We start from the raw sequence: 57671 nt of genomic DNA, 5'->3' as shown, positions 1-57671 counted from the left end.
TTGGTGGCCAATGACTCGGCGTGGGGCGGGTCCAGCGTTTTTCGCCACCACTTTGATTTAGGTACCAACGAGTGGCGCTTGATTAGCGCGTTGGGGAACTATCCCGGAGCCACAGCGGGGAAGCTCTGTGAGGTCCTGGGGATGAACAAATCGATCGCGTCTAAGAGTGTCAACGTCTTGCTGCGGCGAGGGTTGGTGGCACAGGTGAATGGGGCCAGAGGATCGCGTCATCTCTACCTGACAAATGAAGGCGCGCGGACCCATGACCGCATGATTCGTATTGCTCTCCGGAGACAGGAAATTCTCCATTCGGACCTCTCAGAGGAAGAGGTGAGTGAACTGCATCGGCTGCTCCTTAAACTGCTGGAGGCCGGTCCGAGGCTTCACGAATACGAACGCGCATTGTGCGATCTACCCCGAGGGCACCTGGATGAGGGGTGACCCTGAACAGCGGCGGGATTGGAAGACGCGTGGCGAGCTGAACGACGTGCGTGAGTGGATTATTTCGGCAGTTGTTGGGCAGTTGTTGCATGCCTCCCCGAGGCTTCCCTGGGGGAGCGGGCAACCTCGAAGCGGAACGGGCTGTGACCTTCCTATTGATCCGAAGCGCGCTGTCAGGAGTCGCCGTAGTGCCACTGGCTTATTCCCGGTGCCTAACGTTCCGAGGCTGGCTGTGCATCAGTGATCGTTCAGGGGAGGAGCACGGAGGGTTCGAGTTCGCCGAGCATCAGCAGTGGGTTGATGTAGTCGCCGTGGAGGCGTACTCCCCAGTGCAGGCAGGGTTGGGCAGGGCAGTGGTGGTTGCCGTCGTCGTAGGTGCCCAGTTCGGCGACGGTCTGTCCTTCGATGACGGCGTCTCCAACCTCGAGATCGGACTCGACGGGTTCGAAGGAGCTGACGTATCCGCCACCGTGGTCAATAGAGAGGACCTCGCGGTCGACGACGACGCCGGAGAAGCTGACCACACCATCAGCGGGGGAGCGGATATCCGCCCCAGCAGATGCTGCCATGTCCACCCCGCGGTGGCCGGCCGCCCAAGGAGCCGGGGGAGCGGCGAACTCTTCGACAACCTGACCCTCAACCGGAGCTCTCCAGAGGGGGTGACCGGCCTCTGCTGAGGCAGGGGGAACACCGAATACGGCTAGGGCCAGAAGCAGCAGCACTAGCAGTTGCTGCGGAGGGGGCCACCACAACACGGGACGGCCCGAATCCGGAAACGGAGCCGGAGTCGTCGTTGGCTGTTCAGTGGGCATGGCACAAGGATGAGCCGGCGGTGCCGGGAGGAGCAGCAACCTCCCCTGTCTCTGTGGACTACCCGGCGGGTTGAGAGGATGCCCTCCCAGTTGGGGAAAACTCCGGGGCCGCGCTAGACTACACACAGCAGCTTGACTGTGAGCACTTCGCGGTGCCCACACAACAGCTGACTACGCGCGTGGGAAACTCACCTGCAACTCGGGTGAGGGTGTTCCCTTCGGTCCACGTCAATTCGCTCCTCATGAGGAGTTCTTTGCGTGTCCGGGAGCATCAGGTTCACACCTTTGACCTCGCTAGGAGCTCGGGAAAACCGGGCAATATTGCAACCGATAAACAATTGAGCCGGCGCTGCACAGGCCCCCCTGTGTGAGAAGCCCGGCAGTGAAAGGACATCATGCCTGTCGTAACTATGCGTCAGCTGCTCGACTCCGGTGTGCACTTCGGCCACCAGACTCGCCGCTGGAACCCCAAGATGAAGCGCTACATCTTCACCGAGCGCAACGGTATCTACATCGTTGACCTCCAGCAGTCGCTGAGCTACATCGACCGCGCCTACGAGTTCGTCAAGCAGACGGTCGCCCATGGCGGCAGCGTTCTGTTTGTCGGCACCAAGAAGCAGGGCCAGGAAGCTATCGCTGAGCAGGCCACCCGCGTCGGCCAGCCCTATGTCAACCACCGGTGGCTCGGCGGCATGCTGACCAACTTCCAGACCGTCTCCAAGCGCGTTCAGCGCATGAAGGAACTGGAAGAGATCGACTTCGAGGACGTCGCCGGTTCCGGCCACACCAAGAAAGAGCTGCTGCTGCTCCGGCGCGAGCTGGACAAGTTGCAGGCCAACCTTGGCGGTATCCGCAACATGACAAAGACTCCCTCCGCTATGTGGATTGTTGACACCAACAAAGAGCACCTGGCAGTCGATGAGGCGCAGAAGCTGGGCATCCCAGTGATCGCCATCCTCGACACCAACTGCGATCCGGACGAAGTCGACTACCCGATCCCGGGCAACGACGACGCCATCCGCTCCGTCGACCTGCTGACCCGAGTAGTAGCCGACGCCGTGGCAGACGGCCTCATTGCCCGCGAGGAGCGCCGCGGAGGCGGCTCCGGCACAGCAGCAGAGCCAATGGCCGAATGGGAGCGCGAACTGCTGGAGAAGCACGCAGCTGAGCAGAAGAACGCAGAGCAGGCAACGGCCGATACTGTCGCCGAGCAGGAGCCCGACCAGGCCTCCCCAAGCACCGCAGAGGACGCCGCAGCTGAGTCAGAAACTGGCGAAGCCGAAGTGCCTGTCAACGCTGACGCCAGCGAAGCTGCAGAGAAGACCTCCGACAGCTGATCCACCTACTCTGATCTGAGAGGACACAGACATTCATGGCGAACTACACCGCTGCTGACATCAAGGCTCTGCGCGAGAGGACCGGCGCAGGCATGATGGACGTGAAGAAAGCTCTTGACGAAGCCGACGGCAACGTTGAGAAGGCCATCGAGGCTATCCGCATCAAGGGGCTCAAAGGCGCCGCCAAGCGCGAAGGCCGATCAGCCGCTGAAGGCTTGGTGCTGTCCAAGGTTGTCGACGGCACCACTGGCTATATGCTCGAGATCAACGCCGAGACTGACTTTGTGGCAAAGTCCGACAAGTTCATCACCTTGGCGGAGAGCGTTCTGGAAGCAGCCGTTGCACACGGCGTCGACTCAGTCGAGGCACTGCTGGAGGCAGACATCGATGGCCGCAAGGTCAGCGAATACGTGACTGAAGAAGGTGGCGCGATCCTCGGAGAGAAGATCGTGGTCCGCCGTCTGGCCAAGGTCACAGGCTCCTATGTGGATCCGTACCTGCACAAAACGTCCAAGGACCTCCCCGCCCAGGTCGGCGTGCTGGTAGCTGTGGACTCAGACACTCCGGAAGCTCGGACTGCAGCCCATGATGTGGCCGTTCACGCTGCCGCATTCTCCCCGTCATTCCTGACACGCGATGAGGTGCCAGCAGAGACCGTCGCCAACGAGCGGCGGATCGCGGAAGAGACTGCACGGGCGGAGAACAAGCCGGAGCAGGCTATGCCGAAGATCATCGAAGGTCGGACCAACGCGTACTTCAAAGAGCACGTGCTGGTAGACCAGCCCTTCGCGAAGGACCCCAAGGTCTCTGTGGCCAAGGTCCTGGAGCAGGCCGGCACAAACGCCGTCGCATTCGCCCGTTTCCGTGTAGGCAGCTCATAAGGCGAAGACAACACGCTCACCATAGCGGTTAGACTTACTTCTAACGTCTGACCGACCGAAAAGGGGGTGGCCATCTCATCCGGATGGTCGCTCCCTTTTCGTCTGCCCTGAAAGGAATCTGATGGCTGAGAACGTAACTGCGCGCCGTCGTGTGCTGCTCAAACTCTCCGGTGAAGTCTTCGGTGGAGGCGCAGTCGGCGTCGACCCGGCCACAGTACGTGGGATCGCCGAACAGATCGCCGCAGTCTACGACAAAGTAGAGGTCGCAGTCGTGGTTGGAGGAGGGAACTTCTTCCGCGGGGCAGAGCTCTCCAGGGCAGGTATGGACAGGTCCCGTGCCGACTACATCGGCATGCTGGGCACAGTGATGAACGCTCTAGCTCTGCAAGACTTCCTGGAACAGTCCGGCCAACCCACTCGAGTGCAGACAGCCATCGGTATGGCGCAGGTCGCTGAGCCCTACATCCCCCTGCGCGCCATTCGGCACATGGAAAAGAGCCGGGTCGTCATCTTCGGCGCAGGTGCCGGCATGCCCTACTTCTCAACCGACACGGTCTGCGCTCAACGGGCACTCGAAGTCGGCGCGGACATGGTACTGATGGGCAAATCTGGCGTGGACGGGGTGTACACGGCAGATCCGCAGAAGGACGCCAGCGCCCAGAAGCTCGACAAGCTCACTTACACCGAAGCGCTGCACCGCAATATCCGCGTGATGGATCAGACCGCCATGACCATGTGCAACGACAACGGCCTGGACATGCGAGTCTTCGGAATGGAGGGTGCCGGTAACGTCACGCGTGCGCTGCTCGGTGAAGAGATCGGCACTCTGGTCACTCCCTAACAGGAGCGCTGTTGACCGATAGACTGTGATCCAAGACCCTATAGCCCAAGGAGAGACCCGTGACTGAAGAGACCCTGCTCGAAGCTGATGAGCTGATGCAGCGGGCTGTTGATGCATCCTCGGAAGACTTTGCGACCGTGCGCACAGGCCGCGCCAACCCTGCTCTGTACTCCAAGGTGTTGGTGGACTACTACGGTGCTCCTACGCCTCTGCAGCAGCTGGCGTCGTTCACCATCCCGGATGCACGCACCATCCTCATCACCCCTTATGACGTTTCAGCGATGCGCGAGATTGAGAAGGCCCTCTCCGACTCCGAGATAGGGGCAAATCCGTCCAATGACGGCAAGCAGATTCGCATCACCATGCCGGACCTCACCGAGGAACGCCGCCGGGAGTACGTCAAGCTTGTGAAGTCCAAGGGTGAGGACCACAAGGTTTCAGTGCGCAACGCTCGCCGGAAGGCAAAAGAGACCATCGACAAGGCCGTTAAAGATGGCGAGATCGGTGAGGACGACGGTGACCGTGGTCTCAAAGAGCTCGACAGCATGACCAAGCAGTACACCGAGCGCATTGACGAGATGATCAAACGCAAAGAGGCGGAGCTGCTCGAAGTCTGAGCACGTGATGACGACGCCGCCACAAGACTTTCAGCCCACAGCGGCTCCGGAATCAACGCGGCGGAACAAGGCCGGTCGCAACCTCCCGGCCGCCATCGCCACCGGAGCGGCGCTGCTCGTTCCTGCAGTATTCGGGATTTTCTGGTTCCAACCGCTGCTGATCGCTGTGTGGGTGGTGGTGCTCTGCCTGGGCGTATGGGAAGTCGCCCGCGCCCTCGAAGCCTATGAGCTGGAGGATGCTCCCCGGCTTCGAATCCCGAAGGCGCCGCTCTACTTGGGTGCAGCTGCCATGCCAGTAGCCGCGTATTGGGGTGGGGTTGAGGCCTTGACCCTGGGCCTGATGATCACCGGGGTGGCCGTGATGGTTGGTGCCGTTCTGTGGCGTGTACCCGACCCGGGACGGAGCATCGTTGCCTCGTTATTTGTGGCTTGCTGGGTACCATTCCTGATTTCCTTCGCTCTGCTTGTGCTCCAAGTAGAACAGGGCGAATGGAGACTCGTCGTCGTCGTCCTCCTGGTGGTCTCCAACGACACTTTTGGTTTTATCGCGGGAGTGATGTTCGGCAAACACCCCATGGCTCCGAAGATATCTCCCAAGAAGTCCTGGGAAGGGTTCGCCGGGTCCATGACAGGCGCCGTGGTGGTCGGTGTGCTGGCGTCCTGGCTCATCTTTGATGAGGCGATCTATGTGGGCGCACTGCTCGCCGCAGCAGTCGTCGTGGCGTCCACCGCGGGGGACTTTAGCGAGTCCATGGTCAAACGCGAACTGGACGTCAAAGACATGTCCCATGTGCTTCCCGGTCACGGTGGCGTCATGGACAGACTGGACTCACTGGTCTTTGCCATGCCTACTGCGTATTTTGTGATCGTGGCGTTGACCGGAGACTCAGCGGGTCTGCCGTTAGGCTTATAGCTATGTCTACCACTTCCGCACCACTGTTCACCCTGTTGGATGACAATGATCAGGGGTACGACCGCGCCGAAGTCGACCAGTTCATGGCCCGCGCCCGTGAAGCCTACGACTCCGGACGAGGCATGCCTTTGTCAGAGATTCGCCAGGCGAGTTTCTCCATGGGCCCTGGGGGTTACAACCCGGCTGAAGTCGATTCTGCCCTGGACCGCCTCGAGGACGCATTCGCCGGTGCGGAGCGCGATCGCTACATTGAACAGTTCGGTGAGGACGCCTGGTACGAACAGCTCCACTATCGTTCACAGCCGCTGCGCGGCCGGATGGAACGCCCCGATGTTCAGCGTTTCCGCGAACCCGTCGGCGAAAGCAACGTTGGGTACCGCAAGAGCGAGGTAGACCAGCTGTGCCGCCAGCTCGAAAAGTACCTTGATGGGGAGAACCCCATGAGCGTCGATGAGATCCGCACCATCACATTCTCCACGGCAACTGCCGCTGAGGCCTACGACGAGGCCCAGGTGGACGCCTTCCTCGATCGCATGACCGAAATAATGGCCTCCGTAGGCTAACCTCACCGCACCCACAAAGATATATGCGCGGGAACCACACTGTGCCACCGTCCGTGTCGCTAATTGCGCACGGCACCGTAGAGAAGCATGTCCTGCCGGACCCCGCCGATCTCCTGATGACTGCGCAGCAGTCCTTCCCGCAAATAGCCGGCACGTTCGGCGGTGCGGATCGAACCGACGTTCCACGGTTCAATGTAAAGCTCTACTCGGTGTAGCTCCGCAATACTCCAGCCGAACATGGTCAAGGCAGCCAGTGCATCGGCCGCAAAGCCCTGTCCCCGCTGGGAAGGCAGCACTGAATACCCCGCAGCAGCACGGCCAGCCGAGAGGTCCCTCAACCACAGGCCGCAGTGACCTACGCCGGTGCCTGTTGCGGCAGCTTCGATGGTGAACGAAAACCCGGCGCCATCGCGATGGCGGAGCTGCTGCCTGTGAACCCAATCCCTGGCTTCAGCCTCGGAGGCATCAGCTGGAAGCGAGCCTATAAGCGGTACGTAGCGGTCGGTAGAGAGCTCCATGGCCAATGCGACATCATCATCCTGGACTCTCTGTAGCTTAACTTTCCCGTAGCGGGGAGGGTCCGCAGGCCAGGGTGGGAGTGTGAAAGTGATGCTCAATGATCTCCTTCGGCATCGTCCTTAGGAAGGGGAAACGCGTCGAAATGGATCCGTACCCTACGCCGCCCTTCGAGGTCACCGGCTTCACGGCGCTTCTTTGCTGCCTCCGTATGACGCTCGGCGACATCCCACACCTCATCACGGAGAGCCACGAGCTCAGCTGGCGTCAACGCCGTGCTAGTGGTGCTCATGGCTGAAGCCTCCACCCACTCCGCATCCTCTTCTGCGATCCGCCCCTGGAAGGCGCTGAGTTTATCTGCACGTTCAGCAGTTTGGCGCTGGGCCAACGTGCGCAGCAGGGGTGACTGCTGAGCGAGAGTCTTCGCGTCCTCGGGAGCTACATTAAGTCCTTTGGACCGCCACCAGCGTTCGCGCCCCGTGCCTTTGTCTTCCACCTCTTCGACGAAGCCGAATTTGGCCAGCTGGCGCAAGTGATACGAGGTCTGCCCAGTGGACTCATTGAGGTACTTTGCCAGCGTCGTGGAAGTGGCCTCGTCGCGGTCGTTGAGGTAGTCGAGGATCTGCATCCTCAGGGGGTGGGTGAAGGCTTTGAGCGTGCGGACATCTTTGACTTGAGCGTGGTCGGCAAATCTTTCGGCCGTGGTGCGAGCATCAGACATGTTGCAGAGAAACCTTTGCAGATGTATAGTGGCAAACAATTACTTGCAAAGAAAACTCTGCAAGTGTTTCTTGGCACTAGTCTACGGAGAAGATCGTCATGACGCACCCGACTCACACAGCAATCACCACAGCACCTTGCGAGCTCAGTCTGATTCACCGCGCGGCCCTGGCGTTCTCAGGAGCTCTAGTCCAGTGGGTTGAGGCGTCATCGCACAAGCAGCAACCCAACGACGTTTCTGCGGCAAGCGTGAATGCCCGCAGGCTTCGCCTCCAAGGCGCAGAGCGCAGGCGTGAGGAAGCTGTCAGTCAGAGCTTTCTCATGCCGCGTCAGTTTTAGACTGGCGTTGGTGCGCCTCTCGGCATCCAGCTGGTCCCGCTGGGCTCACTTCTTGACGCGATAGTGTCTCGTCAGGCTTCCTGAAGGCGACTGGTCGATCAGTTCAAGCGGAAAAGAGCCGCTGGTCCCACGCAACACCGGAGTGCCTCCGCCGAGAAAAATTGGAACTGTGCTGAGGAGTACCTCGTCCAGGACGCCGACTTCGAGGCATTGGCGGGCGATATCAGCACCAAGGACGTGAACCATGCCCTGAGCTCCGGCAGCCTTTTGGGCGGCGTCGACCGCTTCTTCCAGTGTGTGAGTGATGGTGAAGTCCGGGGGACTGGCGGTTAGCGGTCGGTGCGTGAGGACAATTTGGGGGCCCTCCCACTGGCCTTCGAACGCGCCTTCCCGCTCAGGGTCTCCGGCGTTCGGGTCATCTCCATCGAAAGTGCGCCGCCCCATGAGCAGGGCTGTCACTTGTGGGATCATCTGCTCGAACAGCGGGTCTGGTTCTCCATCCATGTAATTGCGCAACCACTGCATGTCTCCGCCAGGGCCGGCAATGTAACCATCGGCGGAAGCTGTCGCTGAGTAGATGAAGGTGGTCATGGCTACACCATGAGTTTCCGGATCTCTGTGGATCCGTATTCCAGGTGCGGCATTCGAGCAGCGATACTCTCGGCCTCGGCATCGCTTGCGACCGCTAGAGCGTGAACGGCGAAAATCGTCTCCGATGAAGGAAGTTCCGCTGGTGTCCCAACGGTTGTGGAGGGGGAACTCAGCGCCCACCCGGACACCAGCTGGCCGGTCCTGCGCAGTTCCCTATCGACCCTCTCCCATACCCCCATTTCGGCCTCCAGCTCGGTTGACCCTTCCTGTGGTCCGGTTCCCGGCAAGTGGCGATGGATCAAAATATGGCTAGGTGTGCTGGTGGTACTCATGTCGTCTCCTTGATAAATTCCGACTGCACTATGCAACCGGTATTATTATGCGACCATAACCGCATGTAGAATGCAAGCAGTTCGTATGAGTATGTGGAGAGGAAATCTGTGGCGGAAGCGGAGCAGCACCGTTCAGGCTGTCCCATCAACCTGTCGCTCGAGGTACTGGGGGACAGCTGGTCCCTCGTGGTGATCAGGGACATCATGTTCGGAAATCGCAGACACTACCGCCAGCTGTTGGGGGAATCCGAGGAAGGCATCGCCTCGAACATCCTCAGCTCCCGGCTCAAACAGCTCACTGACCACGGTCTGGTGACCAAAGAACAGGACCCGGCACATAAGCAGCGACAGCTCTACAGCTTGACCGAAAAGGCAATTCAGCTTGTTCCTGTGCTAGTCCAGCTAGGAGCATGGGGTCGGAAGTTTCTGCCGGTGAGCCCGGAACTGAGTATCCGCGCCAAGGTCCTTGAAGACGGCGGTCCACAGCTGTGGGAGCGGTTTATGGCAGAGCTGCGGGCAGTACATCTTGGTGTCCCTGCAGCTCAGGATGAGTCGTCAGTTCACCATGAGCTCGAGCAGGCTTATCGGGAAGTGGTGGATGCTGGAGGGGATTCCTCGGGATAGTGCACGCCGATCTGGCGGCGGATCTCATCAAGAGTTCCCATGATCGCCACTGAATCGTCCAGAGTCATCAGCTCACCGGAGAGATTCCCTGCTGCCACATATTCCTCTGCGGCCAGCGCCTGCAGTTGCATGCCGTGGCCTGATACATCAGAGACATACTTCTCTACCATCTGGCCCTCAGCGTCATAGCGGGTGAATCCAGCAGGTGTGAACCACATCCGGTCGATATCGATGCGTCCCTCGGTACCGACGATACTCGCGGTGTTCGAGCCGGCGCCTCGTGCGGAAGCCAAGCAGGTAGAAATCGCACCCGATGAGTGGGTCATCAACACTCCGACTTCGGTATCTGCCCCCGTCTGCCCCAGTCTTCCCGCAGCTTGAACGGTCACCGGGGTTCCGAGGATGTCCCAGGCGAACGACACCGGATACACCCCCAGATCAAGCAAGGCCCCGCCGCCAAGTTCTAGCGCGTTTATCCGGTGCGACGGGTTCGTGGACAGACTCTGGGCATGATCAGCATGGAGAGTGCGGACCTCTCCGATTTCTCCAGAGGTGATGGACTGCCGGATCCGCGCCATGTGGGGTAAGTATCTGGTCCACATGGCTTCACTGGCGTAGAGGCCTTTGGAGAGGGCGGTCTCACGCAGCGTCTCAGCCTGCGCCTGATTGAGCGTGAGCGGCTTTTCCACCAGGACGTGCTTACCGGCCTCGAGTGCCGCCATGGCAGTGTCAAAGTGTGCGGGGTGGGGCGTGGCCACGTACACGATATCCACATTCGGGTCGGTGACCAGCTCTGAGTAGGATCCGTGGGCCCTGCCTATGCCGAACGAGGCCGCAAATTCTTGGGCCGATTCTGCTGAGCGTGATCCCACTGCGGTGACATTCAGTCCTGCCAGCAGAACGTCTGCGGTAAATCGGCGGGCGATCCACCCTGTGGCCAAAATGCCCCAGCGCAGTGGTGTGCGGGACACGTCAGGCTTCTCCGAAGTCACAGTGTTCAGTGCGCTAGTTCGTAGAGTTTTTCGGTGACAACCTGGGCGCGGGCGTTGGAGAATACCTGCTCCTCGCCGATCTCCTGGAAGTTTCGGGACTCCAGAATTTTCAAGGTCCCTATATTGTCGGTCACCACCCGGGCACGCAGTGGCCGTTCTGTGAACTCCTCCAGGAACTGGTCAAAAGCGGTGGTCGTTACCCCATTGCCCCAGAATTGCTTGTCGGTCCAGAACATCACCTCGTGAATGTCGCCGTCGCGGAACACCGCAATAGAACCGGCGGCCTGGCCATCCACGTCGATCGTGCGCACCAGTGACTTCTTGTCATTGAGGAGCTCGCCCCAGTGGTGGTCGAAAATGGACCGATCCTTTGGGTTGGTCGGTGCAAACCCGGCCATATGAGCCGCGTCAGCGTCCTGCTGGAAGGCGAAGAACTGGTCCAAATCCTCGGCCTGCACATCACGCAGAGTAATCTCCATGGAAGGCTCCTTCACATCGGCTTGTGGCCGAAACGTCTAAGAGTGGGGTGCACCCAGCCTACCTGCTCGCCGTGTCCCCGCTCACGGAGCCGCTTAGCCACCACGGATGATTGAGTTGCCATGCCACTCACCGCGGTTGCTACGGCGCATTGGGCTTAGAGCTCGCCCCGTCCAGCCAGAGAATGTCGGACTCATCGCGGTGAGTTCCGGTGGATCCCACATGTTTGCTGTCGATGGTCGGACCCTTCTTAATGACATGGACTATCGCCATGCCGTGACCTCGTCCAAGTCCGTATTCGTCTTTCAACCACTCCAGAATTTCCCCCGCTTTGACCTCCGGTGAGTCGTACCCGCGCTCCTTGGCGTGTTGCACTAGCTGGCGCGGTGTGAGCCCGGTCTTCTCCTCGACTTTGTCAAGATAGGCCTGAAATGACATAACTGATCCTCCGATTCTTCAAGGAGTACTAAGTAGTACTCACTGAGTACGGTACCGTCTAGTACAGGCCATCACAAGGCCTCACGAAAAATGAAAGGGACTAGATCAACCACTTATGAGCAAACGCGACCTGATGCTTCAGCGGGCGTGGGATATCTTCGTCACCCATGGATACATAGGAACGTCCACTGACCAGTTGGCAGCCGCTGCCTCAGTCTCGAAACAGACGCTCTACCGAGAGTTCGGTGATAAGCAGGGCGTCTTTGCCGCGCTGATCAAATACGCCTGCGATCAGGTTCAGGATCCGTTCGCTCCGCTGCGTGCCAAGATGCGTGAATGTGACTCTGCATCGGAGGCAGTGTGTCTGCTTGCAGAGCAATTGATGCGTTCAATCATGAACCCGCGGGTTCAGCAATTGCGGCGCCTGGTCATCGCCGAGGCCGGTCGCTTCCCTGATCTCGGATTGCTGTACTGGGAAAAGGGCTTCCTCCGTGTTATCGCTTCCATCAGCCATTGTCTTCAGGTCCTCCATGAGCGGCAATTGCTCGATGTGCCGGACACCGAATTAGCGGCCCACCACTTCGCGGGTCTACTCCTTTGGATACCCAGCAACCAGGTGATGTTCGCTGGCCAGGCTCGGCCCCTCCGGGAAGAGGACCTTGCCCGCGTTCTTGACCGCGGAGTTGAGGCTTTCGTCAGTGCATACGCGCCCCGCAGCACACATGGCGTGTGAGAGACCTAGTGACCCGTATCCGAGAATCGACCCAGGTCCCAGCCTCGGCTCAGGCCGGACGATGAACCGGCTGCTGAAGCTCTGTGATCCAGTTGCTCTGATCGGAGGACTCTGCACGTATGTAGAACTCCCGGCACGGCCCATAGGGTTCGTAGCCCAGGGTTCGAATCTCTTCATGCAGAGCCTGCCAGCTGAGGTGAATGCGGCTCATACTTCCGTGGTGCACAGTGGTCAGGGCCTCCTCGACCGCAGGGAGGGTGACGATCTCGAAGCCGGCGTGCGGCTCACCGACGTATTCGTAACCGACCGTGACGTGCGTACCGTCGTCAGCTAGGGCATATGCCGCGATGGGCGTGTCGAGGGCGCCCATAGTGCCTCCGAGGATTGAGGCGATCTGATCGAATGCAGGCCCTACCACGCTGGCCATGGTCCGCTGGTCACACACGGTGGCAGTAACGGCGGCCAGTCGCACCTCAGGTAATGGTTTGGCGATGATTTCGGCAGTTCCCATGTGGTGCTCCGTCGCGTTGCAGCGGTGTTGTCTCACCACCTTGATCCTCTTGGAGCCTTCCGTCAACCTCTTGGAGCCTTCCGTCAAGAGGGAACAGTTTGGTGCCGGTGACTAAGGCGGGATAATGGAGCGCATGTCCACACCCCGCCGCGTCGCTATCTTGGGCTCTACCGGCTCCATCGGCATTCAAGCGCTTGAAGTCATCTCCGCGCACCCTGAGTCGTTCCGCGTCGTCGCCCTCTGCGCTGGCACCAATGCTGCACTTCTTGCGGAGCAGGCGCGCACCTTCCGACCTGAACTGGTCGGTATCCGTGACGACGCCGCCGCTAAGGGCCTGACTGACCAGCTGAAGGGCCTGGGTGCCGAGGTGCTTTCAAGTGTTGAATCGGCCGAACACATTGCCGAGCACTCCCAAGCTGATGTGGTGCTCAACGCCATCACTGGTTCTATTGGACTCAAACCGACACTCGCAGCCCTGAAATCAGGCGCCACGCTGGCTCTTGCAAACAAGGAATCGCTGGTGGTGGGAGGCGCCCTCGTCCAGCAGGCCGTGCAACGCCCCGGGCAGGTGGTACCTGTGGACTCTGAACACTCGGCGCTGGCCCAGGCGCTCGCGTCCGGCAGCCACGAAAGAGGCATCTGCGCGGTGCCCCCTCGCGATGCGGACGAACTCACCGGCCAGACTGAGGTTGCAAAGTTGATCCTCACTGCATCAGGCGGACCATTCCGCGGATGGAGCGCCAAGGATCTCGCTGCGGTCACACCGGAGCAGGCCCTGAAACATCCGAACTTTGCCATGGGCGTGATGGTGACAACCAATTCAGCCACCATGGTGAATAAGGCTCTCGAAGTGGTGGAGGCGCATCTACTCTTTGACGTTCCGTTGGAGCGGATTGACACCGTGATTCACCCTCAGCAGTACATTCATTCATTCGTTGAGTTTCAGGACGGTTCGACCATGGCGCAGGCTGGACCTCCGCGAATGCTGGTGCCGATCGCCCTGGGGTTGAGCTGGCCGGACCGCCTGCAGCAGGTGGACAGTCCTATTGACTGGTCCCGCTCCATGAGCTGGGAGTTCGAACCCCTGGACCACAGTGCATTCCCAGCGGTGCAGCTCGCCAAACAGGCTGCCGGGGCCTCTGCGACCCATATGGCGGTGTACAACGCAGCCAATGAGCAGGCAGTGGAGGCTTTTCACGCCGGTAGGCTCGGATTCACCGGCATCGTCGCCGCTGTGGAGCAGGTCTTGGCCCAGCACAGCGGGGTCTCCGAGTCAGCGGCGGACCTAGAGACCGTACTGGGCGCCGAGGAGTGGGCCCGGCAGGCGGCCGAAGTGCTCATTGGTCAAGCAGCGCCAACGGTCTCGGGAGCAGCACGGTGACCGCTCTGCTGATGCTCGCCGGAGTCCTCATCATGGTGGTCGGCATCATCATTTCCATCGCCCTGCACGAGGTGGGTCACCTGCTGCCGGCCAAGCTCTTCAAGGTGCGAGTCACCCAGTACATGGTCGGCTTCGGTCCCACGCTGTGGTCAAAGACCAAGGGGGAGACCGAATACGGGGTGAAGGCTGTCCCTTTGGGTGGTTACGTGGCCATGATCGGAATGTACCCACCACCGGAGCAGAAGAGCGACGACGCCGCCGCAACAGACGCTGCGGAAGACTCGGGTCCAGCCGACCCCTACCTCCAGCAGGTGGGTGCCCAGTATGTGGCGCCGCCCATTGAACGCAGTTCTGCAGCGGAACGTGTGCCGGACGAGCAGAAGACCGTGATGTCCCACTCGACCGGGATTTTCCAGCAGATGTCCCAGGAGGCGCGAGAAGTGGCCTCTGAGGAGCTGCGTCCAGGGGACGAGAATCGGATGTTCTTCCGCTTGGCCACCTGGAAGAAAGTCATCATCATGCTCGGGGGTCCGGCGATGAACGGCCTTCTGGCGCTGCTTCTGACAGCGGGAACTGTCTCCCTGCACGGGATGAACACAGCCACCACAGAGGTGGCTGATGTCTTCGAGTGCATTACCACCGTGGAGGCTGAAGATGCCGCAGAGGTGGTGGCCGAACGAGAGTGCACTGAGAGCGATCCGGCTGGACCCGCCTTTGAGGCGGGTCTAGAACCGGGTGACGAAATCCTGGCATTCGGCGGAACAGAGATTGATGAGTGGGACGATCTCACTCCGTTGATCCGTGACGCAGCCGGGACTCCGAACCAGGTGGTGTACCTCCGCGATGGGGAGGAACACACCACGGAGGTCACCCCGATCCTGACCGAACGGCCTGTTGAAGGTCGCATGGGAGCTCCTGAACGGGACGCGGACGGCTCGCTGGTCACTGAGCCTGTGGGCTTCATCGGCGTGGTCTCTCTGACCGAGGTCCAACGCCAGGCGCCCTGGGAAGCCGGGCCGATCGTTTACGAGCAGACCCGGGCTGTGGGACAGGTGGTGCTCACCTTGCCGCAGCGCATGTACGACGTCGGAGTTTCCACATTCACTGAGGTGGAGCGCGACCCCGACGGGCCGATGTCCGTGGTGGGCGTCGGCCGCGTGGCGGGCGAGATCTCCGCCCAAGACCAGATCCCGTGGGAATCACGCTTCGCGACGCTGATGTCCCTCGTCGCGGGAGTCAACATCGCCCTGATGGTGTTCAACCTGATCCCGCTGCTTCCCTTGGACGGCGGGCACGTCGCAGGGGCTCTCTACGAAGCTCTGCGCCGACGCTGGGCCAAGCTGCGGGGTAAGCCAGACCCGGGTCCCTTCGACATTTCTAAACTCTTGCCGTTGACCTATGCGGTGGCAGTGCTGCTGATAGGCATGGGTTTGATGCTGATCCTCGCTGACATAATCAACCCGATTCGCCTCTTCGACTGACCTCGTCCAAGATCAGCCACGGGAGAAGTGCACCGCGTGGAGGCGAGCAGGCGGCGTCGTCATCGGTACCATGGAGGGGTGAACGCGATTAATCTCGGTATGCCCACGGTGAAGGAAGAGCCTCCCGTCCTGGCTCCTCGGCGCAAGACTCGCAATTTCATGGTCGGTGATGTCGGGGTCGGCAGTGACCACCAGATATCGGTGCAGTCTATGACAACCACCAAGACCCATGACATCAATGCCACGCTGCAGCAGATCGCGGAACTGACTGCGTCGGGCTGTGACATTGTGCGTGTAGCCTGCCCGACCGACAAAGACGCGCAGGCGCTGCCGATCATCGCCATGAAATCGCAGATTCCGGTGATCGCAGACATCCACTTCCAGCCCAAGTACGTCTACGCCGCGATCGAGGCTGGATGCGGCGCCGTCCGGGTGAACCCCGGAAACATCCGCAAGTTTGACGACCAGGTAGGCGAAATCGCCAAAATGGCCAAAGACCACGGCGTGAGCCTCCGCATCGGCGTCAACGCCGGATCCCTGGACAAGCGAGTGATGGACAAATACGGGAAGGCAACCCCGGAGGCGCTCGTGGAGTCCGCCGTGTGGGAGGCCAGCCTCTTCGAAGAGCACGACTTCCACGATTTCAAGATCTCGGTCAAGCACAGTGATCCCGTCATCATGGTGCAGGCCTATCAGATGCTCGCAGAGCGTGGCGACTGGCCTCTGCACCTGGGCGTGACGGAAGCCGGTCCGGCCTTCCAAGGGACCATCAAATCCGCGACCGCATTCGGTGCGCTGCTGTCCCAAGGCATCGGCGACACCATCCGAGTCTCCCTCTCCGCCCCACCGGCTGAAGAAGTCAAAGTCGGCAACCAGCTGCTGGAGTCCCTCAATCTGCGGCCCCGCAAACTGGAGATAGTCTCCTGTCCCTCCTGCGGCCGCGCCCAGGTGGATGTCTACAAACTGGCCGACGATGTCACAGCTGGTCTGGAAGGCATGGAGCATCCACTGCGGGTCGCCGTGATGGGCTGCGTGGTCAACGGGCCGGGAGAGGCACGTGATGCTGACTTGGGCGTTGCCTCCGGCAACGGCAAGGGCCAAATCTTCGTGAAGGGGGAGGTCATCAAGACCGTCCCTGAGGATCAGATCGTAGAGACCCTGATCGAGGAGGCCAACCGGCTCGCCGAACAAATGGACCTTGAGGGAGAGGACGCCTCTTCAGGTGCCCCTGTGGTCTCCGTCAGCTAGCCCCGACGGCAAAGTTTCCCGCGCCACCGGTGGCCGAGTTCGCGTTCTCACCGGGGAAGACACGCATGCTCTCCACGAACTGTTGGACGCTGATCCGGTCGGTAACACCTCCGTGGCGGCAGCGCTGCAGCAGCGCGGAACGGCGGCATTCGGAAAAGGGCGGCAGAGTGCACTCCTGCTGGGGATAGACGCTGCAGAACCCCATGACGGCGCCGCTCGTCGGCTGGTTTCGGCCTGCTGGCTAGGTTCGAACATCATCCCGGTAGGGGCAGACCCCTCCACCGCGAAGCAGTTTGGCCGTGCCGCCCGCGCACTGCGCCGCAGAGTCTCCTCCATCTATGGGCGATCCGAGGCCGTACTCGCCCTTTTTGAAGCGACCGGATGGTCCAACCACCGTGAAGTGCGCGCCCACCAGCCGCTGATGGTGATGTACCAAGAACCTGAAATGAGACCACTTCCGGGAGTGCGGCCCTCGAAACCTGAAGAGTTCAGCGCCGTCGAACAGGCCTGCGCGGCCATGTTCACCGAGGAGCTCGGATTCTCCCCATACGATCACGGGGCAAGCCAGTATCGGGACCGAATCCGCGGACTTATTCAGGCCGGTCACTCGCTCATAGCTGTGGACCCCGAGACCCGGCAGATCACGTTCAAGGCGGAGTTCGGGTCAGTCACCGACCAGGCCGTGCAGGTCCAGGGGGTGTGGGTGAATCCACTCTGGCGCGGCCGCGGAATGGCAGCCCCGGGAATGGCCGCAGTCGTCAAGTACGGGCTGAGCCTCGCTCCTCGAGTGAGCCTCTACGTCAATGGGTACAACACCCCCGCGATCCGCGCCTACGAACGGGTCGGCTTCCAGCACGCCGGCACCTACTCGACCGTCTTGTTCTAGACTCAACGTGATGACAGCCGCAGAGCTAGGCCGAGCCTTGCAGAACGGAGACCTCACGGGGGCACGCCGCATGCTGGACGTCACCAGGGCGGATGGTCAGTACGACGACGCCTTGGAGCTCTTGGCGCAGCACGCACCTCACTCGCCCGCCGTCACGGAGCTGCTGATCGAAGCCCTCGATGCTTCAGGAGTGGTGCACCGATTCGCTGGAGCAGCGCTGCTGGACAAGGCGGCCGTGGACGACGTCGCCCAGGACTCGCTCATCTCCGTGGCTGAGTCCATCAGTTCCTACGATGGTCGCAGCAAAGTCACCACCTGGTTGCACAGTATCGTTCGCCGGCGCGTGGTCGACCACTTGCGAAGAGCCCGGGAAGTCACAGAGCTCACCGAGGACCTCGGACCGGCGGAGCGGATGAGCTCTGCCATCGCGACACGGACCGCGGTGCGCCAGGCACTCGCCGAACTGCCCGAGGTCTACCGCATACCTGTGACACTGCGCGATATCAACCAGGCGCCCTACACGGAGATCGCCGAACAGCTCGGGCGCCCAGTGGGTACGGTGAAGTCGCAGGTCAGCCGCGGCCGGGCAATGGTCGCCGCGAGGCTCGGGGAACAGGACGGGCGGGATACAGGTGGCTGAGCGTCTCGGCCACTACCTCCTCGGTGACGTGATTGGTGTGGGCTCCTTCGCAACGGTCTACCGGGCGATCGACGAGCGGCTCGACGATGAGGTCGTCGTAAAAGTTCTTGCTGAGAACCACAGCCTCAACCCCGAAATTCGTGAGCGGTTCATCGCTGAGGGGCGGAGTCTGCGCAGGGTAGAAGGCTCACATGTGGTGACGATCTATGACATCGGCGAATCAGAACGGCAACAGCCCTACCTGGTTTTGGAATACGCTGACCGCGGCACCGTACGCGAACGGGTCGCTGCGCTGTGGCAGTCTGGCTGGCGAGCCAGCCGGGAGGACATCCTTGCGTTCGCCAGGCCTCTCGCCGCCGCCGTGGACGCTGTCCACCGCGCGCAGCTGGTCCACCGGGACCTCAGCCCAGGCAACATCCTGCTGACCACCAAGCCGTCGGAGCTCATTGGAGATGAGACATCCAACCTCCACTCTCAGGTGGTGGCAACTGATGAGCGGCTTATGATCGCTGACCTCGGCATGTGTAAGAACCTCGCGATGAACTCCGGCCTTACCGTTTCCGGCGGCACAGCGGGGTTCCGCCCACCCGAGCAGGACAGTCCCGGTGTGGTCGACACCCGAGCTGACATCTACGCGATATCAGCCGTGCTGAACTGGCTTGCTCAGGACGCCGACTTACCCGGAGCCGCTGACAAAGTCATTCGGCGTGGAATGTCTGCCAAACCTCACCGTCGCCAACCGAACGCTTCCGTATGGCTGAACGAACTTGAGGACGCTTTGGCCCCGCCTGAGTCTGCGCCCGAGCGTGAACCCGCTGCAGAATCCACCCAGGATGCACCCCCTACCACCTGGGTTGGGCTATTGCGGCGGCGGTTCGTCGTCGTCCTTCTTCTCGTTGCCTTTGCGGGTGGAGCGTTGCTGGGTGGAACCCTATTAGGCCAGTGGCTTTCCGGGGGCCAGGAGCAGTCGGCGGCCGAAGCAGGGGGTGCCACCATCGGCATCACGGGGCCTGAAGAGGTAACAGTAGGGGAGTCCGCTGTGTTCAACGCAGAGGTTTCTGACCTTGAGTCCTGGGTGTGGGCGCTTCCGTCCGGACGGCATCTTGCCGATGAACCAGAGGTTCTCCTGACCCCGACCGCGCCCGGAACGGCCGAGATCGTCCTGCGCGCGCGGCTGCCTGACGGACAGGATCTGGAAGCCCGCCACAGCATCCGCGTCATTGAGTGAAAAACTTTCTCCACCACCGTGCAACCTTTTGAGCACCCGTTCCGACTCATCACTAGAACGACACTCTACGAAAGGACAGGCCATGAACACCGCAGGTCATTCGCTGCTCAGCGGGGGGATCGGGCTTATTGCCGTTGCAGCCCTGGGGCTGACAGGTTGCTCACCTGATCAGGAATCCGCCCAGTTCGAGGACACCGAGACAGCATCTGCTCAGGAAGCGGAAGCGCAGGAGGACACCTCGACGGAGGAGGAGACCGACAACGACGGGCCCAGTGACGCTGAGGAAGCCGACGACGCTGAGGAGCAGGCTGCTGAGGGGACAGCGGTCCAGACTTCTGAAGGTCCCATTGACCCGGACGATGCCCTCCACACGGTGGAGTACAGCCTCCCCAGCACGAATATCGACGGCACGATGACTCTTGGGCTGCACCGCCTCCAGGTGCGGGACAATACTCTGGAGCTGCTGCTGACCTTCACGCCCGAGTTTGATCAGCACGACACTCATACTCTCTACGGATTGCACGGAAACAACGGGGCGCTGGCAAAGCCCGCCCTCTTTGATCGCGAAAACCTCAAGCAGTACTCCTCCTTGCGCAGCGACCGAGGTGTCGCCTGGGAGACCGACGTCGTCGGCCCCCGTGTGGCCTCCGGTGAATCCATCGCCTTCTGGGCCACCTTCGCCGTGCCCGAAGACGATATAGACACCATCAACGTGGGCATTCCCGCAGCCCCCGAATTCGAAGATGTGGAAATCGACTGGGGCGAGGCTGAGCCCGCCGAGGCGGGAGATGAGGACCAATGAGCACGAAGTTCACTATGCGGGCGATCGCCGGCGTGGTGTTGACCGCCTCGTTCATGCTCCCGCTGACAGCTGCAGCGGCTGAAGGTGATCAGGAGGTGCAGCAGAAACCCGAGCCGCCCGGTGACGTAACATCCGGCATGCTCGCTGACTCGGTGACACGTTTTGGACCCGTCATCACCCCATACTCAACCGAAGGCACAATCGACGAGCTGGGTGGGGGTGAGTCGGATGAGCAAGATGTCCTGGTACTCGAAGCTGACCTGCTGTTCCGCTCCAACGAATGGGATTTGCCGCCCAATGCCGTAGAGCCGATAGCCGAGCTGGCCGAAGTCGTGCCAGAAGGAGCTTCCGTCGACGTCCACGGACACACCGACTCCCTGCCCGTCGACGAATCCCAGTTTGATTTCGATAACCGTGAACTGTCGGAAAACCGCGCCCAAGCCGTGGCCGATGCGCTCGCTGAGGAACGCCCGGACCTGACGTTGAATGTTGAAGGATTTGGTGATGAACAACCGGCAGTCCGGGAGGACCCAGAAGACTCCAGCACTTTCGCAGCAAATCGAAGGGTAGAGCTCCGCTACGGCGACTGACCTGCACATCACGAGGTGGAGACCAGAATCTCGGCGCGTGCAACCGGCTGGAGACCGTCTCTATGGCGATACTGGAGCTGATGAGACCTGCCCGATTCTGGACGGCTTTGCCGCTAATTGCCCTCACGCTCACCGGTTGCGAAGACACCCCGGAAGCTGACGGCTCCCCACTGGGTGGGGGGTCCCTGGACAGTTCAGTGGCGGAGGCGCAGGTAACTGCACCTGAGCCTCGAGGCCAGCAGCTGTCGCACCCTGAGATGGTCGAGGCGTTGGAGTCCACGCTGAGCTCGGCAACGATCACCGACACTGACGATTGGTGGCCGAACCTGCGCGATCTCAACCGCGAACTGCAGCGCTTGGAGGTACAGCCGGTCGACTGCAAGCCCTATGTCACCGCCTCGGCCCTTCCCATGCCCGCCGGAGCACTGGGAGCGCTCGCGGAATCTGCCGACTCGCAAACCGTGATCTACACCTTTGAAGACTCCACCGCCGCCGAGGACTACATGGATTCCGAACGTGCAGGTGTCGAGCGCTGCGCCGAACACAAGGTAGTCCGAGACCTCGGCGAAGATGAGGCGCAGGCTGAGACCACGCTGACCGAGTTGCGCGTGCGCACCGGTGCGCAGGACGCTCTGGCAGTCGGCAGGGTGATGGAGGCCTCAGACATCACCCAGCGTGACCTTACGGTGCTTCTGCGCCAGGGCCCGCATGCAGTGCTCGCCGCTGAGCAGGAAGACCCCGATGCGGAGCAGGAGGACGCCATCGCCGAACTCGAAGCCCGAGCCGCTGAAGTCCTTTCAACGTTGATCGGTGAGGAGATCGTTGCTCCCGAACCTGAGCCTGAACCGGAAGATGAGTCAGAGGATGAGCCGGAGGAGGATTCTGAGTCCGAGGAAGAGGGAGAACCCGAGGGTGAAAACGACTGACCCCTCCTCGCTGTGCAGCCCGTCGTTATACCCGGGCCTGTGCATCTGACACTCCGTTATCGCGCCGTGTGAAGTCAATAAGCCGATGTCAAAGAGTGTGCACCGTGGAACCAGCACCTTGCCCATGCCCTTTGAGATCAAACCCCTTTAGGCAACGCGCGGCACGCCCGAGTCGGTGAGGATGCCACGTAGCCGCTCCGGTGACCGCAGATCATTCCAGTCCCAGCGCACAACCCGGTAGCCCTGCTGTTCGATACGGCGTTCGCGCGTCTTCTCATGGATGACGACGTCCACTGCATGCGTCCCGGTGAGGTCTCTGGCGCGTGTGTACTTCATATGACCATCGAACTCGCCGACTAACCGTGCCTCTTCCCAGCAGAAGTCCGCTCGGTAGCGCGTCCCATCAGGGGTGGTGATGCTGTGTTGAAGCGTCGGAACCCTGAACCCCAACTGGGAGATGCGCAGGCGTGAGAGGGACTCTCCCGGAGATTCTGAAAGCGGGTCAGCGAACTTTATCGCTCGAAGCCACCGTGTCTGCGCCCGCAGGCTCGGGATGGACCGCAGCCAGGGATTGAAGGCGCTGCGGTCCAAGCTCTGGCCACGGTGGCGCCCCGCGAGCACGGCATCGAGAATGATCACCCCCGCCGACATATCTGACCGACACACCGTATCCACCACACACAGAGGCAGAGGCTCCACCTGGAGCCGAATGCCGCCAGGGTCAAAGCGTTCTCCGAATGAGGGCGTGAGGTTCTGCAGAATCTCGGAGTAATCGCCCTCGATCCGGGGGTCCAACCCCCGCCGCAGACTCTCCCGGAATCTCAACGGATACTGGACCCTCTTGGTGTCAACACCTTTGAAGCGGCGGAGCCACGCCTCGCCGCTTGGCTCTTCTCCGAATGTCTGGTGCCATGTTCTGGCCAGGGAGGACCGTGGCGCCGCTCCGGTGATGGCAGCACGGCCACGCCGCCCACACTGGCCATTATTGTGCGTCCTCACATGCACGGTCTGAGGCACCTCTAGTAGTGGAACCCCATAGAGGGCAAGTGCGGTTTCGCGGCAGAAGATTTCTTGGCCCCGCGCCAACCCCGTAGCCACTGTCGCGATGAGATGCCGATCCCAGGGCGGGCTGCGCAACCAATCGGAGGCGGAGAAGTAGCAGCCGCGCCGAACTCTGACAAGCTCCGCACGGTTGACCCGGTGCCGGAGCCTGTGTGCTGCATTGTCATCGTCCATGCTGAGCACCTGCAGCAGAGTGCTGCGCGTTGACGACCCATTCACTGTAGTCATAGGTACAGAATGACTCAGTTTGATCGTGTTTGGCGCAGCTCTATGGGATCTGTGGAAAAGGTGGGGAACCCTCCCGCTTTTACCCTGCCCTACCGGAAAAACCTCATGCAATAGCGCAGCGTCATTCCATCAAGGCAGGGTAAAACGGCGAAGGAGGTGTGGAGCACGCAGCTCACCTCAGCGAGCCGGCACGCTCCACCAGATGGGGCACCACGGCTGCTAGCTCTATGTTCTCCGCCTCGCCGGTGCGGCGATCCTTCACCTCAATGTGGCCCTCCGCCAAGCCGCGGCCCACCACCACGATCGTAGGCACCCCCAGCAGTTCGGCATCGCCGAACTTCACACCTGGGGACACCTTGGGACGGTCATCGTAGATCACCGACAACCCTGCGGCCTCCAAGTCTCCGGCCAGGGTCTCCGCAGCCTCGAAGACCTCAGTGCCCTTGCCTGTGGCCACCAGGTGTACATCCGCCGGAGCCACAGCTGCGGGCCAAATGATGCCTCTGTCGTCGTGGTTCGCCTCCACCAGTGCAGCCAGGGCGCGGGTCACCCCGAAGCCGTAGGAGCCCATGGCAACAGTGGTCTGCTTGCCATTCTCATCGAGGACCTTCAGTCCCAACACCTCGGAGAAGTACCTGCCCAGCATGAAGATGTGTCCGAGCTCGATCCCGCGCCGGGCGGTCAGGGGCCCGGAGCCGTCAGGTGCAGGATCACCGTCACGGACCACCACGGACTCGATGGTGTCGTCCCAGGTGAAGTCACGTCCGGCCACCAGACCGAACACGTGCTGATCAGCCTCATTCGCCCCGGTGATCCAGCGGGTGCCCTCCACAATCCGCGGATCTGCCAGGTACGGGATCCCGGTGGCGGAGTCCTTGCCCAGGTGAGGGGCATCCAGACTCAACCCGGGCCCAATGTAGCCGCGCACCAGGTCAGGATGCTGAGCAAAATCACCTGACTCGGCAGCCTCCACGGAGACTTCACCATCGATGCCCAGGGTGCTGCCGATAGTCACCTCAGCCCGTTTGAAGTCGACGTCGCGGTCACCTGGGACGGCGATGATCGCGACTTTGCGTTCTCCATCCGGCGTGATCACAGCAACGACGACGTTCTTCAACGTATCTGCAGCAGTCCACTGCCGGTCCTGACGCGGCTGGTGGGTGTTCGCAGCATCCACCAGGGTCTGGATCGTATCGGTGCCGGGGGTGTGGTGCACCACAGCGGCGGGGGCGTCGTCGTAGTTTTGGGGCTCAGGCGGGACGCTGGTGACTGCCTCTACGTTGGCCCGGTAACCACCCGGGGATTCCACGAAAGTGTCCTCTCCGATATCGCACGGGAAGAGGAACTCCTCAGACGCCGAACCACCCATGTTGCCGTTGTCTGCGGAGACTGGCACAGCGGGCAGCCCGAGCCGCTCAAAGATCCGCACATAGGCGGCACGGTGGGCATCATAGGCTGCTCGCTGATCCTCATCGGTGACGCAGAAGGAGTAGGAGTCCTTCATCACGAACTCGCGCCCACGCAGCAGCCCAGCCCGGGGGCGCGCCTCATCGCGGTACTTGGTCTGGATCTGGTACAGATTCACCGGCAGGTCCTTATAGGAGCTGTACAGGTCCTTCACCAGGAGGGTGAAGACCTCCTCATGGGTGGGTGCCAACAGATAGTTGGGTTTGCGCACCCTGGGCTCGATCTCCTCTGACTTACGGTCCCCGAGTACAAAGATGCCGTCGCCGTAGGTCTTCCACCGGCCGGAAATTTCGTAGGGCTCTTTGGGCAGCAGGGCGGGAAAGTGCACCTCTTGCGCCCCAATGGCATACATCTCCTCGCGCACAATCTGCTCAAGCCGGCGCAGTACGCTCAACCCCAGTGGCAGCCAGGAGTAGATCCCCGGCGCAGCACGGCGGATGTAGCCGCCGCGGACCAGCAGGCGGTGGCTGGCAACTTCGGCATCAACGGGGTTGTCGCGCAATGTGCGCAGGAAAAGATGAGACAGGCGTGTGGTCATGAGGACGAGTCTAGTCGGGCAGAGCTGGCATTGTTTGGCAGAATGGAACACATGGCAGTCCCACCACGTCCCCCCGAAGACCAACGGTTTCAAGACGCGCGCGCCGAGAAGCTGGCCGCTCTGATCGAACCCACTGTGGCCGCGCATGGGCTGTATGTTGACGAGGTCGCCGTGACCACCACTGGTCAGCGGACCGTGCTGCAGGTCTGCGTGGACTACCAGGAGGGCACAGAAAATGTGGACTTGGACACCATTGCAGGAGTTTCCGAAGCGCTCTCGGTGGTGCTGGACCAGGGGGAGCAGGACGACGCCGCCGCAGCACCCCTGGCGGCCCTGGACACCTATGATCTTGAGGTCAGCACCCCGGGCGCCACTCGTCCGCTGACCGAGCCGCGCCACTTCCGCAGAAATATCGGCCGGCTGCTGGAGATCGACAGAACTGCAGAGGAACGCTCTGGAGGCGCGCCAGCGATGACTGCTCGTCTCCAGGAGGTCGACGATGAGGGCATCGTGGTCGCAGAGATCAAGCCCCCACCTAAGAAGGGGATGAAACCAAAAGTGGGGCCGGACACTCATATCAGCTTCAGGTCCATCGCCCGGGCTCGTGTCCAGGTAGAGTTTTCACATAAAGACTGAAGAAGGTTGACCGGAGGCACAAGTGGATATCGATATGAGCGCCCTGCGCATGCTGGTCCAAGAGCGTGACATACCTCTCGAACGGCTGATGCCTGCTATTGAACAGGCTCTGGTGCTCGCATACCACAAGAGCCCGGGAGCACTGCAGCACGCCCGCGCAGAGATTGATGAGAAAAACGGGCACGTGACGATCTTGGCCAAGGAGATGGACGAAAACGGCCAGGTGATCGGCGAATTTGACGACACACCGAAGAACTTCGGACGAGTAGCTGCGTCCACGGCTCGGCAAGTCATTATGCAGCGCATTCGTGATGCAGAAGATGAAGGCGTAATCGGTGAGTTCAAGTCCAAAGAAGGTGAGCTGGTCTCTGGGATCGTCCAGCAGGACCGCAACCCGCACACCGTGAAGGTGGACATCGGTGGAGTAGAGGCCGACCTGCCTGCCCAGGAACACGTCCCGGGGGAGTCCTATGTGCACGGCTCGCGACTGCGTGCCTTCGTGGTGGATGTCCACCGCGGATTCAAGGGCCCACAGATCACCCTGTCCCGGTCCCACCCAGGATTGGTCAAGAAACTCTTCTCCCACGAGGTCCCGGAAATTGCAGATGGTTCGGTTGAGATCACCTCGATCGCCCGTGAGGCCGGGCACCGGACTAAAATTGCGGTCCGTGCCACCCAGTCTGGGATCAACGCTAAGGGCGCCTGCATCGGCGCGATGGGGTCGCGCGTGCGGGCGGTGATGAGTGAACTCAACGACGAAAAGATCGACATCATCGATCACAGCGATGAACCGTCACGACTGATCGCCAATGCGCTGTCTCCAGCAAAGGTGAGTTCAGTCACAGTGTTGGATGAGGCCACCCGCTCGGCACGCGTCGTCGTCCCTGAATATCAGCTGTCGCTGGCCATCGGAAAAGAGGGGCAGAATGCCCGGCTCGCGGCCAAGCTGACCGGCTGGCGGATTGACATCGTCTCGGATTCGGCGGCCTGAGGCTCAGGCCGCAGGTTCTTGACCGCACTGATAGACTCTTATGGTCCCAATCAGGACGTGTGTCGGCTGCCGATCGCAGACTGAGCAGGACAGTGCCGTACGTTTCGTGCTCGACGGCGATCAGGTTGTCCTGGATGCCGAGCGGAAAATGCCGGGCCGTGGAGCCTGGCTGCACCGCAGTCGACAATGTTTCGAGGCCGCGCTGAACCGAAGGTCCTTCAACCGGGCCTTCCGGAAGCCGGTCGCCACAGCACAGTTAGCGTTCGAAGACATCGAACAATTGACCACAGCGACGAAGGCGGGTTGGAAAGAGATGAACACCCGATGAGCACCGACGGATGAGCTCCCTATCATGAGCGCCATTCACCGTTCGGAAATCAATCATGCTAAACGGCCTGATTCGATGAGCCGCTAACGTCAAGCCCCGCTTGGCTGGCGGGGCATCGCGCGGGCCAGACAAGGAGAACAGTGGCCAAGGCCCGCGTACATGAGATTGCCAAAGATATTGGCGTCTCATCAAAAGAAGCACTAGCAAAGCTCCAAGAGATGGGTGAGTTCGTAAAGTCCCCGTCATCTACTGTTGAGCCCCCCGTAGCGAAGAAGTTGCGTGCTGCGTTCCCCCAGGCCGAACAGCCTGTGGAGAAGCCGGCCGCAAAGCCCGCGCCCAAAAAACCGGGTGTTCCCGGTGGAGCAAAGCCGGGCCCAGCACCCAAGCCCGAAGCGGCCAAGCCGGCACCCGCCGAGCCAGAGCCCGCACAGCCTGAGCCTTCACAGCCGGCACCTGCACCTGAACCGACAGAGCCCGCCGCAGAGAAGCCTCAGACACCGGAACCGTCCTCCTCAGCCCCCAAGCCAGGCGGCCCCAAGCCACCCGCGCCCGGACCTAAGCCTGGTGGGCCAAAGCCCCCCGCCGCTAGACCAGGTGGCCCCAAACCACGCAGCGGAGGAAACAACCCCTTCGGACTGGCTTCAGAGCGTGAAAACGCCCGCCCGAGCGGACCCCGCCAAAGCAGCGGCGGCCCGCGGCCAGGCGGCCCCCGCCCCGGAAACAACCCCTTCGCGCCCCGTCAGGGAATGCGCGGCGGAGAACGTGGCGGAGATCGCGGCTCAGCCGGACCACGCCCAGGTGCACGGCCAGGAGCTCCACGCCCTGCCGGCACCGAAGGAAACCGTCCAGCGGCACCGCGCCCCGGAGCACCCAAACCATCAATGATGCCAGGCCAGTCGCCCGCGCCAAGCCGTGGCAACGCACCCGGAGGCCCTCCAGCAGGGGGACCTCCACGTGGACGAAGCGGCGGTCGTGGCCGCGGTGGAGCAGCAGGCGCATTCGGTCGTGGCGGCTCCAAGTCCAAGGCACGCAAGTCCAAGCGCGCAAAGCGCCAGGAGCTTGAGCAGAAGCACACTCGCGAAATCGGCGGCGTGCGCGTGCCCAAGGGGGACGGCAGCACGGTGGTGAAGCTGCGCCGCGGTTCGTCCCTAGGTGACTTCGCAGAGAAGATCAACGCCGAGCCGGCAGCACTCATCACAGTGATGATGAAGCTCGGGGAAATGGCGACGGCCAACCAGTCCCTCGATGAGGAGACATTCCACCTGCTGGGTGAAGAACTCGGCTACAGGGTGGAGATTGTCTCCCCAGAGGATGAGGACCGGGAACTGCTGGAGTCGTTCGACATCAATCTGGATGACGAGGCAGCCGACGAATCCGCTGAGGACATGGAAGCCCGCGCCCCAGTGGTGACTGTCATGGGCCACGTGGACCACGGTAAGACCCGCCTGCTGGACGCTATCCGGTCCTCCAAGGTGACCGAAGGTGAGGCCGGAGGCATCACCCAGCACATCGGTGCTTACCAGGTGGAAGTCCCCCATGAAGGCCAGCAGCGTTCCTTGACCTTTATCGACACCCCCGGTCACGAGGCGTTCACCGCCATGCGTGCCCGTGGTGCGAAAGTCACCGATATTGCTGTGCTTGTGGTCGCTGCCGACGATGGCGTGATGCCACAGACAGTTGAGGCTCTCAACCACGCCAAGGCCGCAAATGTGCCTGTGGTGGTGGCGGTCAACAAGATCGACAAAGAGGGCGCAGCCCCGGACAAGATCCGTGGTCAGCTCACCGAATACGAACTGATCCCCGAAGAGTACGGCGGCGATGTCATGTTCGTGGACGTCTCGGCGATCCAGAACATCAACATCGATGAGCTCCTGGAAGCTGTTCTGCTGACCGCAGACGCAGCCCTGGAACTCACCGCGAACCCTTCGAAGGCAGCACGTGGTGTGGCCATCGAAGCGAACCTCGACAAGGGTCGCGGCGCCGTCGCGACAGTCCTGGTGCAGTCCGGAACCCTGCGGGTCGGTGACAACATGGTGGCAGGCACCGGCTTCGGCCGCGTCCGAGCCATGTTCGATGACACCGGTGAAGCAGTGGAGGAGGCAACTCCTTCCCGGCCGGTCCAGGTCCTGGGTCTGTCGACGGTGCCGAGGGCCGGTGACAGTTTCCTTGTCACCGGCGACGACCGGACGGCACGGCAGATCGCTGAAAAGCGTGAAGCAGCCGAGCGGAACGCCCTGCTGGCGAAGCGCCGCAAGCGCATCACCCTGGAAGATTTCGACCAGGCAGTTGCCGACGGCAAGATCGACACTTTGAACCTGATCCTCAAGGGAGACGTTTCGGGTGCAGTGGAGGCCCTGGAAGATGCGCTGTTGAAGATCGACGTCGGAGCCGATGTGCAGCTGCGGGTCATTCACCGCGGCGTTGGAGCGATCACTCAGAACGACGTCAACCTGGCCACAGTGGACAACGCGGTCATCATCGGCTTCAACGTCCGCCCCGCCGAGCGCGTCACCAGCCTGGCTGACCGTGAAGGCGTTGATATGCGCTTCTACTCGGTCATCTACGCGGCGATTGACGACATCGAATCGGCGCTGAAGGGCATGCTCAAGCCAGAGTACGAGGAGGTGCAGCTCGGCAGCGCAGAAATCCGCGAGGTCTTCCGCTCCTCCAAGTTCGGCAACATTGCAGGTTCAATCGTTCGCTCCGGCATCATCCGCCGCAACGCCAAAGCGCGGCTCGTTCGCGACGGCAATGTGGTCGGTGACAACCTCACCATCGAGTCGTTGCGCCGCTTCAAGGACGACGCCACCGAAGTCCGTGACGGATTCGAATGTGGTATCGGCCTCGGCAGCTTCAATGACGTCCGAGAAGGCGACATGGTCGAAACCTGGGAGATGCGCGAAATCCCGCGCACCTAAATTAAGCGTCGGAAGGCTTTCGGCCGGTCGCAGGACCCCTGTCCTGTAGGCCGGCCGAAAGGCTCACGACAGCAGAGCTGAGGAGGCATCTATGGCAGATCCAGCACGCGCATCGCGTCTGGCGTCCCGCATCAAAGTGATCGTGGCCGAGGCCCTGCGGACCCGCGTCAAGGACGACCGTACGGAGATGATCACCATCACCGACGCCCGCGTCACTAACGACTTGCAGCACGCCACGCTGTACTACACAGTCCTCGCTGAGGACGACGAGGCCAAACAGGCCGCCATCGAACTGCTCTGGGCAAGCCGTGGGGTACTCCGTCACGAAGTGGGTCGGCAGCTGAGCATCCGGCTGACCCCCACTCTCGAGTTCACCGCAGACGAGATCCCCGAATCAGCGGCACACTTGGAAGATCTGCTCAAGAAGGCCCGCGAGCAGGACGAACAGGTCCGGGCCCTCCGTGAAGGCGCACAGCCGGTGAACGAGTCTCCGTATCGTTCCGATGCTGACGCAGGGGAGGCCAACGCCGAAGGCGACCGCCCCTCACCCGAAGACCGCTAAGCAGAGTCAGCGGCACTGTGGCAAAGAAGCAACGCCCTGAAGAACTGGAGGTCGGTTCCGGTCTTGTCCTCGTGGACAAGCCGGCCGGCTGGACCAGTCATGACGTCGTCGGACGCATTCGGAAGCTCGCCGGAACCCGCAAAGTCGGCCACGCAGGCACCCTGGACCCCATGGCCACTGGCGTGCTCGTCGTCGGCATCAACCGTGCCACCCGTCTGCTCACCCACATCGTGGGAGTCAGCAAAAACTACACCGCCACTATCCGGCTCGGGCAGGACACCACCACCGACGACGCCGAGGGCGAGATTCTCTCCACCCGTTTCGCCAATGCGCTCACCCGTGAAGAGATCGACCGGGCTGCGGCGACACTGACCGGTGAGATCATGCAGGTGCCCAGCACCGTCAGCGCCATCAAAGTCGACGGTCGGAGAGCCTATGACAGAGCCCGCTCTGGAGAAGATGTGGAGCTCAACGCCCGCCCAGTCACGGTCCATCAGTTCATGATCGGTGAGATCAGGCGCATCGACGGCGGCAAAATGGTGGACGTCGATGTCGATGTCTCCGTATCTTCCGGCACCTATGTGCGCGCTCTAGCCCGGGACCTCGGGGAGTTGCTGGACACTGGCGGGCACCTGACCGCGCTGCGCCGGACTGCTGTGGGACCCTATCGGGTGGATCAGTGTCTTACGGTGGAGCAGCTGGCTGAAGATTTCGGTTACATCGGCCTAGCAGAGGCGGCCGGACAACTCTTTCCAGCTCGTCAGGTGACCGCCGAGGAAGCTGAGCATCTGCGACACGGCCGGCGGATTACCGCCAGCGCATCCCCGGAACTGACGGCAAGGGAATCCGCCGAAGCCTCCGAGATCATCAGTCCGACGCGTGAGACGCTCACCGCCGCCTTCGATCCCGACGGAGAGCTGGTGGCCCTGCTCCAGGACATCCCTGCCAAGCCGGGGGCGTCGTCGTCGCCTGATGCTGCCCAGGCTGCCACAGTCGGCCCGCAGGCTCTTCAAGCTAAACCAGAGCTAGTGTTTGCGCTGTGACCGCAATGTTCCTCCTGGGCACCGTAATCTGTGCCCTCTCCACGCTGATCTGTTGGACAATGACAGCCGTGCGCGCTCATCCGGCGGATTCGTCCATCATCAGTTTGGCCGCTATTGAGCTGTACCTGATCGTGTACGGCATCTACGCGGGTGTGCGGCAGGCCATGGGGGCCTCCATCGCCGGTGAAGCGTGGGAGTTTTGGGGGTACATTCTGACCGCCCTGATGTTGCCGGTAGGTGTTTTCATCTGGGCGATGGTCGACAAGACACGCTGGTCTAATCTTGTGATGAGCTTTGTCGGGCTTGTGGTGTTTGTCATGGTGTACCGCATGGAGGAGATCTGGTGGGGAAGCGCACTGTAGTACCTGATGGCGCAGCAGCAGCGACGCCGGCTAAGAGTCCCCGCAACCGGGGAGTCGGGATGTTGATCATCACCGCCTACGGCATCTTCGCTGTCAGCGCCTTTGCCCGGGCCTTCTACCAAATCACACCCTTCCCACAGGAAGGTAAGGTGCAGTTCGTTGACGCGCCTTTGGCTCTGAGTCTTTCCGCGTTCGCAGCCGCGGTCTATGTTGTGGCCACCCTGGCCCTAGCGCGCACATCTGCGACCGCCTGGAGAGTCGCACTGGTCGCCGTACTGATCGAGATGTTCGGGGTGATAGGTGTAGGTACCTGGACACTGATCCAACCAGAGCTGTTTGAGGTTGCCACCGTCTGGGGAGGCTTTGGCCGGGACTATGGGTACATTCCTCTGGTCCTCCCGTTCGTGGGGCTTTTCTGGCTCTTCCGTCACCGGCCGTAGGATAGACGCCGTGCATATCTACTATGGGCTCGACGACGTCCCCGCCGACCTGGGCGCCACCGTGCTCACCATCGGTAATTTCGACGGGGTGCACCGCGGTCACCAGCAGGTTCTGACGCAGCTGAATGAGAGCGCCCGCCGCCGCAATGCGGCTTCGGTGGCGTTGACTTTCGACCCGCACCCAGCGCTGCTCCATCGCCCTGAATCGGCACCGGAACTGCTGACCGGGCTCGGGGAGAAGCTTGCGCGCCTTGATGCTAGCGGTGTGGATGCGGCACTCGTGCTGAACTACAACACCCAGTTGGCCAGCCACACGGCGGAAGACTTCGTCCGTCGGTACTTTGTGGAAGCGCTGCACCCGGTGGCTGTGGTGATCGGCCGTGATGTGCGTTTCGGACGCCAGAATGAGGGTGACTTCACCACTATGGTTCAGCTGGGGGAGAAGTTCGGGTTCGAGGTGATCGGAGTTGACGACTACCCCGTGGAGGTATCCTCCGGCGAAGAATCCTCCGAACGGTGCTCTTCCACTGCGATCAGACAGGCCCTCCAGAATGGTGACGTGGTATCGGCCGCACGGATGCTCGGGCGCCAACATGCAGTGGTCGGAGAAGTCGTCCATGGGCAGGCCCGCGGTCGCGAGCTCGGATTTCCCACAGCCAATCTCTCCCAGGAAGCCGAAGGGATGGTTCCCGCAGACGGTGTCTATGCCGGATGGGTGACCGACAATCACCACCACCGGTGGCCGGCCGCCATCTCAGTCGGCTCGAACCCAACGTTCGACGGCCTCATCCGGGTGGTCGAAGCTCATGTGCTGGACAGACCGGATGAGCAGGTGGAGGACTTTGACCTCTACGGCCAACGTCTCCGGGTGGAGTTCGTCGGCCGGTTGCGCGGCATGGTGGCCTACGAAGGCGCCGCGAAGCTCGTTGAGCAGATGCACAAGGACGTCCAGGACGCCCAAGAAGTGCTCAACGCCGCCCGCAGCTCTGCCGCTGTCGCCGCTCTCCGCGCGGAATGACTCGGCCCAACCTTCCCAAACGCCGCTCTGACGGTCAGCCCCTGATTGTGTCCGAGCAGCGCCGCAAGGAGCTGGGCGGGTCTTTCGCTAGTGCACAGGCCGCCGCCGAGGCGGGAGAGTACGACGCCCTCCGCCCCCGGTACCCAGAGCAGGCCGTGAAAGATCTCCTCGCCTTGGTCCGTTTCAGGGCGGGCTATGACTTCCAGCATGAGGCGTTTCCGAGGGTGGTCGAATTCGGCGCGGGGACAGGCATCTTCACTCGCCAGCTGCTGGCAGCAGGTGCGCGGGTGCACGCCGTGGAGCCCAGCGCGCCTATGCTCGAAATCCTGCTGGAGACCTCCCGCGAATTCGGGTCCGACTCCACGGTCCATGGCCACTGCGCGTCTTATGAAGAAACGGGACTGCCCGGCGCGTGTGCGGATCTGGTGGTTGCCGCTCAAGCCTGGCACTGGTTCGACCCAGCACATGCGCAGACCGAGGCTGCCCGGTTGCTCAAGCCCCACGGGACGCTCGCACTGATCTGGAACTATCTGGACACCAGTGACAGCACTGTGCACCGGCTGACCCGCATTATGCGCGCTGGTGATGTCTACCGCCCCGACTGGCGGCCGAGCCTGAACCCGGAGCTCTTCTCCCCGGCCAGCAGCACTGAGTACCGCTGGAAGCGGACCTTGAAGGTCACCGAGATCCTCCGCTACGCCACCACATTGAGCTCATGGCTTTCCGCCGATGACGTTGAACGCGCTAAGCGCAGAACCAACCTGGAAGACTTCCTGCTCCGGGAGAGAGGCCTCGCCCCGGAGGACTCTGTGGTGCTCCCGCAGATCACCGCGCTGCACATGTCCACCCGGTGAGGTAGGCTGGTAAGTCGCTGAGCTGCAGTCCGCGGTGGCCGGCACCGGGTAAGACCGGATCCCTGAACGCGGCACGACATTCAAGGAGCTTTTCCATGGCTTTAGATCCCGCTGTGAAACAGCAGATCATCGAAGAGTACGCCACTCACGAGGGCGACACCGGTTCACCTGAGGTTCAGGTCGCAGTTCTGACCCGTCGGATCTCCGACCTCACTGAACACCTCAAGGAGCACAAGCAGGATCACCACACCCGCCGTGGTCTGATGATCCTCGTCGGCCGTCGTCGTCGTTTGCTGAAGTACCTCGAGCGCAAGGACATCACGCGATTCCGTGACCTCAAGAAGCGTCTCGGCATCCGCTGATTTTCGGTCAAGCACCGACACCAAGCACAGTGATGGGCGGCTCCTTTCGGGGCCGTCCATTGTTGTATGAGACACTGTGATAAGCCAATGCAGCTGATGAACCGACGACGACGCATGGTCCGGTCTTCGGTAGTGGCTTACGGGAGTGCGTGAGTGCACCCGCACCCGTGGGCTTCGATCGATGACCGCCTTGCTCCGGTTCGGCTCGTATGACACTGAAGATGCTTCAGTGCGCTGTGTTGGCACACCTATGGGAGTTCTGCTCCCACGCCAACAAAGGGAACCAATCCCTTAAAGCAATACGAAAGGAAACCCCACCCTATGCAGGGACCTGAGGTTCACACTGCCGAAGCCGTGATTGACAACGGCAAGTACGGCACATCAACAATTCAATTCGAGACCGGACGGTTGGCCAAACAGGCCGCCGGTTCGGCGCTGGTCACTCTGGACGAGGAGACAACGCTGCTCTCGGCAACGAGCGTCGGCAAGTCCCCCAAGGAGGGCCTCGATTTCTTCCCGCTGACCGTGGACGTCGAAGAGCGTATGTACGCTGCCGGCCGGATCCCCGGAAGCTTCTTCCGCCGCGAGGGACGCCCCTCAACTGACGCGGTCCTGGCCTGCCGTCTGATCGACCGCCCGCTGCGGCCAGCCTTCACCAAGGGCATCCGCAACGAGGTGCAGATCGTTGAGACGGTGTTGTCCATCAACCCTGATGACTTGTACGACGTCGTGGCGATTAACGCCGCGTCCATGTCCACTCAGCTCTCCGGACTCCCGTTCTCCGGTCCCATCGGCGGTGTCCGTGTGGCACTGATCGACGACGGAGACGGCGCGCAGTGGGTCGCTTTCCCCAAGCACTCTCAGTTGCAGACCGCCGTGTTCGACATGGTGGTCGCTGGCCGGATCGTCGGCGACGATATCGCGGTGATGATGGTCGAGGCTGAGGCCACCGATGACTCCTGGAAGCTCATCAAGGAGCAGGGTCGCACTGCTCCCACCGAGGAGATCGTGGCTGAGGGCCTGGAGGCTGCGAAGCCCTTCATCAAGGTCCTCTGCGAAGCCCAGGCTGATCTTGCCGCCCGCGCCGGCAAGGACCCGGTCGAGGTGCCGCTGTTCCAGGATTACCAGGATGATGTCCTGCAGGCGGTCAAGTCCGCCGCTGAGGAGAAGTTGTCCAGCATCTACCAGATTGCCGACAAACAGCAGCGTGAGACCGCCGACGGTGAGCTCAAGGCCGAACTGGTTGAGCAGCTGGCTGGCGAAGGCAAGGAATTCGAAGGCCGCGCAGGTGAGGTCGGCAAGGCACTGTCATCAGTGACCAAGCAGGTTATCCGCCAGCGCATCCTTCGGGACCAGGTCCGCATCGATGGACGTGGTCTGGCCGATATCCGCCAGCTCACCGCTGAAGTTGAGGTTCTGCCCCGTGTTCACGGATCAGCGATCTTTGAGCGCGGCGAGACTCAGATCATGGGTGTCACCACGCTGAACATGCTGAAGCTGGAGCAGAGCATCGACAGTCTCTCTCCGGAGACCAAGAAGCGCTACATGCACAACTACAACTTCCCGCCCTACTCCGTGGGTGAGACCGGGCGTGTGGGGTCACCTAAGCGCCGCGAAATCGGTCACGGTGCGCTCGCAGAGCGGGCCATGGTTCCGGTGCTGCCTTCGCGTGAAGAGTTCCCCTACGCCATCCGGCAGGTCTCCGAAGCCTTGGGTTCCAACGGCTCCACCTCCATGGGCTCGGTCTGTGCCTCCACGCTGAGCTTGCTCAACGCTGGTGTGCCACTACGCGCTGCCGTTGCTGGCATCGCCATGGGTCTGGTCTCCGACGAGGTCGACGGGGAGACGCGCTACGCGGCTCTGACCGACATCTTGGGTGCAGAGGACGCCTTCGGCGATATGGACTTCAAAGTCGCCGGTACCTCTGAATTCATCACCGCCATCCAGCTGGACACCAAACTGGACGGTATCCCCGCCAGCGTGCTGACTGCGGCTCTGAAGCAGGCCCGCGAGGCTCGCCTGCACATCCTCGGCGTCATCGGCGCAGCCATCGATGCTCCAGACGAGATGAGCCAGTTCGCACCACGCATCATCAGCGTCAGCGTCCCGGTCGACAAGATCGGTGAGGTCATCGGCCCGAAGGGCAAGATGATCAACCAGATTCAGGAAGACACCGGAGCCGACATCTCCATCGAAGATGACGGCACCGTCCTGATCGGCGCCACCACTGGAGAAGCAGCCGACGCCGCCCGCGCAGCGATCAATGCAATCGCCAACCCGACTGTCCCCGAGATCGGCGAACGCTACCTGGGAACCGTGGTGAAGCTGACCACCTTCGGTGCGTTTATCAGCCTCACCCCCGGCAAGGACGGCCTGTTGCACATTTCCGAGTTGCGCAAGCTCAACGAGGGCAAGCGAGTCAACGATGTCGAGGATGTCCTCGGTGTGGGTCAGAAGATCCAGGTCGAGCTGTCCAAGATCGACGACCGCGGCAAGCTCAGCCTGATCCCGGTGGTCGATGAGACCGACTCCGGCGATGACAAAGAAAGCGTCAACCAGGTGATCGAAGAGTCGGACGAGGCCTAAAACGCCTCGGTCCGTCTTGAACTGACCGCCTGAGTAAAGAAGGCCGGCAGCGCCCCAACTGATGGGGAGGCTGCCGGCTTTCTGCATGCCCAGCCCACAGCACGTGCAGACTTACCGCCCTGTAGCGTGGAGGGATGGACTCAGCACCGAACGCCAGCAGCACGGACCCACAGTCGATGGTCATGACACCGGTGGACGTCCTAGCGCAGGCACCACCGGCCGTCCCAGACAGAGTGGCACCAGTCGCGAAGCGTCTTCTCCAGACAGAGGGCGCACATCTCATCGCCTTCACATTCGCCCCGGGCCAGTCGATGCCGGAGCACCAAGCGGCACATCCGATCACGGTCCAGTGCCTGAGCGGTCAGCTCACCTTCACGGTGGGGGATCAGACGGTCTCCCTGGAGCCCGGCGTCGTCATTCACGTACCAGCGCGGCTGCGGCACGAGGTCGAATGCCCACCGGCCACGAGCGGCCCCAGCGTCCTGCTGCTGACAATGCTCCCCGGTCACGCCACACCGCACAACGCCCATGAGCGGTGATCTGAACCAGCTCGGCACGCAGATCCGCCAGCTCACGGAGCAGCAGCCCTTCGCAGTGCACTGGCAGATCCGTTCGCTGGACCTCAAAAGCTCCCCGCAGAAGCAGCCGATAAGTGTCGGCGAAGGCGAGCACACCCAGCTCGCATCCTTCAGCACCCGCAAAGTGAGCCTGCTGATGTCCTGCCTGGCGCTGGTGCACCGCGGCGACCTTGCCCTGAATCAACGGCTCGTCATCACGGAGTCGCTGAAGGACGGTGTCCGGGCAGGCATCATGAAGGACCTCGCTCCTGGCGTGGAACTCAGCCTGGAGGATCACCTGCGGCAGATGATGATCACCTCAGACAACATCTGCACCCAGCTGATCTTCGAGGCCATCGCTCAGGCGACAGGGAATGCCCTGCAGTGGGTCAATGACTACTGTTCCTGGGTAGGGCTCAAGGCCACCATCCACCGCGAGGTCTTCCCCCGCAGCGGCGATCTGGACTGGCATCACGGCATCGAACACATGACAGTGACCACTCCAGCCGATCAGGCCACACTGCTCGAACTGCTGGGCAGAGCCACCTGGGATGCCGGTGTGGCAGATTCTCTCTGCCTAAGCCGGGAACTGTGCAGGTTCGCCATCATCCTGATGAGGACCATCTACACCCCGCTGCTGGGCGCGAGCACATCCACTGTAAGTTTCGCGGAGAAGAACGGTCGCGGCCTGCGCAGCCTCTCCCAGATTGGCCTGGCCCTGGATCCCGACGGAACACCTGGTGCCGCGGTAGCGGTCTTCGCTGAGCAGATCCCCACTCAGCTTCCCTGTGGCAGGCCGGGCAGGCTAGCAGCCTATGAACTCTTCTCCTCGATAGGCCAGTCTGTGGAGCACTGGTACCTCCAGGCCCCGCCCCGCATCCCGGAACGAGCCCAGCCAGCACCGGAGCTGACAACATTCGTCACAGCCAGCCTGGCGCAGGGCACGACGACGCCGCAGCACACCCACGCGCCCACCACCAGCCACCCCATGGCCGGAGTGGGCAAACTCTTTGCCGCGCTCACGATCGCCGAAAGCGCGGTGGAGGATTCCCAGCTGCTGAAGGCGCCAGTGACCATCACGGGCGAACACCGAAGACAAGCCGAGGTGGGGCCGCTGCGCACGCACACAGGTGACCTCACATTATGTGTCGGTGACGCTGTGGGGTTGATCATCGGCACCTGTGATGCGGCGGCAGCATTGGGGCTCAGAGCGTCGTTGGAGCAGCGGAATTTTGATCTGCTGGCCAAGGCTCGCAGCCTTGTGGAGAGGCTTTCCCACAGCGCCCCAGCCTTGAACCAGACGCTGATCGCTGGCTACGAGGATCCCCAGAACGCCACTGGGGACCTGCTCGAAGGCGTCACCTCTCCTCAGGACCTGGTGCGGCTGCTGGCCGCACTCGCCGAAGCCGGTGGGCTCACCGGATCAGTGGCGTCGGCGTCGTCCTCCCGCGCACAGGCATCGCCAGTGACTGGGATCAGGCGTGCGCCGGCGCACCGTGTACTTGGGTGGATGGCGCAGGTGTTTGAACCCGCCGGGCTTGCATATGGGCTTCCCGGATACGGCCCCAAGAGAGTTTCGCAGTGGAGCGTCTCAGGGTTGGAACTGCGCTCGGACACGGCTGGCCAGGGGTGGGCCTCGGTGCTGATCACTCGCCCGGACGGGACAGACTCTGACGCGGAGCTTGCCGTCGCGGCAGCTTTCCTCGCCGGCGGTGCTGAGGCGGAACCTGCACGTGGACTAGTGTTCTCCCAAGCCTTCGGAGACCTGGGCCTGGACGCGTACCGGGCGTGTGGCAAAATAGGGGCAACTGAATATAGGCCACGTCCCTGATGCGGGAGAGTCCGAACAGTTTCACACTGTTCGGCGCCGAAGGAGCAAGGAACCCCCTCCGAATCTCTCAGGCCAGTCCACTGAAGGACCGCAACGGGGTGGCAACTCTGGAAAATAGAGGAGGACGCCCCTCCTCTCACCGAAGGTGCAAGCCGACTTATGCGGCGAATCTCTCAGGTCCGAGCACAGAGCGAGGGGTACTGACCGCTAGCGCACCCCTGCCCGTAAGGTTGAGCCTATGACATATTCGATTCCCTCCGGATTTGCTTCCCGGCATATGGGTCCCACTGATGATTCAGCGCAGATCATGCTGAATACCCTCGGCCATGACTCGCTAACACAGCTCGTCGACTCTGCCGTCCCCGGGGGAATCCGACAGTCCGAGCCGCTGAACCTGCCCCCTGCGCTCTCCGAGCCGGAAGCACTTGCCGCGCTCCGCCGGTACGCGGCACAGAACCAGGTGAAGACGCAGATGATCGGCCAGGGTTACTACGGCACGCATACTCCCAGCGTGGTGCTGCGCAATGTCTTGGAGAATCCAGCCTGGTACACCGCATACACCTCCTACCAGCCGGAGATCAGCCAGGGCCGGTTGGAGGCGCTGTTGAATTTCCAGACAATGGTCGCCGACCTTACCGGCCTTGATATAGCTAACGCCTCGCTGTTGGATGAGGCATCAGCGGTGGCCGAAGCGATTCTGCTGATGCGCCGATCCAATAAGAAGCTTGCCGCCGCGAAGATCGTGGTCGACGCGGATGTCTTCCCGCAAACCCGTGCCGTCATCTCCGGGCGCGCAGAAGCTGTCGGTATCGAGCTTGAATTCAGCGACCTCCGTGAGGGTCTGCCCGGTGGTGAGATCTGCGGGCTGGTGCTGCAGCAGCCTGGCAATTCCGGTGCCGTCGTGGACCACAGTGAAGTGATCGCTGAAGCCAAGGAACGTGGAGCCTTGGTGACCGTCGCAGCCGATCTGCTCGCCCTGACCCTCATCACCGCACCAGGTGAGCAGGGCGCCGACATTGCTGTTGGCAGCTCCCAACGGTTCGGCGTCCCGCTGTTCTTCGGCGGCCCACACGCTGCGTACATGGCGGTGCGGTCCGGTCTTCAGCGACAGCTGCCGGGACGGTTGGTGGGTGTCTCAATGGACGCTGAGGAGCGCCCCGCCTACCGGCTGGCCCTTCAGACACGCGAACAGCACATCCGCCGGGAGAAAGCCACCTCCAACATCTGCACCGCTCAGGCACTCTTGGCCGTAGCCGCCTCCATGTATGGGGTCTACCACGGCCCTGAAGGCCTCACCCGCATCGCGGAGCGGGCACATAACCAGGCTCGGGCCCTTGCCGAGGTGCTGCGCGGAGCCGGATGGCAGCTGGTGAGTGATTCCTTCTTCGACACAGTGCAGGTTCGCTGTGACACATCCGAGCAGGCCCAGGCTCTGCTCGGCAAGGCTGAATCGGCGGGAATCAACCTCCGCCGGGTCAATGAGACCACGGTGGGTGTGAGCACCGATGAAACCACCACGACCCGGGAGATGTACCTGCTGGCCTATGCATTCGACCTTGTCGAGAAGCCCAGCCAGGCCGCAGAGCTCTACGACGGCGTGGAGTTCGAAGGTGACTATGCCTTTGACGATTCCCTGGCGCGCACCAGCGAGTTCATGACGCACCCCATTTTCCACTCCATCCGCTCTGAAACCCAGATGATGCGCTATCTGCGGCGCCTTGCCGACCGGGACCTCGCCCTGGATAGGACCATGATCCCGTTGGGGTCTTGCACGATGAAGCTCAATGCGGCCGCAGAGATGGAGGCCATCTCCTGGCCGGAGTTCGCGGGGATCCACCCCTACGCCCCGGAGCACCAGACGGCAGGATGGCGAGGAATGATTGCCGATTTGGAACAGCGGCTTACGGAGATCACCGGATACGCCGGGGTGTCGATCCAGCCCAATGCTGGCTCCCAGGGAGAGTACGCAGGGCTGCTTGCCATCCGGCAGTATCACCTGTCCAACGACGATTCCGCTCGGGACATTTGCCTGATCCCGGCCTCCGCACACGGCACCAACGCCTCCTCAGCGGTTTTGGCCGGACTGCAGGTGGCGGTGGTGGCCACCGCTGAGGACGGCACGATCGACCTGGCCGATCTCGACGCCAAGATCGAGCAGTACCCGGACCGGATCGCCGCGATCATGATCACCTACCCCTCCACCCATGGGGTCTACGAGGCTGACGTCCGTGAAGTCTGCCAGAAGGTCCACCAGGCCGGAGGCCAGGTCTACGTGGACGGGGCCAACCTGAATGCTCTGGTTGGGCTGGCTCAGCCCGGCGAGTTCGGCGGAGACGTGTCCCACCTGAATCTCCATAAAACGTTCTGCATCCCGCATGGCGGCGGTGGGCCAGGTGTGGGTCCGGTTGCGGTGGCTGAGCACCTGCTGCCTTTCCTGCCGGGCGGCCCGCATGATGCTGCCGGGCTCGCGCCGGTGACTGCCACGGCCTATGGCTCCGCTGGGGTTCTGCCGATCAGCTGGGCGTACTTGGCGATGATGGGCGCTGATGGGCTCACCAGCGCCACGGCGCACGCCTTGCTGAGCGCCAACTACATCTCCCGGAGGCTCGCCGACCACTACCCGACGCTCTACACCGGGGAGAACGGCCTGATCGCTCACGAGTGCATCCTGGATCTGCGCGAACTCACGAAAGCCAGCGGCATCACCGCGGAGGATGTGTGCAAGCGGCTGATCGACTACGGCTTCCATGCGCCTACCTTGGCGTTCCCCGTCGCGGGCACGCTCATGGTGGAGCCGACCGAGTCGGAGGACCTGGAAGAGATCGAACGGTTCATCGAGGCCATGATTGCCGTTCGCGCTGAGATACAGCAGGTGATCGACGGAGAGCACGAGGCTGCGCAGTCACCACTGCGCCACGCACCTCACCCGGCGGCGGTGGTGGCAACCGATCACTGGGACCGGGTCTACAGCCGGCAACAGGGTGCGTTCCCAGTCGCCACTCTTCGGCAGGACAAGTACTTCCCTCCGGTAAGCCGGATTGACGGCGCTCATGGTGACCGCAACCTGGTCTGCTCCTGCCCACCGCCTGAAGCCTTTGAGGTGAACTGATGACTGAACTGAAAGAGACCGCGCTCGCGGCCGAACATGAGGCGCTTGGTGCGTCCTTCACCGACTTCGGAGGGTGGCGGATGCCGCTGAAGTACTCCTCGGAGTTGGAAGAGCATCGAGCGGTGCGCAGCGCTGCCGGCATGTTCGACCTGTCGCATATGGGGGAGGTGAGGGTGATCGGCCCCGATGCCGCAACCTTCCTCAGTACTGCGCTGGTGGGCAATCTGTCCAGGATCGAACCGGGGAAGGCCAAGTACTCACTTATCTGCACCGAAGACGGGGGGATCATCGATGATCTGATCACCTACCGAATCGGTGAACAGGAGTACCTGGTGATCCCGAACGCGGCCAACCGTGAGACGGTAGCAGCTGCGCTGAGCGAACGGGCATCGGCCTTCGATGTGGAGATCTGGGACGAATCTGAGGGCATCAGCCTGATTGCGGTCCAGGGACCTGCCAGTGCGGCAATCGTGACATCCCTCGTGCGGGCCGATGAAATCGACCTGGTGGGGAACCTCTCCTACTACGCGCACACCACGGTGACCATCGGCGGGCAGGAGATCCTGCTGGCTCGCACCGGGTACACCGGGGAAGACGGCTTTGAACTCTATCTGCCCCATGACAAGGCGGGCGCGCTGTGGCGTGCCCTGTTAGAAGGTGGCTCTGACTTCGGGCTGACACCCTGCGGACTGGCCTGCCGAGATTCACTGCGCCTGGAAGCCGGTATGCCGCTCTACGGCAATGAGCTGACCACTTCTCGCAAGCCACAGGAAGCCGGGCTGCCGGTGGTCGCCTTCTCCAAGGAGGAGGACTTCGTGGGTCGGGCCGCCCTGGAGCAGGCGAAAGCCGACGGTGTGGGCAGGACCACGGGACAACGCCTAGTGGGCTTGAAGGCCTCCGGAAAGCGCGCCGCCCGCAAAGGACATGTCATCCAGAATCCGGATGGCATACCTATCGGCGAAATCACCTCCGGTGTGCCGAGCCCAACTCTCGGTCATGCCATTGCGATGGGCTATGTGGAGGTGGCCTACACAGAGCCAGGTACCGAGCTTCAGGTGGACGTTCGTGGCAAACCCATAGCCTTCGAAGTCACCAAGCCCCCCTTCTACAAAAGGGACGCAAACTAGCAGCCCCTGAGGCGTCAGCTACGCGAAGGCGGAGAAACCGGTGAGGTCGCGGCCAATAATCAGTGACTGAACTGACTCTGTTCCCTCATAGGTGTGTGCGGACTCAATGTCCGCCATATGCCGGGCTACCTTATTGCTGAGCAGAATCCCGTTTCCGCCGAGCATGTCACGTGCCACTTGAGCAATCTGCCGCGCCTTGCGGGTGTTGTGGAGCTTGGACATCGAAGCCTGCGGTCCGGAGAGCTTTCCGGCTGCGTCGAGCTCAGTGACCCGGCGGGCGTGCAGCTGCATGCTGGTCAGCTCAGAGACCATGTAAGCCAGCCGTTCCTGCACCAGTTGATGGGCACCGATGGGCTTAGAAAACTGCCTGCGTTGCTTGGAGTAGTTCAGTGCGGCTTCTACACAGGCTGCGGCATGGCCCACCGCGGACCATGCGACACCGAGCCGGGTGGCGAACAGAACAGTCGCGGCGTCCTTGAAGGTCTTCGACAGGGGCAGCACTGTCTCAGCCGGCAGCTCGACGTTTTCGTACTGAATCAGGGCCTGGTGGATAGCGCGCAGCGAGGCCTTGTGCTGAATGACCTCAGACCTGTAGCCCGGTGTCTCCTGAGGTACGAGGAAGCAACGCACGTTACCGTCATGCTCTCCGCCGACGACGCGCGCCCAGGTGAAGGTGATTCCGCCTGAAGCTCCGTTCCCGATCCACTTCTTGGCTCCGTTGATCACATACCGGCCGGTGTCCTCATCCCCATGGAGTTCGGCGGTGGTCTCTAAGGACACGGAGTCGGATCCGTGGGTGGGTTCGGTCAGGGCAAAGGCACCAAGGGTCTCGCAGGAGACCAGCTTGGCCAGATGATCGGCCTTCTGAGCTTCAGAACCGAACAGTGCCAGGGTCCGGACGGCAAGACCGCCCTGGACTGCCAGGGCCGTGTTCAATGAGCCGTCAATACGTGAGGTTTCCATGTTCACAAGGCCTGCCGCCATGGGAGAGAGGGTTTCCATCCCGAGTTCGGAGACATCGACGCCGTCCGTGAAGAGTCCCATGGTGCCGGCCTTGCGCACCAAGTCGGTGGGGTATTCAGCTTTTTCCCAGTGCTCCGTCATCCGCGCCTCGAGACCTTTCCCGAAAGATCGGGCTGCTGCCCACCACCGTGTGTCAGCCTCAGGGAGGTCAGCAAAGACTCCGTAGTAGTCCAGGTCTAGGGGAGTGGCGACGTCGTACTCGGGATCAATCACAGAATCAGGCTCATGTGTCATAAAGCACATGTTACCGGATAGTCACTAACCTGGGGACTCAGTTGAGTGAAGGTTCCACCAGGCCCAGTTCAACACCCCGGATGAGCAGCTGGACGCGGTCCCGGACATCTAAGCGTTTCATGAGGCGCCCCATGTATACCTTCACCGTCGCTTCCGAGACCAGCATCTTCTCGGCGATCTCAGCGTTAGAGCGCCCGGTGGCCAGCAGTTGGAGGCCTTCCAGTTCTCGTGCAGGTATGTGGGGGGCCTCCGGGAAGCGCTTGAGGGCCGTGGCGACCTGTTCGGGTTCGTTCTTCACCGCGATCATCAGTTGCCGCGCGACTGTCGGGGAGAAGACCGCCGAGCCCTCATGGACCTCTCGGATGGCCTCAATGATCTGCTCGGGTTCGGCGTCTTTGAGGAAGTAACCCCCAGCCCCAGCGCGCAGAGCCGGAATCACATACAGCTCGGTGGAAAATGTGGTGATGGCGAGCACCGCGGTGTCGCCGTGTTCTCGACGGATAGCTCGGGTCGCTTCGATCCCACCCATTGACGGCATGTGCAGATCCATGAGGACTACATCTGGGTGAAGATCGCCGCACATTTCAACGGCAGTCTCTCCGTCGTGGGCTTCACCCACACATTCCAAACCTGGGGCAGAGTCCACGTAGGTGCGCAGTGCCGTGGACATCATAGGGTGATCGTCAGAAATGAGGACCCGCACCGTGCCGTTGGAAGGCGGCTGAGCGCCCGACGAATCAGTGTCAGAGCCCGGGAAGGCGTTGGTCATGTCTTCCATCCTATGCCCCCGCCCCCTAGGAGGCCTGGTCATTCGCTGGTCACAGCCGGGGAAACGTGCGAGAGAAAGTCTCTAGACTGGCGTGCATGCCTCAATCAGCTCAAGGACCTGCTCAATCCCTCGTCGAAGAATTCGAGGCCGGTGGCTATTGGTCCTACCGTACCCTGAACAAGGGCCTGCTGGTGGTGGTCACCCTGGGTTTCGGCATCACTCTGGGTGTCGAGGTGCTCTACGAGGTGGTTGCCAGTGAGGAGTTCTCGCCCGGGCCCGCAGTCGCAGGTCTGATGGCTGTGGCATGTGTGATCCTGCTGTGGATGAGCCTCACCATCGGCGTCACCGCAGGTCTGGCGATCCTCGCGCTGGCACTGTTCATTGGGCACGGCATGTTTTCCATTGTGCTGGCGCTGCTGCTGACCGGCCTCGCCGCACTGGCGACGACGAAGCGTTTCCGCCGGGGAACACTGGCGGTGATGCTGCTCTGGGCCGGGGCGTATTCGGTGATGCTTGATGATTTGGCTACAGCCGGCCTGAGCTTCGCAGGGATCAGCGGAGGGGTTCTTGTGGCCTACGGCATCGGATCGGCTTTCCGTCGCGCCACCAACTCCAGCCTGCAGTCTTCCCGCAACCTTGAGGAAGTGGAGGCACGTCATGCGGTGGCCACCTCAGCTGAGCGCCGGTCGATTGCTCGTGATCTCCACGACATCGTGGCCCATGACATCACCATCATTGCCATGCAGTCCCGCGCAGCGCAGGTAAAAGACACCGATGAGGCATACCGGGAGGCTGTAGAGGTAATCGGCAACTCCTCCAGGGTGGCGCTGAACGACCTCCGGAGGATGCTGGCGGTGCTCAAGGATGACCAGATCCCTGATGAGGCCGTCAGCCCGCTCACTTCCGCCAGCGAGCTTGACGTGCGAGTTGGTGCTGAGGTCTTTGCAGAGGAACTCGAGAGTCTGGGGATCACCGTGCACCTGAGTATCGACGGTGACTTGGATTCACTCACGAGGTCGGTCAGCGCGGCTCTCTACCGGATGCTGCAGGAGTGCACCACGAATGCGGCAAAGTTCGCCGGACGGGGCGCAGAGTGCTGGATCGCAATCGAGGTCACCGATGAGCACGTCAGCATGTCTGTGACCAACACAGTGCTCGTGCCGGAGCGCAGCCTACCGGGTTGGGGAGAGTCCGGAGCGGGTCTCAGGGGCATGCAGGACCGTGCCGAGGCATTCGGTGGTGTGATGACCAGCGGCTACGACGACCAAGATCGCTGGGAGGTCCGTGTGACAGGAATCAAGAAATCCTGAGCGCCGAACTTTATCTATAGACAAAAGTGGACTAGTCAGACGGCGCCCGAGGTAACAGAATCTATGGGTGCGGTGCACTTCAGGTGCGCCCACATCAGGTGGGATTCGAGCACCTGGAGTATCGGTGCAACGGCTTCAGAATAGGCTCATCCGACCTGTGGCTCGGGCGGTGAGAACGGCACCGCCCGAGCCCTCAATCATGAAGTGGGTGGGTCGGCTGGCTGCTCAACACGCGCTAGCGGCTGGGCGATCCACCGGCCGAGACCGAGCAGCACACCGGCGGGAAATCCGACGATCGGGATCAGCATGGGGATCAGTCCGCCGGCTCCGGCGAAGAGCACCACCGGGCCGTATAGCAGCCCTACCAGGATGTAACCCAAGGCATGCGCAACGGGGTTGAGGTGATGTCGCAGAAGCCAACTCACCAGGAGTGTGCCGGGAATGCCCACCACGACCGCTGCGGCGGCCAGGAGCGGAATCAGGGGGGTCAGGTATCCTTCGCCGTCCAAGCCCGGGACGAAGGACAGTCCCAAGAGGATGGCGCCCATCAGTGCGGTGGGAACGAGCCATGAGACCGTCCATCCCACGGCACCTAACGTGAGTCGAGGCCGCGGTGAGTCTGGTGAGGTGGTTCCGCGGCGGCGTCGTCCTGCGGATTTTTCCGGAGCTGGTGTAGTCATGACGTGTCTTAGCCTTTCGCCGCGTACGCGCGGCTGCAATGGTCGCTTCGGCTCAGTTCACTGAGTGTGGCCCACATGGGCCAAGGCTTGGCGGATCAGCTTTTCCCGCCCGCCGATGAACTCCGACTGGACTTCGGGGCTCAACGCCTGTTCAGGTGAGAGCCAGGACAACTCAAGGGCGTCCTGACGCGCGGAGCACTCACCATTGACAGGCACAATGTACGCCAGGGAGACGACGTGTTGGCGGTCATCCACCAAGCCCGTCTCCGAAGGGTAGGGGAAGTACTCGGCCACGGTGAGGGGACTGGGGGAAGCCGGCAGTTGGGGCATAGCCATGGGGCCAAGGTCTTTTTCAATATGTCGAATAAGCGCGGCACGAATAGTCTCGCGGTAGAGCACCCGTCCGGAGACCACGGTTCGGTAGACACGTCCGTCGTCGTCTGCGGTGTAGAGCAGACCGACTTCAGTGACGTAGCCCAGTGAGTCGAGCCGAACGGGAATGGCTTCTACGTACACCATGGGCAGACGGCGTCGGGCCTCATAGAGGTCCTCTTCATTGAGCCAGCCGGGGTGGGGATCGGGAGTGCGGACAGACATTCCACTATGTTCTCATGAGCTCGCCGCGTTGATCAGATGATGTCTTCGAGTGGGCGGCCCATTGCTGCTCGGCGTTCTGCGTGATTGATTCGATAACGACGGGACTGGGTGCAGAGGATCACAATGAAGGCGCCCATGGCCGCCCCGATCGCTATCCAGACGCTGGTGACCTCGCCCAGGATGCGGGGGAAGATAAGCCAAAAGAGCCCCCAGGCCAGACCGAGCGCTATGGTGATTCTGCCGCGTTCGGTCATGGAGTAGAACGCTGCGGTCCATACGCACACCAACAGTCCGATCCCGGCCCAGAGCAGTGCGGGAATTCCGGGTATGTGCCACCCCTGATGAGTCAGCCAAACTGACAGCGCGCTCATCACCTGGACTAGGGCGAAGCCGTAGAACAGTCCGAGGATATCGTCTGTGAGTTTGCGCTCAGTATCAGAGCGGGCGGTGTAGAGATTGAACTGCCGGATGGCCTCCGTGAGTACTCCGGCGATGATCGCTGAGCTGAGCAGCGTCAGGGTGAATATCCCGGTGTACAGCGAGGCGGTCACCACCAGCATCAGGATGGAGGCTGTACCCACAAACCAGCCTGAATGCTGCTGCCGGGGTGTGGAGTGCTGCGAAGCTCTCCATTGGTAGCACGCATGGATGATCAGACCGACGGTGATTAACGGCCAGAGCCAGTACCAGTTGTAGTCGGGTGAAAGCAGTGCATGCTCTCCTGAGAACCATCCTTCTGAATGTGCCTCGTAGAGGCCGCGCTGGCCCAGAATTGCAGGGTCTTCTTCACCGGAACTGAACCAACCGAACATCCAGAGAGTTGAGATGACGGCTGCCAGAGCTCCGAGGCTGACGAAGACTCTCCGCGCCAGATCCCATTGAGTCGGCTCCGGGTCCGGACTCCGGGACGGCAAGCTGTAGGGCGGAATGTAGGTGAATAGGTCTTCTTCATCGTCGGCGAACTCCGCCGACTGCTCCCGGTACTGGTCTCCGATGTACCCTGAGCCGCCATAGGGGCGCGGGGAGAACTCCCCGGTGGCCTTTTCGATGGCGGCGGCCTTCTGCGCAATGACCGTCCGCTGACGCTGTTCATCGAGTTCACGGCGTGCTGGGGGAGCCGGTGGCGTGTCCGGTGCGTCTCGATAGGCGGGCAGGACGGTGGTTTCCTCGGTCGAGGCGTCGCCGGGCGCCCGGTGTGCCGGATCGTGTGCTTCCCCGTTCATGTCCGGGGACACGACCGGGATGGCGTCGGTGAACAGCTGATGTTCCGGCCGCTGGTCCGCAGGGGGCGGCTTGGGGAGGGAAACCTGCGGGGCAGCGGCAGCGGCGTCGGTATGCGTGGTGGTCTCGGGCAGGTGGCCTCCGCTGCGGCGGGCTCTGCGCGCTACTGTTCCAGCAGGCGGGGCGGCATCGGTAGGAGGCTTACCCTGAGTGGACTCCGGCTCCGCAGGGGCCTTGGCTGTTTTGGCAGCCTCCACGCGGCGTCGAGCATGGCGCAGCTTCCGGGTGGACCACCAGCTCTTGGCGCGCTCATCCAGGGTGTCGAAGAATCCGCCCAGGCCGGTGTCGGGCCCTGAGGACACGGCGACCTTAGGGGCTACGCCAGTGCGCACTGGAGGTTCCGCACGGTTATTGCCTGCGGGAGTCTCCTCTGCCGAAGCATCCTCAGTGGGGAGCCCTTCTTCGGGACCGTTCTCTGCGGTGTCACCGCGGGTGTCCTCACCATTCGGCTCCCTACTCGGGTCACCGACCGCAGGGTTTTCAGCTTCGGACGCTTCAGAGGTTGTCTGCGCCTCACTCTGTTCTTCGGCGGTGCTGGGTGGGCTGACAGGCTGCTCTTCTGTCGGTGCATCGGGCGTGGTTTCGTCGTCAGGACGTGCGGAGGCGTCTGGGCTCGTCGGCTCGGACAACTGCTGCCTCCCTTGAGGAATCATGTATGCATCACGCACTTTTTAAGGGTTTTGGTCAACTGTCGATGTTCTCACTGAAGTCTGGCTGCGAGCACGACGTTGACTCGAGACTCGCAATGCAACAATCAGAGCCACTAGCGTACCGATACCAATGGCGGTCAGGGTGCTCGCCCAGGGGGGTAAGTCAGTAGTTGTTCCCGTAATGTAACCTAAGCCGACCAGCCAGCCGCTCCAGATCACCGCTCCCACGAGCGCCAGCGCGGCTGTGGGCCGCCAGGGCAGGCGCATCATTCCTGCTGATGCCATTGACGCTGCTCGTCCCCCAGGTATCCAACGGATCAGCAGCAGGCCGGTCCACGTGGTCGCGGTGCCCCCACGGATTGAGGCACGCACCAGCATCCTGTGCAACCGTCGGCCCCATCGCCACCGGTAGAGCAGCCTGACGAGCTGGTAGCGGCAAAGTGCATAGAGCACCAGGTCTCCTGCGAGACACCCCAGTGTGGTCGCGATCATGACCCACGTCAGGGACAGGTGACCAGCAGAGGCCATGGCGCCTGAGGCGATCACCATCACCTCTGAGGGAAACAGTGGGACCAAAGCGGTGAGAGCTACGAAGAAGGCCTGCAACGGCAGCAGCCACCCGCCCCATGCATCGATCAGCTCGACCATTTATCCCCTTAGTGCTCCCCTGCCACCTCCGGATCCATTGCGACCGGGGCCTCGACTAGTCTACGTGTCGACCTGAAGACTCGTGGCGCGCCGGATAACGGATCGGTAAAGCTCAGGCTGCGTGCCAGCAGTTGCAGCGGCGCGTTGAAGTCATCGGGCGCGTCGTCCCACAGGTCCGGGTAGAAGCGGTCGTGCAGGATGCCCAGACCGAGCATGGCCATGTGGATTCTCAGCTGATGGGTTTTCCCTGTCAGCGGTGTCAGACGGAATAGGCCCAGATCGGGTCCCTGGGCGTGCCGCGGTGGCGGACCGTATCTGAGCAGTTCAATGCGGGATGATGAGTTCGCACCGGGGATCGGATCGGTGCGGCGCCTGCCTTTGACACGGTGCCAGCTCTCATGCGGCCGCAGCCCGGAGTCTGCGGTGTCGTAGCTCACAAGCTGGCTGACCACCACGCCTTTGACTTTCTCAATCCGGTTCCGGACGGTCAGCGGAAAGCGCGCAGCCAGATTGCCGGGGGCATCGTTGAGCGTACTGACGCATTCGTAGGTTTTGCTCACTCTGCGGTTCTCAAACAGCAGCTGGTAGGCCCCGCGCGTCTCGGGGTTCTTGGCGAAGATGACGACACCTGCGGTGCCGCGGTCCAACCGGTGGATGGGCACCAAGTCAGGCATATTCAGCCGATGGCGCAGTCTGACCAGGAGGGATTCTTGGACGTAGCGTCCTGCTGGGGTGGTCGGCAGAAAGTGGGGTTTGTCGACTGCCAGGAGGTGTTCGTCCTCGCACAGGATTTCTTCCTGCACCGGCAGTGGGGGCTCCTCAGGCAGCGAGCGGTAGTACCAGATGAACTCGGCGGCGTTCAGCGGGCTGTGTGTGCCCAGCGGGATGCCGGCGGCGTCGACTACCTCGCCGTTGTGAAACCGAGAGGTGATCCCTGCGGGATCGATATGCCCAAAGGTTTCCAGCACGTATTCGTGGATGGTGCGCCAGGGGCCGGTGTCGGGGATGCGCAATCTGGTGGCGTTGACACCGTTGCGGACTGGAAGCGGAGACTTCTGCGGCACTGAGCGGAGATCAGCCCCACTCGGGAGCTTTAGCCTGGGCGGCGTTGGCTGCGGAATCCGCGTCCTCCGGGTTGGGGGCACCACGCGGGTGGTTGATCTGCCAGGTCATACCAAAACGGTCTTGGACCCAAGCGAAGTTCTGGGCGAAATCGTAGTCACCGGGTTCCATCAAGTACTCGCCTTGGTCCACAAGAGAGCCGGTGATGCGGTGGAATTCCTCTGCAGTGTCCACGACCACGGCCATTGACATAGAGGGTGTGAAGTCGAAGGCGTGTTTGACCAGGGAGTCCTGGATCATCAGGATCTGGCCACCGATCTGCAGCTGAGCGGTGGCCACGAGGGTCTTGTCCCAGTCCACCACAGTTTCCATCGCGGCTGTGTCATCTCGGGTGCCTGCTGGTGATTGGGCTGCCGCCTCGGATCCTGCACCCTCGGATGTTTCGGGGTTGAAGATCTCTGTGCCTTCCGGGTGATGCATGATCTCCAGGAGCTTGGCGTCGGGAAACGTGGAGAGGTATAGGTCGATGGCTTCCTGGGCGCGGCCCTGGAACATCATGAATGGCAGACACAGAATCATGCGCCCAGGTTAGCCCATGGGGATGAGAACTGAGTGGGAATTACCCGGAGAGCGTGAGAACTGATGGCCGCAGCCTCAGGGTGAGAGCCGCAGTCCGGAGGGGCTCGAGTGGAAACCTGCGCTTTTCAGCGAGTCGCCGAAGGGATGCTGCAGGACGGGTTCACCATTGATCCTTTCTACGGCCAGTTTGGAAGACCTGGCTCTGATCAGAGCGTTGACCAGGGCCTTTGCTGCAGCCTCACGGACCGTGTGATTCTGCGTGTAGAGCAGCATGGTGCGTCCGCCACGTTCCATGTAGAGCACCAGTTCGCCACCGCAGATGACGACGACGGCGCCTGCTTTCCTGCCCGGGCGGGCTTTGGTGGCGGGTTTCCCCTCCACTGTGGGTCCAACAGGCCAATCCAGGGCCGCCCCGAAGGGGTTGGCTGGGTCAGTGGCGGCCAGCGCCACCGGGGTGGGGCGGCGGTTCGAGTAGGGGTCCTCACTGCGTTCCAGCTCCTCGGAAATCTCCCGGAGCCGGTCAATGGTGGAGCTGACGGTGAATTGGGCTGCCCCCAGGTGTTCGATGAAGTAACCGCGGCGGACTCGCCCGGCTTCCTCAGCAGCGGCGAGTACCTTGTACACCCCGGTGAAGCCACCCGGAGTCTGTTCGGCGACTACGGAACCGCGAGTGAGGACGCCGTAGCGGTCCAGCAGGATCTCTGCCCTGGCGTGTGCGACTTCTGTGGCTGGGGCCTCAGATGTGAGCACCACTTGCCAGCGTCCGCCAGTGCCTGTCGCGGCTGATCCGCGCGCGGCAGTCACTGCCTGACGCAGCGCCGTCCGGCGGGAGACCCTGCGGCTCCTGGTGGTGGGTTTGGCCTTATGCGCCGTGGAGCCACTGCCCATAAAGGTTCGCAGAGGTGAGTAACTGTCCGGGTGCACACGTCCAGCCCAGAACAGCTCCCAGAGCGCCTGTTGGCAGGTGAGTGATGAGACGTTGTCCAGTTGCGCTGCGATCGCTTCAGGGAACCATGCACCTCCGCGTTGCAATACGTGGAAGACTTCTGCGGTTAATCCTTCCAGGGTGGGGACGTCCCGTCCGGCGCCGATCAGTGCAGCCTCTTCGGCGGGGTAGAACGCCAACCACCCGTCATGACCGCTGAGGGCGCCGTGGCCTGTGGTGATGAACTCCCCGCTTGAAAGGAGGGAGTCGAGCATTGCGGAGGAGTAATCGCTGACGCGGGAGGGAAGGATGAACGACTCCCAGGCGCTGGCTGGTGCCGGTAGACCGGCAAGCTGGGCCAGAACCTCAGCCAGACCGGACTGTCCGTTAACCCGGGTGGCACTGGTGGTGAGCTGCCATTCGCCCAACAGCTGGGCATAGGCTCGTGGCGCTACTGGCTCCACGGCCGCCCGCAGCGCAGCCAGCGACCGGCGGCGGATCCGCCGCAGCATCTCAGCGTCCACATATTCGGCGTCGGCTTGGGCCTCAGGGGTGAACAGGCCCTCCACTACGCGCGACTCTTGGATGAGCCGCCGCAGCACATCTACCACGACCGCTATAGGCAGCCCCAAGTGCGCACTGACCTGCTCGGAGGTGAAAGGCCCGTGGGTGCGGGCAAAACGTCCGATCAGATCACCGAGAGGGTCTGCCAAGGGTTCCAAGAACGTATGGGGAACGCCGGGGGGAATATTGACCCCGAGCCCATCACGCAGCCGGGCAGCGTCCTCAACGGCGGCGAACCGCTGCTCGCCTTGAAATGTCACAGGGATAGCCCGTTGGGCGCTGACAAGCTGCTCAGCGTAGTTCTGTGCCTCGACGGCGGTGACTGCGGCCTCGTCGTCTTCGCTGGCCCGCATCCGCAGGGACAGCTCTGCGGCACTGAGGGGCCCGAGCAGCCGCAGCAGATCCGCAACGCTCTCCGGGCCGCGTCCCTCTCCGGAGGGAAGCCGCCGTTCAGGAGTCAGGCGCTGGGCATAGGCTTCGGCCTGGATGATGACTTCAGCGTCGAGGAACTCGCGCAGTTCCACCCGGCCCAGCAGCTCGTTGAGCAGTGTTGGGTCCACACTCAGGGCGGCGGCACGGCGCTCCGCAAGAGGGGAGTCGCCTTCATACAGGTACTGGGCGATGTAGCCGAACACTATTGACTGCGCGAACGGTGAAGGTGTTGCAGTGGTAGCTTCCACCATCCGCACAGTGCGCTGAGCGATCTTCCTGGTGAGCGTATCCAGTGCGGGAAGGTCGTAGACGTCCTGCAGGACTTCCCGCATGGTCTCCATAATCATGGGAAAGTCTGAGTATTGGTGGGCGACTTCCAGCAGCTGGGAGGACCGCTGGCGCTGTTGCCACAGAGGTGTGCGCTGCCCAGGCCGGGTCCGTGGCAGCAGCAGCGCCCGGGCGGCAGATTCACGGAATCTTCCCGCGAAGAGGGATGAGCTGGAGACCCGGCGAATCACCAGATCTTCGAGTTCATCGGGCTCGAAGGTGAACAGTTCAGCCCCGGGTGGCTCATCATCCATCATGGGAACCCGGAGCACGATTCCGTCATCTGAGGCGAACGCGGCGCCGTCCAGACCATAGCGTTCATGGAGACGTTCCCCGACGGCCAGCGACCATGGTGCGTGGATCTGCATCCCGTAGGGGGAGTGCAGGATGATCCGCCAGTCTCCGAGTTCATCCTTGGTCTGCTCCAACACCAGGGTGCGGTCTGAGGGGACTGCACCAACTGCGTCATGCTGATCAGCCAGGTACCGCACCAGGTTCTCCCGGGCCCACTGGTCCAAACCGAGCGCTGCGAGCCGTTCCGTGGCCTTCTCTGCGGGGGCGGCGTGTATTTCGCGGGTGAAGGCTCCCAGAGCCTCTCCGAGCTCTGCCGGTCGTCCGATCCCATCGCCGCGCCAGAACGGCAGGCTCGCCGGTTGGCCGAACGCGGGGGAGACCAGGACCCGGTCGAATGTGATCTCCTCGATCCGCCAACTGGTCGCGCCTAGCGCGAACACGTCTCCGATCCGCGACTCGTAGACCATCTCCTCATCGAGCTCGCCCACGCGGCGCCCGCCAGTGCGCGTATTTTCGGCACCCACCAGATAGACCCCGAACAGTCCTCGATCGGGGATGGTGCCACCGGAGGTGACCGCAAGGCGTTGGGCGCCGGGCCGGCCGGTGATCGTTCCGGCATCCCGGTCCCAGACAATGCGTGGACGCAGATCAGCGAACCGGTCAGAGGGGTACTTGCCAGCCAACAGGTCCAGGGTGGACTCGTATGCGGAACGCGGAAGCGATGTGAACGGTGCGGACCTGCGCAGAACCTCGAACCAATGCTCCACATCCAGGGTGTCCATGGCAGCAGCGGCGATGGTTTGTTGGGCCAGAATGTCCAGCGGGCTGCGCGGGATCTTCAGGGCTTCGATCTTGCCGGAGAGCATTCGTTCCACAACGACGCTTGAGCTCAGCAGATCACCGCGATGTTTGGGGAAGAACCACCCCACCGAGACCTCACCCACTTGGTGCCCTGCCCGGCCCAGCCGCTGGAGGCCGGAGGAGACCGCGTGGGGAGCCTCAACTTGGATGACCAGATCCACTGCTCCCATGTCGATTCCCAGTTCAAGGGAACTGGTGGCCACCACGCAACGCAGCCGGCCGGACTTCAGGTCACCTTCGATCTGTTTGCGCTGCTCTTTGGACACTGACCCGTGATGGGCTTTGGCCAACGCCGGGAGCTCATTCTCATCTTCATCAGCTGCGTCAGTTGGCGAACTTCCCGTGTCACGTTCGGCGTGGATCTCATTGATCCGGCCGGTGAGCTTCTCAGCAAGTCGCCGGGAGTTCACAAAGGCGATCGTGGAGCGGTTCGCTGAGATGAGGTCCACGACTCGGTGCTCCACATGCGGCCAGATGGAGGGCTGCAGGGGGGAGCCGTCATCGCCGTCGGCAGGCTCAACCGTGGGGGAGGCCATATCTGGGACCGGTACGGAGACGGTGATGTCCCACTGCTTCTCCGAGGGTGGGGCGATCACCTCCACGGGCTGACGGCCGCCGAGGAACCGGGCGACCTCCTGCCGCGGTTCTACGGTTGCGGAGAGCCCGATGCGTTGGGCGTTCTTGGAGTGATTCTCCGTGGCCTGCAGTTCATCCAGCCGTTCCAGGGACACTGCCAGGTGAGCACCCCGTTTGGTGCCGGCCAGGGCGTGAATCTCGTCCACAATCACAGTGTCGACCGTGCTCAGCGTCCGCCGTGCCTGTGAGGTGAGCATGAGGTAGAGCGACTCCGGGGTGGTGATCAGGATGTCCGGTGGGTTCCGCACAAGGTCCCGGCGCTCCTTGGAACTGGTGTCCCCGGTGCGCACCCCCACGGTCACCTCTCGTGGCGCTGAGCCCAGGCGTCTGGCTGTGTGACCGATGCCGACGAGCGGGCTGCGCAGGTTACGTTCGATGTCCGCGCCGAGTGCCTTCAGAGGTGAGATGTAAAGAACTGTTGTACCGGCAGCAGGGGCGCTGGCGGCGTCGTTCTGCTGTTGGCTCATCAGGCGGTCAATGGACCAGAGGAACGCTGAGAGTGTCTTGCCAGATCCGGTGGGCGCGACCACCAGCGCGTTCTTCCCTTTGGCGACAGCATCCCAAGCACCAGCCTGCGCGGCGGTCGGCGCACCGAAGGACGCGGAGAACCACGTCCTGGTCGCTTCTGAGAACTGCTCAAGAGCCATAGTGTCCACTGTAGAACTACCTACCGACACGCTCGGTGGCGCCTCATCTGGCAAAGCGGAGTATCTCCTCGCGGCGCAGCGGACGGTCAAACAGCGGACCATCAGGCTCTATGGGACGGCTGTCGCAGAGCCCGCCGAGGGACACGGGATCGAATCCCATCAGCATCAGCAGGGTCATCACCCGACCGCGGGCTTCACCGTCATCACCAGCAAGGGCTACGGCGCGACGCTGCTCCAGTGGCAGGTCAGGATGCGCAGCCGCTTCAATATCGT

56 protein-coding genes, 1 pseudogene and 2 riboswitches (1 of these 59 only partly in view) are annotated in these 57671 nt (G+C 62.1%); of the genes and pseudogenes, 36 read left to right on the top strand and 21 right to left on the bottom strand.

The genetic code is table 11. From position 1 onward, the window contains the following. Nucleotides 1–441, top strand: the 3' portion of a protein-coding gene (locus FH975_RS05715; RefSeq protein ID WP_162320461.1) for a MarR family winged helix-turn-helix transcriptional regulator. 60 nt of this gene lie to the left of the window's left edge; the window shows 441 of its 501 coding nt (coding positions 61–501); the start codon falls outside the window, past its left edge; the stop codon is at nt 439–441. A 248-nt stretch (nt 442–689) separates the two neighbouring features. Here the strand turns inward: FH975_RS05715 and FH975_RS05710 are convergent, their stop codons facing one another. After that, nucleotides 690–1253: a M23 family metallopeptidase gene (locus FH975_RS05710; RefSeq protein ID WP_162320460.1), complete on the bottom strand. Its 564-nt coding sequence runs from the start codon at nt 1251–1253 to the stop codon at nt 690–692. Nucleotides 1254–1648: 395 nt separating this feature from the next. Between FH975_RS05710 and rpsB the strand changes: the two genes are divergently transcribed. From rpsB to FH975_RS05680, 6 genes are all read left to right on the top strand, one after another. Continuing rightward, entirely contained in the window at nt 1649–2590 is a 942-nt protein-coding gene (rpsB, locus tag FH975_RS05705) for a 30S ribosomal protein S2 (protein WP_162320459.1), read from the top strand. 35 nt (nt 2591–2625) lie between these two features. Further along, nucleotides 2626–3471, top strand: coding sequence for a translation elongation factor Ts (tsf, locus tag FH975_RS05700; protein ID WP_153078226.1), 846 nt, complete (start codon nt 2626–2628; stop codon nt 3469–3471). 121 nt (nt 3472–3592) lie between these two features. Then, nucleotides 3593–4312: a UMP kinase gene (pyrH, locus tag FH975_RS05695; protein ID WP_153078227.1), complete on the top strand. Its 720-nt coding sequence runs from the start codon at nt 3593–3595 to the stop codon at nt 4310–4312. Between the two features lie 59 nt (nt 4313–4371). Next, nucleotides 4372–4929, top strand: coding sequence for a ribosome recycling factor (gene frr / locus FH975_RS05690; protein ID WP_153078228.1), 558 nt, complete (start codon nt 4372–4374; stop codon nt 4927–4929). A gap of 7 nt (nt 4930–4936) precedes the next feature. Further along, on the top strand, nt 4937–5842 hold the full coding sequence (locus FH975_RS05685; RefSeq protein ID WP_153078229.1) for a phosphatidate cytidylyltransferase: 906 nt from the start codon (nt 4937–4939) through the stop codon (nt 5840–5842). Nucleotides 5843–5844: 2 nt separating this feature from the next. Continuing rightward, nucleotides 5845–6405, top strand: a complete 561-nt coding sequence (locus FH975_RS05680) for a DivIVA domain-containing protein (RefSeq protein WP_153078230.1) — start codon at nt 5845–5847, stop codon at nt 6403–6405. A 59-nt stretch (nt 6406–6464) separates the two neighbouring features. Here FH975_RS05680 and FH975_RS05675 read toward each other — a convergent pair whose 3' ends face one another. Together FH975_RS05675 and FH975_RS05670 are read right to left on the bottom strand one after the other, a co-directional pair. Next, a complete protein-coding gene (locus FH975_RS05675) occupies nt 6465–7022 on the bottom strand; it encodes a GNAT family N-acetyltransferase (RefSeq protein ID WP_202923032.1) in 558 nt (185 codons plus the stop codon). After that, nucleotides 7019–7642, bottom strand: a complete 624-nt coding sequence (locus tag FH975_RS05670; RefSeq protein ID WP_162320458.1) for a winged helix-turn-helix domain-containing protein — start codon at nt 7640–7642, stop codon at nt 7019–7021. Before FH975_RS05670 ends, FH975_RS05675 begins: the two co-directional genes overlap by 4 nt. A gap of 98 nt (nt 7643–7740) precedes the next feature. Here FH975_RS05670 and FH975_RS05665 point away from each other — a divergent pair, with 98 nt between their 5' ends. Then, nucleotides 7741–7980, top strand: coding sequence for a hypothetical protein (locus FH975_RS05665; RefSeq protein WP_162320457.1), 240 nt, complete (start codon nt 7741–7743; stop codon nt 7978–7980). Between the two features lie 45 nt (nt 7981–8025). On the opposite strand, the gene FH975_RS05660 is transcribed toward FH975_RS05665, so the two are convergent. Further along, nucleotides 8026–8571, bottom strand: coding sequence for a dihydrofolate reductase family protein (locus FH975_RS05660; RefSeq protein WP_162320456.1), 546 nt, complete (start codon nt 8569–8571; stop codon nt 8026–8028). A 2-nt stretch (nt 8572–8573) separates the two neighbouring features. After that, nucleotides 8574–8903, bottom strand: a complete 330-nt coding sequence (locus FH975_RS05655; protein ID WP_162320455.1) for a YciI family protein — start codon at nt 8901–8903, stop codon at nt 8574–8576. Between the two features lie 93 nt (nt 8904–8996). On the opposite strand from FH975_RS05655, the gene FH975_RS05650 reads away from it, so the two are divergent. Beyond that, nucleotides 8997–9527, top strand: a complete 531-nt coding sequence (locus FH975_RS05650) for a winged helix-turn-helix transcriptional regulator (RefSeq protein ID WP_153078235.1) — start codon at nt 8997–8999, stop codon at nt 9525–9527. Here FH975_RS05650 and FH975_RS05645 read toward each other — a convergent pair. From FH975_RS05645 to FH975_RS05635, 3 genes are all read right to left on the bottom strand, one after another. After that, nucleotides 9485–10498 carry a Gfo/Idh/MocA family protein gene (locus tag FH975_RS05645; RefSeq protein WP_162320454.1) on the bottom strand — a complete coding sequence of 338 codons (1014 nt, stop codon included), beginning with the start codon at nt 10496–10498 and terminating at the stop codon, nt 9485–9487. The genes FH975_RS05650 and FH975_RS05645 overlap by 43 nt on opposite strands. 26 nt (nt 10499–10524) lie before the next feature. Continuing rightward, nucleotides 10525–10998 (bottom strand): GNAT family N-acetyltransferase, encoded by a 474-nt coding sequence (locus FH975_RS05640; protein WP_162320453.1) that lies wholly within the window; start codon nt 10996–10998, stop codon nt 10525–10527. A 139-nt stretch (nt 10999–11137) separates the two neighbouring features. Further along, nucleotides 11138–11434: a DUF4287 domain-containing protein gene (locus FH975_RS05635; protein ID WP_153078238.1), complete on the bottom strand. Its 297-nt coding sequence runs from the start codon at nt 11432–11434 to the stop codon at nt 11138–11140. Nucleotides 11435–11549: 115 nt separating this feature from the next. On the opposite strand from FH975_RS05635, the gene FH975_RS05630 reads away from it, so the two are divergent. Continuing rightward, nucleotides 11550–12167 carry a TetR/AcrR family transcriptional regulator gene (locus FH975_RS05630; RefSeq protein WP_162320452.1) on the top strand — a complete coding sequence of 206 codons (618 nt, stop codon included), beginning with the start codon at nt 11550–11552 and terminating at the stop codon, nt 12165–12167. A 49-nt stretch (nt 12168–12216) separates the two neighbouring features. On the opposite strand, the gene FH975_RS05625 is transcribed toward FH975_RS05630, so the two are convergent. Next, on the bottom strand, nt 12217–12678 hold the full coding sequence (locus tag FH975_RS05625; RefSeq protein ID WP_162320451.1) for a GyrI-like domain-containing protein: 462 nt from the start codon (nt 12676–12678) through the stop codon (nt 12217–12219). 133 nt (nt 12679–12811) lie between these two features. Here FH975_RS05625 and dxr point away from each other — a divergent pair, with 133 nt between their 5' ends. The 9 genes from dxr (at nt 12812) to FH975_RS05580 (ending at nt 21860) form a co-directional block, all read left to right on the top strand. After that, nucleotides 12812–14059 (top strand): 1-deoxy-D-xylulose-5-phosphate reductoisomerase, encoded by a 1248-nt coding sequence (gene dxr, locus FH975_RS05620; RefSeq protein ID WP_162320450.1) that lies wholly within the window; start codon nt 12812–12814, stop codon nt 14057–14059. A gap of 11 nt (nt 14060–14070) precedes the next feature. After that, a complete protein-coding gene (locus FH975_RS05615) occupies nt 14071–15540 on the top strand; it encodes a M50 family metallopeptidase (RefSeq protein WP_162320635.1) in 1470 nt (489 codons plus the stop codon). Nucleotides 15541–15639: 99 nt separating this feature from the next. After that, nucleotides 15640–16788, top strand: coding sequence for a flavodoxin-dependent (E)-4-hydroxy-3-methylbut-2-enyl-diphosphate synthase (gene ispG, locus FH975_RS05610; RefSeq protein WP_202923075.1), 1149 nt, complete (start codon nt 15640–15642; stop codon nt 16786–16788). Next, nucleotides 16763–17674: a GNAT family N-acetyltransferase gene (locus tag FH975_RS05605; RefSeq protein ID WP_153078243.1), complete on the top strand. Its 912-nt coding sequence runs from the start codon at nt 16763–16765 to the stop codon at nt 17672–17674. Before ispG ends, FH975_RS05605 begins: the two co-directional genes overlap by 26 nt. A gap of 10 nt (nt 17675–17684) precedes the next feature. Further along, nucleotides 17685–18314 (top strand): RNA polymerase sigma factor, encoded by a 630-nt coding sequence (locus tag FH975_RS05600; protein ID WP_162320449.1) that lies wholly within the window; start codon nt 17685–17687, stop codon nt 18312–18314. Continuing rightward, complete coding sequence (locus FH975_RS05595) at nt 18307–19542, top strand: serine/threonine-protein kinase (RefSeq protein ID WP_162320448.1); 1236 nt, start codon at nt 18307–18309, stop codon at nt 19540–19542. The genes FH975_RS05600 and FH975_RS05595 overlap by 8 nt, the downstream gene beginning before the upstream one ends. A gap of 82 nt (nt 19543–19624) precedes the next feature. Next, on the top strand, nt 19625–20344 hold the full coding sequence (locus tag FH975_RS05590; RefSeq protein ID WP_162320447.1) for a hypothetical protein: 720 nt from the start codon (nt 19625–19627) through the stop codon (nt 20342–20344). Next, nucleotides 20341–20934, top strand: coding sequence for an OmpA family protein (locus FH975_RS05585; RefSeq protein ID WP_162320446.1), 594 nt, complete (start codon nt 20341–20343; stop codon nt 20932–20934). Before FH975_RS05590 ends, FH975_RS05585 begins: the two co-directional genes overlap by 4 nt. Before the next feature lie 80 nt (nt 20935–21014). After that, nucleotides 21015–21860 carry a hypothetical protein gene (locus FH975_RS05580; RefSeq protein ID WP_162320445.1) on the top strand — a complete coding sequence of 282 codons (846 nt, stop codon included), beginning with the start codon at nt 21015–21017 and terminating at the stop codon, nt 21858–21860. A 147-nt stretch (nt 21861–22007) separates the two neighbouring features. Here the strand turns inward: FH975_RS05580 and FH975_RS05575 are convergent, their stop codons facing one another. Further along, entirely contained in the window at nt 22008–23150 is a 1143-nt protein-coding gene (locus FH975_RS05575; RefSeq protein ID WP_162320444.1) for a hypothetical protein, read from the bottom strand. Between the two features lie 172 nt (nt 23151–23322). Continuing rightward, nucleotides 23323–25155 carry a proline--tRNA ligase gene (locus tag FH975_RS05570; RefSeq protein WP_162320443.1) on the bottom strand — a complete coding sequence of 611 codons (1833 nt, stop codon included), beginning with the start codon at nt 25153–25155 and terminating at the stop codon, nt 23323–23325. 51 nt (nt 25156–25206) lie between these two features. Here FH975_RS05570 and FH975_RS05565 point away from each other — a divergent pair, with 51 nt between their 5' ends. The 16 genes from FH975_RS05565 to gcvT all read left to right on the top strand — a co-directional run bounded on the left by FH975_RS05565 (nt 25207) and on the right by gcvT (nt 43879). Beyond that, the gene (locus tag FH975_RS05565) at nt 25207–25791 is read left to right on the top strand and encodes a ribosome maturation factor RimP (protein ID WP_162320442.1); all 585 of its coding nucleotides are present in this window, start codon (nt 25207–25209) and stop codon (nt 25789–25791) included. A gap of 22 nt (nt 25792–25813) precedes the next feature. Then, nucleotides 25814–26782 carry a transcription termination factor NusA gene (gene nusA / locus FH975_RS05560; RefSeq protein WP_162320441.1) on the top strand — a complete coding sequence of 323 codons (969 nt, stop codon included), beginning with the start codon at nt 25814–25816 and terminating at the stop codon, nt 26780–26782. A 40-nt stretch (nt 26783–26822) separates the two neighbouring features. Continuing rightward, on the top strand, nt 26823–27110 hold the full coding sequence (locus FH975_RS05555; RefSeq protein WP_162320440.1) for a YlxR family protein: 288 nt from the start codon (nt 26823–26825) through the stop codon (nt 27108–27110). A 140-nt stretch (nt 27111–27250) separates the two neighbouring features. Continuing rightward, nucleotides 27251–30028 carry a translation initiation factor IF-2 gene (gene infB / locus FH975_RS05550; protein WP_162320439.1) on the top strand — a complete coding sequence of 926 codons (2778 nt, stop codon included), beginning with the start codon at nt 27251–27253 and terminating at the stop codon, nt 30026–30028. Nucleotides 30029–30119: 91 nt separating this feature from the next. Beyond that, a complete protein-coding gene (rbfA, locus tag FH975_RS05545; protein ID WP_162320438.1) occupies nt 30120–30590 on the top strand; it encodes a 30S ribosome-binding factor RbfA in 471 nt (156 codons plus the stop codon). A 17-nt stretch (nt 30591–30607) separates the two neighbouring features. Further along, nucleotides 30608–31633: a tRNA pseudouridine(55) synthase TruB gene (truB, locus tag FH975_RS05540; protein ID WP_162320437.1), complete on the top strand. Its 1026-nt coding sequence runs from the start codon at nt 30608–30610 to the stop codon at nt 31631–31633. Between the two features lie 5 nt (nt 31634–31638). Next, nucleotides 31639–31995: a hypothetical protein gene (locus FH975_RS05535; protein WP_162320634.1), complete on the top strand. Its 357-nt coding sequence runs from the start codon at nt 31639–31641 to the stop codon at nt 31993–31995. Beyond that, nucleotides 31977–32435 carry a hypothetical protein gene (locus FH975_RS05530; protein WP_328821791.1) on the top strand — a complete coding sequence of 153 codons (459 nt, stop codon included), beginning with the start codon at nt 31977–31979 and terminating at the stop codon, nt 32433–32435. Before FH975_RS05535 ends, FH975_RS05530 begins: the two co-directional genes overlap by 19 nt. A 10-nt stretch (nt 32436–32445) precedes the next feature. Next, nucleotides 32446–33453, top strand: coding sequence for a bifunctional riboflavin kinase/FAD synthetase (locus FH975_RS05525; RefSeq protein WP_328821790.1), 1008 nt, complete (start codon nt 32446–32448; stop codon nt 33451–33453). Continuing rightward, on the top strand, nt 33450–34307 hold the full coding sequence (locus FH975_RS05520) for a class I SAM-dependent methyltransferase (protein ID WP_162320435.1): 858 nt from the start codon (nt 33450–33452) through the stop codon (nt 34305–34307). The genes FH975_RS05525 and FH975_RS05520 overlap by 4 nt, the downstream gene beginning before the upstream one ends. 95 nt (nt 34308–34402) lie before the next feature. After that, nucleotides 34403–34669, top strand: a complete 267-nt coding sequence (gene rpsO, locus FH975_RS05515; RefSeq protein ID WP_138252848.1) for a 30S ribosomal protein S15 — start codon at nt 34403–34405, stop codon at nt 34667–34669. 321 nt (nt 34670–34990) lie between these two features. Then, nucleotides 34991–37255, top strand: a complete 2265-nt coding sequence (locus tag FH975_RS05510; protein ID WP_162320434.1) for a polyribonucleotide nucleotidyltransferase — start codon at nt 34991–34993, stop codon at nt 37253–37255. Between the two features lie 134 nt (nt 37256–37389). Next, nucleotides 37390–37794: a cupin domain-containing protein gene (locus FH975_RS05505; RefSeq protein ID WP_235928465.1), complete on the top strand. Its 405-nt coding sequence runs from the start codon at nt 37390–37392 to the stop codon at nt 37792–37794. Beyond that, nucleotides 37784–39643 (top strand): serine hydrolase, encoded by a 1860-nt coding sequence (locus tag FH975_RS05500; protein ID WP_162320433.1) that lies wholly within the window; start codon nt 37784–37786, stop codon nt 39641–39643. The genes FH975_RS05505 and FH975_RS05500 overlap by 11 nt, the downstream gene beginning before the upstream one ends. Next, nucleotides 39636–39744, top strand: a riboswitch (glycine riboswitch). It overlaps the preceding gene by 8 nt. Nucleotides 39745–39748: 4 nt before the next feature. Further along, a riboswitch (glycine riboswitch) is annotated at nt 39749–39834 on the top strand. Between the two features lie 47 nt (nt 39835–39881). Next, nucleotides 39882–42752, top strand: coding sequence for an aminomethyl-transferring glycine dehydrogenase (gcvP, locus tag FH975_RS05495; protein WP_162320432.1), 2871 nt, complete (start codon nt 39882–39884; stop codon nt 42750–42752). Further along, entirely contained in the window at nt 42752–43879 is a 1128-nt protein-coding gene (gcvT, locus tag FH975_RS05490) for a glycine cleavage system aminomethyltransferase GcvT (RefSeq protein ID WP_162320431.1), read from the top strand. The genes gcvP and gcvT overlap by 1 nt, the downstream gene beginning before the upstream one ends. An 18-nt stretch (nt 43880–43897) precedes the next feature. On the opposite strand, the gene FH975_RS05485 is transcribed toward gcvT, so the two are convergent. After that, on the bottom strand, nt 43898–45136 hold the full coding sequence (locus FH975_RS05485) for an acyl-CoA dehydrogenase family protein (protein WP_162320430.1): 1239 nt from the start codon (nt 45134–45136) through the stop codon (nt 43898–43900). Nucleotides 45137–45173: 37 nt separating this feature from the next. Next, nucleotides 45174–45905, bottom strand: coding sequence for a response regulator (locus FH975_RS05480; RefSeq protein ID WP_162320429.1), 732 nt, complete (start codon nt 45903–45905; stop codon nt 45174–45176). Between the two features lie 95 nt (nt 45906–46000). On the opposite strand from FH975_RS05480, the gene FH975_RS05475 reads away from it, so the two are divergent. Beyond that, complete coding sequence (locus tag FH975_RS05475; protein WP_162320428.1) at nt 46001–47215, top strand: sensor histidine kinase; 1215 nt, start codon at nt 46001–46003, stop codon at nt 47213–47215. Between the two features lie 197 nt (nt 47216–47412). On the opposite strand, the gene FH975_RS05470 is transcribed toward FH975_RS05475, so the two are convergent. From FH975_RS05470 to FH975_RS05435, 8 genes and pseudogenes are all read right to left on the bottom strand, one after another. Beyond that, entirely contained in the window at nt 47413–47895 is a 483-nt protein-coding gene (locus tag FH975_RS05470; protein WP_162320427.1) for a hypothetical protein, read from the bottom strand. 57 nt (nt 47896–47952) lie between these two features. After that, on the bottom strand, nt 47953–48492 hold the full coding sequence (locus FH975_RS05465; RefSeq protein WP_162320426.1) for an NUDIX hydrolase family protein: 540 nt from the start codon (nt 48490–48492) through the stop codon (nt 47953–47955). Between the two features lie 32 nt (nt 48493–48524). Further along, a complete protein-coding gene (locus FH975_RS05460; RefSeq protein WP_162320425.1) occupies nt 48525–50402 on the bottom strand; it encodes a hypothetical protein in 1878 nt (625 codons plus the stop codon). 42 nt (nt 50403–50444) lie between these two features. Then, a complete protein-coding gene (locus tag FH975_RS05455) occupies nt 50445–51071 on the bottom strand; it encodes a DedA family protein (protein WP_162320424.1) in 627 nt (208 codons plus the stop codon). A gap of 8 nt (nt 51072–51079) precedes the next feature. Further along, nucleotides 51080–52135, bottom strand: a complete 1056-nt coding sequence (locus FH975_RS05450) for a pseudouridine synthase (RefSeq protein ID WP_328821789.1) — start codon at nt 52133–52135, stop codon at nt 51080–51082. 10 nt (nt 52136–52145) lie between these two features. Continuing rightward, nucleotides 52146–52712, bottom strand: a complete 567-nt coding sequence (locus FH975_RS05445) for a VOC family protein (protein ID WP_162320423.1) — start codon at nt 52710–52712, stop codon at nt 52146–52148. Nucleotides 52713–52787: 75 nt separating this feature from the next. Then, entirely contained in the window at nt 52788–57398 is a 4611-nt protein-coding gene (locus tag FH975_RS05440; protein WP_162320422.1) for an ATP-dependent helicase, read from the bottom strand. 43 nt (nt 57399–57441) lie between these two features. Further along, nucleotides 57442–57671: pseudogene (locus FH975_RS05435) on the bottom strand (hypothetical protein); the annotation flags it as partial.

The sequence above is a fragment of the Nesterenkonia haasae genome (genome assembly GCF_010119385.1).
Classification (GTDB): domain Bacteria; phylum Actinomycetota; class Actinomycetes; order Actinomycetales; family Micrococcaceae; genus Nesterenkonia; species Nesterenkonia haasae.
This window is presented reverse-complemented; position numbering and strand designations above follow the sequence as displayed.

Bases quoted from the DNA above. Each gene is read 5' to 3' on its own strand.
- rpsB (WP_162320459.1), top strand. From the start codon at position 1,649: ATGCCTGTCGTAACTATGCGTCAGCTGCTCGACTCCGGTGTGCACTTC.
- FH975_RS05630 (WP_162320452.1), top strand. From the start codon at position 11,550: ATGAGCAAACGCGACCTGATGCTTCAGCGGGCGTGGGATATCTTCGTC.
- FH975_RS05505 (WP_235928465.1), top strand. From the start codon at position 37,390: ATGGACTCAGCACCGAACGCCAGCAGCACGGACCCACAGTCGATGGTC.
- FH975_RS05485 (WP_162320430.1), bottom strand. From the start codon at position 45,136: ATGACACATGAGCCTGATTCTGTGATTGATCCCGAGTACGACGTCGCC.
- FH975_RS05465 (WP_162320426.1), bottom strand. From the start codon at position 48,492: ATGTCTGTCCGCACTCCCGATCCCCACCCCGGCTGGCTCAATGAAGAG.
- FH975_RS05590 (WP_162320447.1), top strand. From the start codon at position 19,625: ATGAACACCGCAGGTCATTCGCTGCTCAGCGGGGGGATCGGGCTTATT.
- FH975_RS05510 (WP_162320434.1), top strand. From the start codon at position 34,991: ATGCAGGGACCTGAGGTTCACACTGCCGAAGCCGTGATTGACAACGGC.
- FH975_RS05455 (WP_162320424.1), bottom strand. From the start codon at position 51,071: ATGGTCGAGCTGATCGATGCATGGGGCGGGTGGCTGCTGCCGTTGCAG.
- FH975_RS05680 (WP_153078230.1), top strand. From the start codon at position 5,845: ATGTCTACCACTTCCGCACCACTGTTCACCCTGTTGGATGACAATGAT.
- FH975_RS05520 (WP_162320435.1), top strand. From the start codon at position 33,450: ATGACTCGGCCCAACCTTCCCAAACGCCGCTCTGACGGTCAGCCCCTG.
- FH975_RS05555 (WP_162320440.1), top strand. From the start codon at position 26,823: ATGGTCCCAATCAGGACGTGTGTCGGCTGCCGATCGCAGACTGAGCAG.
- FH975_RS05500 (WP_162320433.1), top strand. From the start codon at position 37,784: ATGAGCGGTGATCTGAACCAGCTCGGCACGCAGATCCGCCAGCTCACG.
- FH975_RS05570 (WP_162320443.1), bottom strand. From the start codon at position 25,155: ATGACCACACGCCTGTCTCATCTTTTCCTGCGCACATTGCGCGACAAC.
- FH975_RS05685 (WP_153078229.1), top strand. From the start codon at position 4,937: ATGACGACGCCGCCACAAGACTTTCAGCCCACAGCGGCTCCGGAATCA.
- rpsO (WP_138252848.1), top strand. From the start codon at position 34,403: ATGGCTTTAGATCCCGCTGTGAAACAGCAGATCATCGAAGAGTACGCC.
- FH975_RS05670 (WP_162320458.1), bottom strand. From the start codon at position 7,642: ATGTCTGATGCTCGCACCACGGCCGAAAGATTTGCCGACCACGCTCAA.
- FH975_RS05475 (WP_162320428.1), top strand. From the start codon at position 46,001: ATGCCTCAATCAGCTCAAGGACCTGCTCAATCCCTCGTCGAAGAATTC.
- FH975_RS05470 (WP_162320427.1), bottom strand. From the start codon at position 47,895: ATGACTACACCAGCTCCGGAAAAATCCGCAGGACGACGCCGCCGCGGA.
- gcvP (WP_162320432.1), top strand. From the start codon at position 39,882: ATGACATATTCGATTCCCTCCGGATTTGCTTCCCGGCATATGGGTCCC.
- FH975_RS05655 (WP_162320455.1), bottom strand. From the start codon at position 8,903: ATGAGTACCACCAGCACACCTAGCCATATTTTGATCCATCGCCACTTG.
- FH975_RS05710 (WP_162320460.1), bottom strand. From the start codon at position 1,253: ATGCCCACTGAACAGCCAACGACGACTCCGGCTCCGTTTCCGGATTCG.
- ispG (WP_202923075.1), top strand. From the start codon at position 15,640: ATGCCCACGGTGAAGGAAGAGCCTCCCGTCCTGGCTCCTCGGCGCAAG.
- gcvT (WP_162320431.1), top strand. From the start codon at position 42,752: ATGACTGAACTGAAAGAGACCGCGCTCGCGGCCGAACATGAGGCGCTT.
- FH975_RS05635 (WP_153078238.1), bottom strand. From the start codon at position 11,434: ATGTCATTTCAGGCCTATCTTGACAAAGTCGAGGAGAAGACCGGGCTC.
- FH975_RS05640 (WP_162320453.1), bottom strand. From the start codon at position 10,998: ATGGAGATTACTCTGCGTGATGTGCAGGCCGAGGATTTGGACCAGTTC.
- FH975_RS05575 (WP_162320444.1), bottom strand. From the start codon at position 23,150: ATGACTACAGTGAATGGGTCGTCAACGCGCAGCACTCTGCTGCAGGTG.
- FH975_RS05580 (WP_162320445.1), top strand. From the start codon at position 21,015: ATGAGACCTGCCCGATTCTGGACGGCTTTGCCGCTAATTGCCCTCACG.
- tsf (WP_153078226.1), top strand. From the start codon at position 2,626: ATGGCGAACTACACCGCTGCTGACATCAAGGCTCTGCGCGAGAGGACC.
- FH975_RS05615 (WP_162320635.1), top strand. From the start codon at position 14,071: ATGCTCGCCGGAGTCCTCATCATGGTGGTCGGCATCATCATTTCCATC.
- pyrH (WP_153078227.1), top strand. From the start codon at position 3,593: ATGGCTGAGAACGTAACTGCGCGCCGTCGTGTGCTGCTCAAACTCTCC.
- FH975_RS05565 (WP_162320442.1), top strand. From the start codon at position 25,207: ATGGCAGTCCCACCACGTCCCCCCGAAGACCAACGGTTTCAAGACGCG.
- FH975_RS05600 (WP_162320449.1), top strand. From the start codon at position 17,685: ATGACAGCCGCAGAGCTAGGCCGAGCCTTGCAGAACGGAGACCTCACG.
- FH975_RS05625 (WP_162320451.1), bottom strand. From the start codon at position 12,678: ATGGGAACTGCCGAAATCATCGCCAAACCATTACCTGAGGTGCGACTG.
- dxr (WP_162320450.1), top strand. From the start codon at position 12,812: ATGTCCACACCCCGCCGCGTCGCTATCTTGGGCTCTACCGGCTCCATC.
- FH975_RS05445 (WP_162320423.1), bottom strand. From the start codon at position 52,712: ATGATTCTGTGTCTGCCATTCATGATGTTCCAGGGCCGCGCCCAGGAA.
- FH975_RS05660 (WP_162320456.1), bottom strand. From the start codon at position 8,571: ATGACCACCTTCATCTACTCAGCGACAGCTTCCGCCGATGGTTACATT.
- FH975_RS05535 (WP_162320634.1), top strand. From the start codon at position 31,639: ATGTTCCTCCTGGGCACCGTAATCTGTGCCCTCTCCACGCTGATCTGT.
- FH975_RS05480 (WP_162320429.1), bottom strand. From the start codon at position 45,905: ATGACCAACGCCTTCCCGGGCTCTGACACTGATTCGTCGGGCGCTCAG.
- rbfA (WP_162320438.1), top strand. From the start codon at position 30,120: ATGGCAGATCCAGCACGCGCATCGCGTCTGGCGTCCCGCATCAAAGTG.
- FH975_RS05665 (WP_162320457.1), top strand. From the start codon at position 7,741: ATGACGCACCCGACTCACACAGCAATCACCACAGCACCTTGCGAGCTC.
- FH975_RS05440 (WP_162320422.1), bottom strand. From the start codon at position 57,398: ATGGCTCTTGAGCAGTTCTCAGAAGCGACCAGGACGTGGTTCTCCGCG.
- FH975_RS05585 (WP_162320446.1), top strand. From the start codon at position 20,341: ATGAGCACGAAGTTCACTATGCGGGCGATCGCCGGCGTGGTGTTGACC.